At 41.2% G+C, this 57,671-nt stretch carries 54 protein-coding genes (2 of these 54 only partly in view); 51 read left to right on the top strand and 3 right to left on the bottom strand.

Features of this window, described 5'->3' with window-relative positions:
- The 36 genes from flhF to ABG082_RS08155 form a co-directional block, all read left to right on the top strand.
- Positions 1-696, top strand: the 3' portion of a protein-coding gene (flhF, locus tag ABG082_RS07980) for a flagellar biosynthesis protein FlhF (RefSeq protein WP_348936737.1). The gene continues 423 nt to the left of window position 1, outside the view; the window shows 696 of its 1,119 coding nt (coding positions 424-1,119); the start codon falls outside the window, past its left edge; it ends in the stop codon at positions 694-696.
- Complete coding sequence (locus ABG082_RS07985) at positions 693-1,598, top strand: MinD/ParA family protein (protein WP_019744163.1); 906 nt, start codon at positions 693-695, stop codon at positions 1,596-1,598. Before flhF ends, ABG082_RS07985 begins: the two co-directional genes overlap by 4 nt.
- Positions 1,595-2,677, top strand: coding sequence for a chemotaxis response regulator protein-glutamate methylesterase (locus ABG082_RS07990; protein ID WP_008344775.1), 1,083 nt, complete (start codon positions 1,595-1,597; stop codon positions 2,675-2,677). The genes ABG082_RS07985 and ABG082_RS07990 overlap by 4 nt, the downstream gene beginning before the upstream one ends.
- Positions 2,678-2,682: 5 nt before the next feature.
- The gene (locus ABG082_RS07995; RefSeq protein ID WP_017359080.1) at positions 2,683-4,710 is read left to right on the top strand and encodes a chemotaxis protein CheA; all 2,028 of its coding nucleotides are present in this window, start codon (positions 2,683-2,685) and stop codon (positions 4,708-4,710) included.
- A gap of 24 nt (positions 4,711-4,734) precedes the next feature.
- Complete coding sequence (locus ABG082_RS08000; RefSeq protein WP_008344771.1) at positions 4,735-5,196, top strand: chemotaxis protein CheW; 462 nt, start codon at positions 4,735-4,737, stop codon at positions 5,194-5,196.
- A 12-nt stretch (positions 5,197-5,208) separates the two neighbouring features.
- On the top strand, positions 5,209-5,835 hold the full coding sequence (locus tag ABG082_RS08005) for a chemotaxis protein CheC (RefSeq protein WP_017367253.1): 627 nt from the start codon (positions 5,209-5,211) through the stop codon (positions 5,833-5,835).
- A complete protein-coding gene (locus ABG082_RS08010) occupies positions 5,835-6,335 on the top strand; it encodes a chemotaxis protein CheD (protein WP_007499566.1) in 501 nt (166 codons plus the stop codon). Before ABG082_RS08005 ends, ABG082_RS08010 begins: the two co-directional genes overlap by 1 nt.
- Positions 6,336-6,359: 24 nt before the next feature.
- Positions 6,360-7,127 carry a FliA/WhiG family RNA polymerase sigma factor gene (locus ABG082_RS08015; RefSeq protein ID WP_007499565.1) on the top strand — a complete coding sequence of 256 codons (768 nt, stop codon included), beginning with the start codon at positions 6,360-6,362 and terminating at the stop codon, positions 7,125-7,127.
- Between the two features lie 21 nt (positions 7,128-7,148).
- On the top strand, positions 7,149-7,688 hold the full coding sequence (locus ABG082_RS08020) for a hypothetical protein (RefSeq protein ID WP_017367254.1): 540 nt from the start codon (positions 7,149-7,151) through the stop codon (positions 7,686-7,688).
- A 155-nt stretch (positions 7,689-7,843) separates the two neighbouring features.
- A complete protein-coding gene (gene rpsB, locus ABG082_RS08025) occupies positions 7,844-8,578 on the top strand; it encodes a 30S ribosomal protein S2 (RefSeq protein ID WP_007499561.1) in 735 nt (244 codons plus the stop codon).
- Positions 8,579-8,669: 91 nt separating this feature from the next.
- On the top strand, positions 8,670-9,551 hold the full coding sequence (tsf, locus tag ABG082_RS08030; RefSeq protein ID WP_007499558.1) for a translation elongation factor Ts: 882 nt from the start codon (positions 8,670-8,672) through the stop codon (positions 9,549-9,551).
- Positions 9,552-9,685: 134 nt separating this feature from the next.
- Positions 9,686-10,408, top strand: a complete 723-nt coding sequence (pyrH, locus tag ABG082_RS08035) for a UMP kinase (protein WP_008344767.1) — start codon at positions 9,686-9,688, stop codon at positions 10,406-10,408.
- A gap of 1 nt (position 10,409) precedes the next feature.
- Positions 10,410-10,967, top strand: coding sequence for a ribosome recycling factor (gene frr, locus ABG082_RS08040; protein WP_008344764.1), 558 nt, complete (start codon positions 10,410-10,412; stop codon positions 10,965-10,967).
- Between the two features lie 129 nt (positions 10,968-11,096).
- The gene (locus ABG082_RS08045) at positions 11,097-11,879 is read left to right on the top strand and encodes an isoprenyl transferase (RefSeq protein WP_007499552.1); all 783 of its coding nucleotides are present in this window, start codon (positions 11,097-11,099) and stop codon (positions 11,877-11,879) included.
- Between the two features lie 12 nt (positions 11,880-11,891).
- A complete protein-coding gene (locus ABG082_RS08050; protein ID WP_007499550.1) occupies positions 11,892-12,686 on the top strand; it encodes a phosphatidate cytidylyltransferase in 795 nt (264 codons plus the stop codon).
- A gap of 39 nt (positions 12,687-12,725) precedes the next feature.
- Entirely contained in the window at positions 12,726-13,877 is a 1,152-nt protein-coding gene (gene dxr / locus ABG082_RS08055; RefSeq protein WP_079919196.1) for a 1-deoxy-D-xylulose-5-phosphate reductoisomerase, read from the top strand.
- Between the two features lie 6 nt (positions 13,878-13,883).
- Complete coding sequence (gene rseP, locus ABG082_RS08060) at positions 13,884-15,149, top strand: RIP metalloprotease RseP (RefSeq protein ID WP_007499546.1); 1,266 nt, start codon at positions 13,884-13,886, stop codon at positions 15,147-15,149.
- An 80-nt stretch (positions 15,150-15,229) separates the two neighbouring features.
- On the top strand, positions 15,230-16,927 hold the full coding sequence (locus tag ABG082_RS08065; protein ID WP_057079555.1) for a proline--tRNA ligase: 1,698 nt from the start codon (positions 15,230-15,232) through the stop codon (positions 16,925-16,927).
- Positions 16,928-17,062: 135 nt separating this feature from the next.
- Positions 17,063-21,316, top strand: coding sequence for a PolC-type DNA polymerase III (locus ABG082_RS08070; RefSeq protein WP_231131729.1), 4,254 nt, complete (start codon positions 17,063-17,065; stop codon positions 21,314-21,316).
- A 420-nt stretch (positions 21,317-21,736) separates the two neighbouring features.
- A complete protein-coding gene (locus tag ABG082_RS08075) occupies positions 21,737-23,587 on the top strand; it encodes a glycoside hydrolase family 9 protein (RefSeq protein WP_272511499.1) in 1,851 nt (616 codons plus the stop codon).
- Positions 23,588-23,604: 17 nt separating this feature from the next.
- Entirely contained in the window at positions 23,605-25,713 is a 2,109-nt protein-coding gene (locus tag ABG082_RS08080; RefSeq protein WP_057079553.1) for a glycoside hydrolase family 48 protein, read from the top strand.
- A gap of 79 nt (positions 25,714-25,792) precedes the next feature.
- Complete coding sequence (locus ABG082_RS08085; RefSeq protein ID WP_076821707.1) at positions 25,793-27,019, top strand: endo-1,4-beta-xylanase; 1,227 nt, start codon at positions 25,793-25,795, stop codon at positions 27,017-27,019.
- Positions 27,020-27,039: 20 nt separating this feature from the next.
- Positions 27,040-28,170: a cellulase family glycosylhydrolase gene (locus tag ABG082_RS08090; RefSeq protein WP_272511502.1), complete on the top strand. Its 1,131-nt coding sequence runs from the start codon at positions 27,040-27,042 to the stop codon at positions 28,168-28,170.
- A 241-nt stretch (positions 28,171-28,411) separates the two neighbouring features.
- Positions 28,412-28,885, top strand: coding sequence for a ribosome maturation factor RimP (gene rimP, locus ABG082_RS08095; RefSeq protein ID WP_008344744.1), 474 nt, complete (start codon positions 28,412-28,414; stop codon positions 28,883-28,885).
- Between the two features lie 32 nt (positions 28,886-28,917).
- Positions 28,918-30,033: a transcription termination factor NusA gene (gene nusA / locus ABG082_RS08100; protein ID WP_003211013.1), complete on the top strand. Its 1,116-nt coding sequence runs from the start codon at positions 28,918-28,920 to the stop codon at positions 30,031-30,033.
- Positions 30,034-30,048: 15 nt separating this feature from the next.
- Entirely contained in the window at positions 30,049-30,333 is a 285-nt protein-coding gene (locus ABG082_RS08105; protein WP_008344742.1) for a YlxR family protein, read from the top strand.
- Complete coding sequence (locus ABG082_RS08110; RefSeq protein ID WP_007499528.1) at positions 30,326-30,628, top strand: YlxQ family RNA-binding protein; 303 nt, start codon at positions 30,326-30,328, stop codon at positions 30,626-30,628. Before ABG082_RS08105 ends, ABG082_RS08110 begins: the two co-directional genes overlap by 8 nt.
- A 19-nt stretch (positions 30,629-30,647) precedes the next feature.
- Positions 30,648-32,768, top strand: coding sequence for a translation initiation factor IF-2 (gene infB, locus ABG082_RS08115; RefSeq protein ID WP_007499526.1), 2,121 nt, complete (start codon positions 30,648-30,650; stop codon positions 32,766-32,768).
- Entirely contained in the window at positions 32,765-33,043 is a 279-nt protein-coding gene (locus ABG082_RS08120) for a DUF503 domain-containing protein (RefSeq protein WP_017359071.1), read from the top strand. The genes infB and ABG082_RS08120 overlap by 4 nt, the downstream gene beginning before the upstream one ends.
- Before the next feature lie 17 nt (positions 33,044-33,060).
- Positions 33,061-33,411 carry a 30S ribosome-binding factor RbfA gene (rbfA, locus tag ABG082_RS08125; protein ID WP_007499525.1) on the top strand — a complete coding sequence of 117 codons (351 nt, stop codon included), beginning with the start codon at positions 33,061-33,063 and terminating at the stop codon, positions 33,409-33,411.
- A 68-nt stretch (positions 33,412-33,479) separates the two neighbouring features.
- Positions 33,480-34,409 (top strand): tRNA pseudouridine(55) synthase TruB, encoded by a 930-nt coding sequence (gene truB, locus ABG082_RS08130; RefSeq protein ID WP_282833616.1) that lies wholly within the window; start codon positions 33,480-33,482, stop codon positions 34,407-34,409.
- A gap of 18 nt (positions 34,410-34,427) precedes the next feature.
- Positions 34,428-35,378 carry a bifunctional riboflavin kinase/FAD synthetase gene (ribF, locus tag ABG082_RS08135; protein WP_048001557.1) on the top strand — a complete coding sequence of 317 codons (951 nt, stop codon included), beginning with the start codon at positions 34,428-34,430 and terminating at the stop codon, positions 35,376-35,378.
- Positions 35,379-35,533: 155 nt separating this feature from the next.
- Positions 35,534-35,803 (top strand): 30S ribosomal protein S15, encoded by a 270-nt coding sequence (gene rpsO, locus ABG082_RS08140; protein ID WP_008354438.1) that lies wholly within the window; start codon positions 35,534-35,536, stop codon positions 35,801-35,803.
- A 183-nt stretch (positions 35,804-35,986) separates the two neighbouring features.
- Positions 35,987-38,104, top strand: coding sequence for a polyribonucleotide nucleotidyltransferase (gene pnp / locus ABG082_RS08145; protein WP_348936738.1), 2,118 nt, complete (start codon positions 35,987-35,989; stop codon positions 38,102-38,104).
- Between the two features lie 134 nt (positions 38,105-38,238).
- Positions 38,239-39,183, top strand: coding sequence for a polysaccharide deacetylase family protein (locus tag ABG082_RS08150; protein WP_231131730.1), 945 nt, complete (start codon positions 38,239-38,241; stop codon positions 39,181-39,183).
- A 33-nt stretch (positions 39,184-39,216) separates the two neighbouring features.
- Positions 39,217-40,449, top strand: coding sequence for a pitrilysin family protein (locus tag ABG082_RS08155; RefSeq protein ID WP_041090488.1), 1,233 nt, complete (start codon positions 39,217-39,219; stop codon positions 40,447-40,449).
- A gap of 51 nt (positions 40,450-40,500) precedes the next feature.
- On the opposite strand, the gene ABG082_RS08160 is transcribed toward ABG082_RS08155, so the two are convergent.
- Positions 40,501-40,764, bottom strand: a complete 264-nt coding sequence (locus tag ABG082_RS08160) for an acyl carrier protein (RefSeq protein ID WP_052463354.1) — start codon at positions 40,762-40,764, stop codon at positions 40,501-40,503.
- A 170-nt stretch (positions 40,765-40,934) separates the two neighbouring features.
- On the opposite strand from ABG082_RS08160, the gene ABG082_RS08165 reads away from it, so the two are divergent.
- The 3 genes from ABG082_RS08165 (at position 40,935) to ABG082_RS08175 (ending at position 45,510) form a co-directional block, all read left to right on the top strand.
- On the top strand, positions 40,935-41,855 hold the full coding sequence (locus ABG082_RS08165) for an aminoglycoside phosphotransferase family protein (RefSeq protein WP_348936739.1): 921 nt from the start codon (positions 40,935-40,937) through the stop codon (positions 41,853-41,855).
- Between the two features lie 173 nt (positions 41,856-42,028).
- Positions 42,029-43,798, top strand: coding sequence for an ABC transporter ATP-binding protein (locus ABG082_RS08170; protein WP_348936740.1), 1,770 nt, complete (start codon positions 42,029-42,031; stop codon positions 43,796-43,798).
- Entirely contained in the window at positions 43,795-45,510 is a 1,716-nt protein-coding gene (locus ABG082_RS08175; protein ID WP_348936741.1) for an ABC transporter ATP-binding protein, read from the top strand. Before ABG082_RS08170 ends, ABG082_RS08175 begins: the two co-directional genes overlap by 4 nt.
- On the opposite strand, the gene ABG082_RS08180 is transcribed toward ABG082_RS08175, so the two are convergent.
- Positions 45,497-45,757, bottom strand: a complete 261-nt coding sequence (locus tag ABG082_RS08180; RefSeq protein ID WP_041507289.1) for a phosphopantetheine-binding protein — start codon at positions 45,755-45,757, stop codon at positions 45,497-45,499. The genes ABG082_RS08175 and ABG082_RS08180 overlap by 14 nt on opposite strands.
- A gap of 101 nt (positions 45,758-45,858) precedes the next feature.
- Between ABG082_RS08180 and ABG082_RS08185 the strand changes: the two genes are divergently transcribed.
- From ABG082_RS08185 to ABG082_RS08200, 4 genes are read left to right on the top strand one after another with little or no spacing between them, the layout of a single operon-like run.
- Positions 45,859-46,872, top strand: a complete 1,014-nt coding sequence (locus tag ABG082_RS08185) for a hypothetical protein (RefSeq protein ID WP_348936742.1) — start codon at positions 45,859-45,861, stop codon at positions 46,870-46,872.
- A gap of 19 nt (positions 46,873-46,891) precedes the next feature.
- Entirely contained in the window at positions 46,892-47,470 is a 579-nt protein-coding gene (locus tag ABG082_RS08190; RefSeq protein ID WP_057079546.1) for a CYTH domain-containing protein, read from the top strand.
- 5 nt (positions 47,471-47,475) lie between these two features.
- Entirely contained in the window at positions 47,476-48,621 is a 1,146-nt protein-coding gene (locus ABG082_RS08195; RefSeq protein WP_057079545.1) for a nucleotidyltransferase family protein, read from the top strand.
- 23 nt (positions 48,622-48,644) lie between these two features.
- Positions 48,645-49,811 (top strand): hypothetical protein, encoded by a 1,167-nt coding sequence (locus ABG082_RS08200; RefSeq protein WP_254001240.1) that lies wholly within the window; start codon positions 48,645-48,647, stop codon positions 49,809-49,811.
- On the opposite strand, the gene ABG082_RS08205 is transcribed toward ABG082_RS08200, so the two are convergent.
- Complete coding sequence (locus tag ABG082_RS08205; RefSeq protein ID WP_272511506.1) at positions 49,808-50,890, bottom strand: serine hydrolase domain-containing protein; 1,083 nt, start codon at positions 50,888-50,890, stop codon at positions 49,808-49,810. The genes ABG082_RS08200 and ABG082_RS08205 overlap by 4 nt on opposite strands.
- Positions 50,891-50,999: 109 nt before the next feature.
- On the opposite strand from ABG082_RS08205, the gene ABG082_RS08210 reads away from it, so the two are divergent.
- The 8 genes in view from ABG082_RS08210 to ABG082_RS08245 are tightly spaced (at most 24 nt apart) and all read left to right on the top strand, a layout consistent with a single transcriptional unit that may run on beyond the window.
- Positions 51,000-52,229, top strand: a complete 1,230-nt coding sequence (locus ABG082_RS08210; RefSeq protein WP_282833623.1) for a methionine adenosyltransferase — start codon at positions 51,000-51,002, stop codon at positions 52,227-52,229.
- Positions 52,230-52,234: 5 nt separating this feature from the next.
- Complete coding sequence (locus ABG082_RS08215) at positions 52,235-53,269, top strand: hypothetical protein (protein WP_348936743.1); 1,035 nt, start codon at positions 52,235-52,237, stop codon at positions 53,267-53,269.
- A gap of 14 nt (positions 53,270-53,283) precedes the next feature.
- Positions 53,284-53,835: an AAA family ATPase gene (locus tag ABG082_RS08220; RefSeq protein WP_282833625.1), complete on the top strand. Its 552-nt coding sequence runs from the start codon at positions 53,284-53,286 to the stop codon at positions 53,833-53,835.
- 4 nt (positions 53,836-53,839) lie between these two features.
- Complete coding sequence (locus ABG082_RS08225) at positions 53,840-54,829, top strand: phosphotransferase (RefSeq protein ID WP_348936744.1); 990 nt, start codon at positions 53,840-53,842, stop codon at positions 54,827-54,829.
- Positions 54,826-55,554 (top strand): SDR family NAD(P)-dependent oxidoreductase, encoded by a 729-nt coding sequence (locus ABG082_RS08230; RefSeq protein WP_268439261.1) that lies wholly within the window; start codon positions 54,826-54,828, stop codon positions 55,552-55,554. The genes ABG082_RS08225 and ABG082_RS08230 overlap by 4 nt, the downstream gene beginning before the upstream one ends.
- Positions 55,555-55,568: 14 nt before the next feature.
- Positions 55,569-56,342, top strand: coding sequence for an SDR family oxidoreductase (locus ABG082_RS08235; protein ID WP_048001546.1), 774 nt, complete (start codon positions 55,569-55,571; stop codon positions 56,340-56,342).
- Between the two features lie 16 nt (positions 56,343-56,358).
- Entirely contained in the window at positions 56,359-57,165 is an 807-nt protein-coding gene (locus ABG082_RS08240; protein WP_348936745.1) for a histidinol-phosphatase, read from the top strand.
- A gap of 24 nt (positions 57,166-57,189) precedes the next feature.
- On the top strand, positions 57,190-57,671 hold the 5' portion of the coding sequence (locus ABG082_RS08245; RefSeq protein ID WP_057079536.1) for a myo-inositol-1-phosphate synthase. 601 nt of this gene lie beyond the right edge of the window; the window shows 482 of its 1,083 coding nt (coding positions 1-482); it begins with the start codon at positions 57,190-57,192; the stop codon falls past the right edge of the window.

Raw genomic sequence — 57,671 nt, forward strand, 5'->3', positions numbered from 1 at the left:
TGCTTAAAGGGTCTTTTAACAAAAGGTGCTGTGAAAGAAGAGCAGATTGAAAAAGAACTTGAAAAACTACTCACAGGGATGCTGCCGGCTCACACTTCTGATGAGCCGATGATTCGTTCGAAATACATTGTGTTGTTTGGTTCAACTGGTGCTGGTAAAACGACAACGATTGCAAAGCTGGCTGCGAAAACAGCCATTCAGCAGCAAAAGAAAATTGCTTTTATCACAACAGATACGTACCGGATTGCAGCGATTGAACAACTAAAAACATATGCTGAACTGCTGAATGCACCTCTTGAAGTTTGTTATTCAAGAGAGGACTTTGTGAAAGCACAGCAGACCTTTAAAGACTATGATCATATTTTCATCGATACAGCAGGCCGTAACTTTAAAGAAGAGGCGTACATCAAAGAGCTGACGGATATCATTCCATTTGATGAAAGCATTCAAAGCTTTCTTGTCATGAGTGCGACATCGAAATATCAAGATATGAAAGCCATGGTCAATCGATTTGAACCTGTTCCAATCGATCAATTTATTTTCACAAAAGTTGATGAAACAGACACGGTGGGAACGATCTTTCAAATCATTGCAGAATCTCAAATCGGGCTAGGGTTTTTAACAAATGGCCAAAATGTGCCTGAGGATATTCTTGAGAGTTCCCCCCTTGATTTGACAAGGATGGTCTTACAATGATGAAGCCTGACCAAGCCGAAGGTTTAAGAAAGCTTGTTCAGCAGAACCAAATGATTGTACCGAACTCTCTTCATGCGAATGGACAGGCGAAAACCATTGCTGTCATGAGCGGTAAAGGCGGGGTAGGTAAATCGAATTTGACGCTGAATATGGCACTGTCTATCGCAAAAACAGGCAAGCAAGTGCTCATTATTGATCTCGACTTTGGCATGGGGAATATTGATATTTTACTAGGGAAAACATCGACCAGCTCTATATTAGACGTGCTTGTTAGAAAAAAATCCTTCCAAGCGGCTATGACAAAAGGAACGGACAATCTGTATTACATTTCTGGCGGAAGCGGGCTTGAACAGCTGTTTTCTTTAGACAAAGATCAATGGTCGTTCTTTTTAGAAGAGATGGAGAAAATATTGAATGACTTTGATTGTATATTCTTTGATATGGGTGCAGGCTTGTCAAAAGATCAACTCCCTTTTGTCTTATCGGCAGGTGAGGTGGTCGTTGTGACAACGCCAGAACCAACATCCATCATGGATGCCTACAGCGCAATTAAGCACTTAGCCATTCATCAGTTTGAACAGTCTGTTCAAATCATTGTCAACCGGTGTAAAACCCCTTCGGAAGGATCTGAAACGTACCGGAAATTAGCGGGAGTGGTGACGTCATTTCTACACCGAAAGCTTGTGTTTGCTGGTGCGGTACCTGATGATCCTGCTGTTCCTAAAGCAGTCACTGAACAAATACCATTTTATATGAAGCAGCCTCATTCAAGGCTAAGTAAAACCATTAAAATGTTGGCTGAAACACTTTATCATCAGCAGATAAGAGAGGCACAGAGAGAGCAGCATACGTTTATAGATAAGTTGTCCTCTTTTTTTAAAAGGAGGAAAGTGGACTCATGATTAGAGTGCTTGTAGTAGATGACTCGGCTTTTATGAGAAAACTCATCAGTGATTTCCTAAGTGCCGAGCAAGAAATTGAAGTCGTCGGAACGGCGAGAAATGGAGAAGATGCCTTAAAACGGATTAAGGAATTGAATCCAGATGTTGTCACACTTGATGTGGAAATGCCTGTTCTAAATGGAACAGAAGCATTAAAACAAATTCTGGCTGAACACGACCTTGCTGTGATTATGGTGTCAAGCCAGACGAAGCAAGGGAAGGAATTAACCATCCATTGCTTAGAACTCGGTGCTTTTGACTTTGTGACAAAGCCTTCAGGAAGTATTTCGCTCGATTTACACAAAGTAAGAGGTCAAATTGTAGAGCGGGTACTTGCGGCAGGCCTGTCTAGAAAACGTACTGAGAAACAAGTTTCTCCTAAGCCGTTCATGAAGCCGCCAAGTCCAATTCCAGCGGCCGCTCCCCGCCTGCAAGAAGTAAGAAGCGGCTCATCACTCCGAAAGATTATTTCAATCGGAACTTCTACGGGAGGGCCTAGGGCGCTTCAACGAGTCGTCACGAAGCTGCCAAAAGACATAGAGGCGCCGATTTTGATTGTGCAGCATATGCCGGCAGGATTTACGGCATCGCTGGCTACTAGATTAGATCATTTATCACAAATTACAATCAAAGAAGCTCAAGATGGAGACATCGCTAAAAATGGAGTGGCTTACATAGCTCCTGGTGGATTGAATATGTCACTTCATGAACAAGGGGCAGCTTTAGTGATCAGGCTGTCCCCAGAAGACACTGACAGCCGTCACAAACCTTCTGTTAACTATTTATTTGAATCCATCAGCAACATAAAAGGTTACGAGAAAATCGCTGTCATTATGACAGGAATGGGTAGTGACGGCACAGAAGGTGTCAAAAAAATGGTCGCAAGCGGTCATACAAAAGTCATTGCAGAAAAAGAAGAATCATGTGTTGTTTTCGGAATGCCTAAATCAGTCATTAAAGCAGGCCTTGCACATGAAACAAGGCATGTGGATGACATCGCACATGCAATTATAAGCTCCATGAAAAAAGAGAGGGCGTGAACACGTTGGATGTAAACCAATACTTAGATATCTTTTTAGATGAAAGCAGAGAACACTTACAAACTTGTAATGAAAAACTTCTTGAATTAGAAAAGAACCCAACAGACTTGCAGCTAGTGAATGATATATTCAGAGCCGCTCATACACTGAAAGGCATGAGTGCAACGATGGGCTATGATGATATGGCTCAATTAACACATCATTTAGAAAACATGTTTGATGCCATCAGAAACGAACAAATGATTGTCACTCCTGAATCAATGGATACGATGTTTGAAGCACTCGATCACCTTGAAGCAATGGTTCAATCGATTGCAGAGGGCGGGGATGGAAAACGTGATGTCACGGAGATTAGTAAAAAACTAGATGTGACAGGAAGCCATGCAGAAACAGCATCTGCCGTTGAGACAGCTGAAGCATCATCAGCTGCAAGCGACCTAAATTATAACGAATTTGAGCGTACAGTTCTTGATGAAGCAAGAGAACAAGGCTTTAAATGTTATGAGCTGACCGTGACATTAAGCGACGCATGCTTATTAAAAGCCGTTCGTGTCTATATGATTTTTGAAAGACTGAACGAAGCAGGAGAAGTTGTCAAAACGGTTCCGAATGCAGAACTTTTAGAATCAGAAGATTTTGAATCTGAATTCAGCATTTCTTACTTATCGAAACAGCCGATGGAAGAAGTGAAAAAAATCGTGACAGCGATCTCAGAGGTTGAACAAGTGGAGATTTCTGAAGTCTCTGCCTTTGAAGAAGCGGCTCCGGCTGAAACAAAAGCAGCGAAACCTGAGCAGAAAAATGAAGAAGCCACAGTTCCTGCCACTAAAGCGCCAGCAAACGATGCGCCAAAAGCAAATGGCAATAACGGTGCAGCTGCCGGCGGAACGAAAACGATCCGTGTCAACATCGATCGTCTAGATTCACTTATGAACCTGTTTGAAGAGCTTGTCATAGATAGAGGACGTTTAGAACAGATTGCCAAAGAACTTGAAAACAACGAACTCACGGATACAGTGGAAAGAATGTCCCGTATTTCTGGCGACCTGCAATCGATCATCTTGAACATGAGAATGGTGCCTGTAGAAACGGTGTTTAACAGATTCCCTCGTATGATTCGTCAATTGACGAAAGAGCTCAATAAGAAAATTGAACTGATCATTGAAGGTGCTGAGACAGAGCTTGATCGAACAGTGATCGATGAAATTGGCGATCCGCTCTTACACTTACTTAGAAACAGTCTCGATCACGGGATTGAATCACCAGAAGAACGTGTGAAAAAAGGCAAACCAGAAAAAGGAACCGTTCTATTAAAAGCGTATCATAGCGGAAACCATGTCTTCATTGAAGTAGAAGATGATGGCGGCGGGATTAACCGTAAAAAGGTCCTTGAAAAAGCATTAGAGCGCGGGGTTATTACAGAAAGAGAAGCGGAAACGCTTGAAGATCATCAAATTGATTCATTGATCTTTGCAGCAGGGTTCTCTACAGCGGATACGATTTCTGATATCTCGGGCCGGGGTGTAGGTCTTGACGTTGTGAAAAACAAGCTGGAATCATTAGGTGGTTCTGTGAGTATTAACTCAACAGAAGGTCAAGGCTCACTGTTCTCAATTCAGCTTCCACTCACATTATCGATCATTTCCGTACTTCTTGTGAAACTAGAGGAAGAAACATTTGCTATTCCGATTTCTTCTATTATAGAAACGGCTGTCATTAAGAAGAGTGACATCCTTCAAACGCATGATCGTGAAGTCATTGATTTCCGCGGATTTATCGTACCGGTTGTGTACTTGAAGAAACAGTTCAACGTACCAAATGCGAATGATTTAGAAGAAGAACTGCACATTATTGTTGTCCGTAAAGGAGACAAGCTAACAGCATTTGTGGTCGATTCGTTTATCGGTCAGCAAGAGGTCGTATTAAAATCACTTGGAGATTACCTACCAAACGTATTTGCGATATCAGGCGCAACAATCTTAGGTGACGGTCAGGTTGCACTCATCGTTGACTGTAATGCACTGATCAAGTAAAAAACAATAGAGGAGCGGTCTGAAATGAGTACAGATATCAAAACTGGCGAAAAGATGATTGTGTTTATCGTAAACAAAAAAGAATACGCCATTTCAGTATCAGAAGTAAAGTCCATTGAAAAATGGCAGCAGCCGACAAGAGTTCCTGGCGTTGCCCCTTATATATGCGGTGTCATTAATCTACGCGGTGTCGTGACACCTGTCATTGACCTTAGAGTGAGACTTGGATCAACTGACAACGAGATTACAGACGAAACAAGAATGATTATTGTACAAGTTGGTGACATTGAAGTCGGCTGGATTGTTGATGAAGCAAATGATGTCATTACTGTCCATCAGGAAGAGGTAGAATCTTCTACTGATTCAGCTGAAAAAGAAGGACTGTCATGGGTGACAGGAATTATTAAGCATGATCAGCGTCTATTCAATATCATTCATGCTGGTGCGGTCCTCGACAAGAGCGTGCAAGATGCACCTGTTCATTAAGGGGGATGTGAAATGAGCATTTTCAATGAAATTAAAGATGAACAGCTAGATATATTAAGTGAGGTTGGGAATATCGGAGCAGGCCATGCAGCGTCTGCTCTTGCCAGCCTATTGAATCGCAAAATTGATATGGCTGTTCCTTTTGTCAAAGTTCTCTCGTTTGAAGATTTAATGGATTTCTTTGGTGGAGCAGACCTTCCAGTTGCCAGTATCTTTTTGCGAATGGAGGGTGATCTTACCGGTTCAATCTTTTTCATTATGCCGTTTGAACAAGCTGAACAATTTGTAAGGGAGCTTGTTCAGGACCCAGCATTTGATATTGATACGATTCATGAACACATGCTAGGAACATCAGCGCTTCATGAGCTAGGAAATATTTTAGCAGGTTCTTATTTATCAGCACTTGCCGATTTAACAAAACTGCAGCTTCACCCAAGTGTTCCAGATGTCACGCTCGATATGTTCGGGGCTGTCATTAGTGAAGGGTTAATGCAGTTTAGTCCTCTCGGCGATCAGGCAATTGTGATTGATACATCGATTTTTGATGATCAAAATAAGCAAGAGCTGAAAGGAAATATGTTTCTATTACCAGACTTTGAATCGTTTGAAAAACTGTTCAAAGCATTAGGTAACCTATAATGAACGTGCAGATTCCGGCAGTTGTAAAGGTTGGTATAGCGGATGTTCAGCTTGTGAAAACACCGGACCGTATTCGGACATCCGGTCTTGGTTCTTGCGTAGGACTTGTCCTTTTTGACCAAGAAAAAAAACTGGCAGGACTTGTCCATGTCATGCTTCCAGACTCCTCTCTTTCAAAAGGAGCGGTAGAGAACTTGGCTAAGTATGCAGATACAGGTGTCAAGCATACAATTGATCTGCTCTTAAAAGAAGGAGCACGCAAACATGCGCTAAAAGCGAAGCTTGCTGGCGGCGCAGAAATGTTTAAATTTAAGTCAACCAATGATCTGATGAGAATTGGACCTAGAAATGTATCAGCTGTGAAAGAACATCTGTCTCTTCATCATATCCCGATCATTAGTGAGGACACGGGCGGAAACAATGGACGCACGATTGAATTCGATCCGCTTACAACAGAACTTGAGATCCGCACTGTGAAACAAGGCATTATGAAGATATAACTAAGGAAGTATAGGGGGAGAAAGATGCAATCCTTAAATTACGAAGATCAGGCGCTATGGGCTAGATGGAAAGAGTGGAAGGACCCAGCTGCTGGAGATGATCTTATGCGCCGCTATATGCCGCTCGTCACATATCATGTTGGAAGAATTTCCATCGGTCTCCCGAAGTCAGTGCACAAAGAAGACTTGATCAGTCTAGGGATGCTCGGTTTATATGATGCCCTTGAAAAATTTGACCCCGGAAGAGATCTGAAGTTTGATACATATGCATCCTTCAGAATTCGTGGGGCCATCATCGACGGTCTTCGTAAAGAGGACTGGCTGCCTCGTACATCAAGAGAAAAAACAAAAAAAGTAGAAGCGGCAATTGAAAAGCTTGAACAGCGATATTTGCGAAATGTGACACCAACAGAGGTTGCTGAAGAACTCGGCATGAGTGAACAAGATGTGGTCACAACGATGAATGAAGGGTTCTTTGCGAATTTGCTCTCGATTGATGAGAAGCTACATGATCAAGAAGACGGAGAAAACGTTCAAGTCATGATTCGCGACGAAAAGACTGTGACACCTGAAGAGAAAATGTTGAAAGATGAATTAATTGAGCAGCTTGCCGAAAAAATGACAGAGCTTTCCGAAAAAGAAAAGCTTGTGATTAGTCTTTTCTATAAAGAGGAATTGACGTTAACGGAAATCGGTCAAGTGCTTAACTTATCGACCTCCCGCATTTCGCAAATTCATTCAAAGGCATTGTTCAAGCTTAAGCATCTGCTTGATAAAGCCATTCAATCTTAAAGAGTTAGTGAGTGAAAAAATATGCTATGGCTGATTAGCTTTATGCTTCATGCTGCACTTATTTATTTTGTGATCATTTTATACACGAGAATGAATTCGCTGAAGGCAACAGAACAAAAGCAGCGAGAGCTTTTAGAAGAAACGGAAAATACCCTGGCTGCATTTTTGATGGAAGTCAAAGAAGAGAATGAAAAACTATCAAAAGCTGCAGCCACTTCCCCTGATTTTTCTGCTGAAGAGCTGAAATCGGATCTTCAGACACCAAAGCAGCCACAACCACCAATTGAATCCCAGCAATCGGTAGAAAGTGAAGATCCAGTTCCAGAGCACCTGTCGGCTCTCCTTAGCGAAGTTGAGGTGCAGGAAGAGAAGGTAAACGAACCCGTTTCAAGTCTTGAAACAGAAGCTTCTGTGCCTTCTGAAAGTGAAATAGAAGAAACATTTGAGGATCAAGTAAAGGCCTTATATGATCAAGGGCTATCATTAGAAGAAATAGCGAAAGAATTAAAAACGGGCAAGACAGAAATCGAGCTTTTATTAAAATTTAGCGGAAAGCTGTAAAGGATTCTTGATTGTCAGTCCATCATGTGTTATATTATTTCTTGGTGTTAAATACACACGCTTAATGATTCGTATGAAGGTGCTGCCGTGGCGCAGTTTTATGTGAACATGACTTAAGCGGAGGAAAAAAAACCATTATATTAGGAGGCAACAACATGTCAGTTATTTCTATGAAACAATTGCTAGAAGCTGGTGTTCACTTCGGTCACCAAACACGCCGTTGGAACCCAAAAATGAAGCGTTACATCTTTACAGAGCGTAACGGTATCTACATCATCGATCTTCAAAAAACGGTGAAAAAAGTAGAGGAAGCTTACAACTTCACGAAAAACCTTGCTGCTGATGGAGGAAAAATCCTTTTCGTTGGTACGAAAAAGCAAGCACAAGATTCAGTGAAAGAAGAAGCAATCCGTTCTGGTATGTTCTATGTAAACCAACGCTGGCTTGGTGGAACGTTAACAAACTTTGAAACAATCCAAAAACGTATCAAACGTTTAAAAGATATTGAAAAAATGCAAGAAAACGGTACGTTCGAAGTTCTTCCTAAGAAAGAAGTCGTTCAACTGAAAAAAGAATTAGAACGTCTTGAAAAATTCCTAGGCGGAATCAAAGACATGAAGGGTCTTCCAGATGCACTTTTCATTATCGACCCTCGTAAAGAGCGTATTGCAGTTGCAGAAGCTCGTAAATTGAATATCCCAATTATCGGTATCGTTGACACAAACTGTGATCCAGACGAAATTGATGTTGTGATCCCTGCAAACGATGATGCAATCCGTGCTGTAAAACTTCTAACTGCTAAAATGGCAGATGCGATTCTTGAGTCTAAACAAGGCGAAGAAGAAGCTGTTGTAGAAGAAACGACAGAAACTGAAACAACAACTGCGTAACCTATTCAAAAGGTGATAAGAGGGAACTGCCTTTTATCACCTTTTTTTCACCTAGTAATCCGTGTTTTAACATAGAAGGAGGAAATGTAAAATGGCAATTACTGCTCAATTAGTAAAAGAACTGCGTCAAAAAACTGGTGCAGGTATGATGGACTGTAAAAAAGCGTTAACAGAAACTGATGGTGACATCGATAAAGCAATCGATCTTCTAAGAGAAAAAGGGATCGCAAAAGCTGCGAAAAAAGCAGACCGTATTGCGGCAGAAGGATTAACTCTTATTAAAACTGACGGCAACACTGGCGTTATCCTAGAAGTGAACTCTGAGACTGATTTCGTTGCGAAAAACGAAGGATTCCAAAATCTTCTTAACGAACTTGCTGATCATTTACTTGCTGCGAAACCTGCAACAATTGAAGAAGCACATGCTTCTAAAATGGAAAATGGTTCAACAGTTGAAGAACATATTACTTCTGCAATTGCGAAAATCGGAGAAAAAATTACGCTGCGCCGTTTCTCAGTCATCACAAAAGAAGATAACGCTGCATTCGGTTCTTACTTACACATGGGCGGACGCATCGGTGTATTAGCGGTTCTTAACGGAACAACTGATGAAGAGCTTGCGAGAGACATCGCAATGCACGTTGCTGCTGTAAACCCTAAATACATTTCTCGTGACCAAGTGTCTGAAGAAGAAGCAAACCGTGAGCGTGAAGTATTAACACAACAAGCGCTTCAAGAAGGAAAGCCTGAAAATATCGTTGCTAAAATGGTAGAAGGCCGTCTAAACAAATTCTTCGAAGAAATTTGCTTACTTGACCAAGCATTCGTTAAAAACCCAGATGAAAAAGTGAAACAAGTTGTAGGTGCGAAAAACGCAACTGTTCAAACTTATGTTCGCTATGAAGTGGGCGAAGGTATCGAAAAGCGTCAAGACAACTTTGCTGAAGAAGTCATGAGCCAAGTGAAAAAATAATGTTTGAAAAGCTCTCTGGGGCTTTTTTAGGGAGCACAAGCACTGTGTTCCCTATTTTTTAGAGGATATTGATTTACAAAAGGCGGTTTCTTACGCATAATAAGAGACGGTATAGTTTACACTTGGAGGTTATCATGAGCAAACCGAAATATAATCGCATTGTACTGAAGCTAAGTGGAGAAGCACTAGCTGGTGATGCTGGAAATGGAATTAACCCAACTGTCATTCAATCAATTGCAAAGCAAGTAAAAGAAATTGCAGAACTTGATGTTGAAGTTGCAGTCGTTGTAGGTGGAGGAAACCTTTGGCGTGGTAAGACAGGCAGTGACTTAGGAATGGACCGGGCAACAGCAGACTATATGGGGATGCTTGCAACAGTGATGAATTCATTGGCATTACAAGACAGCCTAGAAACGCTTGGCATTCAGTCTAGAGTACAAACCTCTATCGAAATGAGACAGGTTGCAGAGCCATACATAAGAAGAAAAGCGATCCGTCACCTTGAGAAGAAACGTGTCGTGATTTTTGCTGCAGGTACTGGTAACCCTTATTTCTCTACTGATACAACAGCAGCACTTCGTGCAGCTGAAATTGAAGCAGATGTCATTTTAATGGCGAAAAACAATGTAGACGGTGTCTACAGTGCTGATCCTCGTACAGATGCGGATGCAGTAAAATATGATAAGCTTTCATATCTTGATGTACTAAAAGAAGGGCTTGCTGTAATGGATTCTACTGCGTCCTCATTATGTATGGACAATGACATTCCATTAATCGTCTTCTCTATTATGGAAGAAGGAAATATTAAACGTGCCGTCAATGGCGAATCAATCGGAACGATCGTGAGGGGGAAATAACGTGTCAAAAGAAGTGTTGAACCAAACAAAAGAAAAAATGGAAAAAGCCGTTCAAGCATACGGACGTGAACTAGCAACTGTCCGTGCGGGCAGAGCTAATGCCTCCCTTTTAGACAAAGTAACAGTGGATTACTATGGTGCGCAAACACCACTAAACCAAATTGCGTCAATTACAGTGCCAGAAGCACGTATGCTGATTATCACACCTTACGATAAAACAGCGATCGGTGATATCGAAAAGGCGATCCAAAAGTCTGATCTTGGTATCACACCAACAAGTGACGGAAACGTGATCCGTATTGCGATCCCAGCACTAACAGAAGAAAGACGTAAAGAACTTGTAAAAGTTGTGAGAAAATACTCAGAAGAAGCAAAAGTAGCTGTTCGTAACGTTCGTCGTGATGCAAACGATGAATTGAAAAAGCTAGAGAAAAATGGGGAGATCACTGAAGATGAATTAAGATCATCTACAGAGGATGTTCAAAAATTGACAGATGAATATGTCGCTAAAATTGATGAAGTGACAAAAGATAAAGAAAAAGAAATCATGGAAGTTTAAGAAAAAACTATGTACAATAGATAATAGTGAAAAGACCCTCTTCATGTTTACAGGGGGTTTTTTTGTTAATACTGTTGAGGACTATATTATTAGCGGGAACGCAACCTTTTTGGGTGATGGAGGAATCTCATGCTCAATATACTCAAAAATTGGAAGAATCAGCAAACAGCAGCTTCCAACTTAGAAAGCCTGACAAAAGAAGACATATTAAATGGAGAAATTCCTGAACATATCGCCATTATCATGGATGGGAATGGAAGATGGGCGAAGAAACGTGCGCTTCCACGGGTAGCAGGACATCATGAAGGAATGAAAGTTGTCAAGCGCATGACAAAGCTTGCAAATGAGCTGAATGTCAAAGTGCTGACTTTGTATGCTTTCTCTACAGAAAATTGGAAACGTCCAAAACTAGAAGTAGACTTTTTAATGAAGCTTCCTGAAGAGTTTCTAAACATCTATCTGCCTGAACTCATCGAGGAAAATGTCCGTGTACGTTTAACAGGTGATCCAGACGGCCTCCCGCAGCATACGAAAAAAGCGGTAGAGAACGCAGTGAAGAGTACGGCGAATAATGACGGACTCATTTTAAATTTTGCGCTCAATTATGGAGGACGGACAGAAATTATTTCTGCATGCAGACAAATTTCTGAAAAAGTCAAAGAAGGCAAGCTTCGAGCAGAAGACATCACAGAAGAGATGTTTTCAGCTTATTTAATGACAGAATCTCTTCAAGATCCGGATTTGCTTATTCGCACGAGTGGAGAAATTAGATTAAGCAACTTTATGCTTTGGCAAATTGCATACAGCGAGTTTGTCTTTACGGATGTGCTTTGGCCTGACTTTTCTGATGAGCATCTCATAGGCGCTATCGGAGAGTACCAGCGCCGCGGCCGGAGGTTCGGTGGAATTTAGAGGGTGGTGCAGATGAAACAAAGAATTTTGACGGGTGTTCTGGCAGCTGCAGTGTTTTTACTTGCAGTGATTTATGGACAAATGCCATTTACCCTGCTGATTTATTTAATGGGAAGTGTCGCTCTCTTTGAGCTTCTTAGAATGAAAAAGATTTCGATTTTCAGCTTTCCTGGCATTGTCAGCTTAATATTGCTTTGGCTTTTAATGGGCGGAGAAAATAGCTTCTTCCCGAACGTAGACGCATCAAAAATGCAGATTGCTTTATTTGCAGTCTTAATCCTTTTAACTTATACAGTTCTGAGCAAAAACTCTTTCACATTCGATGAGGTTGCTTTTGTTATATTAGCCACATTATATATTGGCGTTAGTTTCTATTATTTTATTCAAATTAGAGGCTTGTATGGCATGAGTGCGATCTTCTTCGCAGCGGTGATTATTTGGTCCACTGACTCAGGTGCCTATTTTATTGGGAAATCTATGGGGAAACGAAAGCTTTGGCCAGAGATCAGCCCAAACAAAACAGTAGAAGGATTTATCGGCGGAATCGTCACAGCGGTCGTGCTGTCACTTGTGTTCCAGGCGGTTACAGGATTTTTGCCATCATATCTGCTTGTTATGTTTATTACTCTTTTGCTCAGTATTTTTGGACAGCTTGGCGACCTTGTGGAATCTGCTTTAAAGCGTCATTACCATGTGAAGGATTCAGGGACAATACTCCCAGGTCATGGCGGAATTTTGGACAGGTTTGACAGCTTTTTATTCGTTCTGCCGTTTTTATATCTATTGCTGGCCACGTTTGCTAGCTAACCTCATAGAAACTAATTGAACGAGAGAAGGAGTGGCAATTTGAAATATATTTCGCTATTAGGCGCAACAGGATCAATTGGAGAACAAACATTAGATGTGATCAGGCAGCATCCAGACAAATTCAAGTTGAAAGCGATGACGTTTGGCAGAAATATAGACAAGGCCATCCCTATCATTGAACAATTTCACCCTGAATTTGTTGGATGTGTAGACGAAGAGACCTATCGCACGTTAAAAGGTCATTCATTTCAATACGATGTCAAAATGGCTGCGGGTGATGAAGCGAACATCGAAGCAGCGACCTATGATGCAGTGGATGTTGTGGTCAATGCACTGGTAGGAAGTGTCGGACTTGTGCCAACATTAAAAGCCATTGAACAAAAAAAGACGATCGCACTTGCAAATAAGGAAACACTTGTGACAGCTGGTCATATAGTAAAAGAGTACGCCAAAAAGTATGACGTGCCTTTACTTCCTGTCGATAGTGAACACTCCGCTATTTTTCAATCCCTGCAAGGTGAACAAGCTAAAAACATTGAACGCTTAATCGTGACAGCTTCGGGCGGCAGTTTCCGAGATAAAAAACGCACGGAGCTTGAAGGTGTAACGGTTGAAGAAGCGCTGAATCATCCAAACTGGTCCATGGGCGCAAAAATCACGATTGATTCAGCGACCATGATGAATAAGGGGCTTGAGGTGATTGAGGCGCATTGGCTGTTTGATATCCCATACGATCAAATTGATGTGCTGTTACATAAAGAGAGCATCATCCATTCCATGGTGGAATTCCATGACAAAAGTGTCATGGCTCAGTTAGGTACACCTGACATGAGGGTTCCGATTCAATACGCGCTCACTTACCCTGATAGAGCGCCATTAAAAGAAGCGAAATCATTAAACCTTTGGGAGATTGGACAATTAAATTTCCAAAAAGCGGATTTTGACAGGTATCGCTGCTTACATTTTGCTTATGAATCAGGTAAAATAGGAGGGACAATGCCTACTGTGCTTAATGCAGCCAATGAAATAGCTGTTGATGCATTTCTAAAAGGCAAAGTAACGTTCCTGCAAATTGAAGAATTGATTGAAAAGGCACTGAACAGACATCATGTGATTTCAACGCCTAGTTTGCAAGATATCCATGAAGTGGACAAAGATACACGAGACTTTGTTCAATCAATCCTCGCATAAGGTGGTATGTTCGTGAATACAGTGATTGCGTTTATTATTATTTTTGGAACGCTCGTTTTTTTCCACGAGCTTGGCCATTTAATTATGGCGCAGCGCGCAGGCATTTTATGCCGCGAGTTCGCAATTGGTTTTGGACCGAAGATTTTCTCCTTTAAACGAAAAGAAACCGTCTATACCATCAGACTTCTGCCAATCGGCGGATTTGTTAAAATGGCTGGAGAAGATCCTGAAGTCATTGAAATTAAACCGGGTCATACAGTGGGGCTCTTATTCAATGAGCAAAATGAAGTAGAAAAAATCATTTTAAATGATAAAGAGAAATATCCTGATGCACTTGTCATTGAAGTTGAACAAATTGATTTAGATCATGCGATGAGAATTTCAGGATATGAGGCTGGAAATGAAGACATCCTTACTGGCTACAATGTAAGCCAAACAAGCTTCTATATTGCAGATGGTGAAGAAATTCAAATTGCGCCATACAACCGTCAGTTTGGTTCAAAAACAGTATGGCAGCGCATTAAAGCCATTGCAGCTGGACCGATTATGAACTTTATCTTGGCATATGTGATTCTAGTGGCTTTAGGATTTATTCAAGGTGTAACCGTGGATGATCCTGTACTTGGTAAGCTGACAAAAGACGGCCGGGCAGCGCAAGCTGGGCTTATGCAGGGAGATCATATCGTTTCAATTAACGGGGATAAAATGAATTCTTGGACAGACGTTGTTCAAACGGTTCAAAAAAACCCAGATAAAAAAATGAATGTCGTCATTGACCGAGATGGCAAAGAAAGCACCATTCAGGTTGTACCGGAAGCTGTGAAGGCAGAAGGAAAAACCATTGGCCGTTTTGGCTCTTATCCGCCAACGGAAAATGGCTTTCTCAAAGTCATTTCATCCTCAGGCACTACAGTGATATCTACAGCAGGTCTCATCTTAACGAACTTGCAAAAGATTGTCACAGGACAATTTTCGTTAGATATGCTTGCAGGTCCTGTTGGAATATATGACATGACAGGAGAAGTAGCGAAACAAGGTGTGTTAACATTAATGCAGTTTGCTGCGTTTCTTAGTATCAACTTAGGGATCGTGAATTTATTACCGATTCCTGCATTAGACGGAGGAAGATTACTTTTCCTATTCGTTGAAGCCATTCGCGGCAAACCAATTAATCGTGAGAAAGAGGCACTTGTTGTCTTCATTGGTGTTGCGTTCCTCATGCTATTAATGCTAGTAGTGACATGGAATGACATCCAGCGATTATTTTTATAAAAACCATTCTCTCTTGTTTCTCATTCTGGGAAACAAGAGTTTTTGTGAGAAGTCCTATTTCTTAAATGAGGTGTAACGACATGAGACAATCCCTGACTTTCATTCCAACTCTTCGAGAGGTGCCGGCAGATGCTGAGGCAAAAAGTCATCAGCTGTTAGTAAGAGCTGGATTTATTAGACAAAACACGAGCGGTATCTATCATTATCTGCCGCTAGCACATAAAGTGATTCAGCACATTCAATCCATTGTTCGCAAGGAAATGGAAAAGGCGGGAGCAGCTGAGCTGTTAATGCCAGTGCTGCAGCAAGCAGAAATGTGGCAAGAGTCAGGAAGATGGTATACATACGGTCCAGAACTCATGCGTATGAAAGATCGCCACGGCCGCGAGTTTGCACTTGGCCCAACACACGAAGAAGTGATCACATCACTCGTACGCAGTGAAGTGAAATCGTATAAAAAGCTTCCTTTGACACTATATCAAATCCAATCTAAATTCCGTGATGAACAAAGACCTCGCTTTGGGTTATTGCGCGGACGTGAATTTATTATGAAGGACGCTTATTCATTCCACTCTTCACCAGAGAGCCTTGATGACACATACAACAAAATGTTTACAGCTTACTCGAATGTCTTTTCAAAAGTAGGTCTTAACTTTAGACCCGTCATTGCCGATTCTGGGGCAATGGGAGGAAAAGATACACATGAGTTTATGGCACTGTCAGAAGTAGGAGAAGATACAATCGCATACTCTGACACATCTTCCTACGCTGCGAACATTGAAATGGCTGAGGCTGTGTATCACGGAGAAGAAGCAAACCCTGCGGACTTCAAAGAACTTGAAAAAGTACACACGCCGCAGGTAAAGACGATACAAGATGTTGCGGCATTCTTAGAAGTCGCTCCTTCTACATGTATCAAATCTGTCTTGTTTAAAGCGGACGATGCGTATGTACTTGTCCTGACAAGAGGCGATCATGAAGTAAATGATGTGAAAGTGAAAAACTTAGTTGGAGCACAGCTTGTTGAGCTTGCTTCACGTGAGGAAGTTCTAGACGTGATCGGAACAGAACCAGGATTTGTTGGACCAGTGAAGCTTGAAGCGGAAGTAACGATTTATGCAGACCACGCTGTAAAAGGAATGACAAACGCAGTTGCAGGTGCAAATGAATCGGATTATCACTATGTCAATGTTAATCCTGCTCGTGATCTGTCAGTGAAGGAATATACAGATCTTCGCTTGATTCAAGAAGGAGACGTTTCTCCAGATGGTGAAGGCACAATCCAGTTCGCAAAAGGAATTGAAGTAGGACAAGTCTTTAAGCTAGGCACGCGTTATTCAGAGGCAATGGATGCAACATACCTCGATGAAAATGGACGTGCGCAGCCAATGATCATGGGCTGCTATGGCATCGGAATTTCTAGAACTCTTTCTGCGATTGTTGAACAGCATCATGATGACAAGGGGATTATTTGGCCAGAAACAGTTGCGCCATATGATCTTCATCTACTTGCCTTAAATATGAAAAACGATGCACAAAAGGAACTGGCTGAAACGTTGTATGAGCGTTTACAGGAAGAGGGCTATGATGTCCTTTTCGATGACCGCCAAGAGCGTGCAGGCGTCAAATTTGCCGACAGTGACTTAATTGGACTGCCAATTCGCATTAGCTGCGGGAAACGTTCAGAAGAAGGAATTGTCGAAGTGAAATTCAGAAAATCAGGTGAATCACACGAAGTATCTGTTGATGAACTGATTTCATTTATACGCCAAGCATAAAAAACGAACAAAAAAATGAAGGTACCTCCTGCAAAAAAGAGGTACCTTTCTGATTTACAAAAGGAGGGTCCTGTCTTGGATGAACAATTACCGATTACCCGGCGGCAATTTCATATATTACTCAATCAGATTCAAATGACAGATGATGACCTCAGTCGTTACTTTGAAGAAGGCGAGATCGTCAAATTGACGGTGCATAAGGCGGCAAAAACATGGCATTTCCATTTTAAATTTAAGGCGCTTTTGCCTTACCAAGTATATGCAATGTTTTTAAGCAGGCTGACAAATGCATTTTCTCATATCGCACAAGTCACTTGTACGATTGAAGTCAATGATCCGCACATATCTGAAGAGCTCGTTCAATCGTATTGGTCCCATTGTGTGGAAGAGCTTCAAGGAATTTCTCCCCCAATCATCAGCTTGCTTCAACAGCAAAAACCAGCGCTGTCTGGACATAAGATCATCATCAAAACAAAAAGCGAAACTGAGGCTCTGGCCATCAAGAAGAAATATAGCCCAATGCTTCAGGCTGCATTTAAACAAGTTGGTTTTCCAGAACTTCAATTTGATACAGAAATTTTTGTATCAGATCAAGAGATTCAGAAGTTCAGAGAACAAAAACTTGCTGAAGATCAAGAAAGAGCCATGCAAGCCCTTGTTGAGATGGAGAAGAAGGAAAGTGAGGATCAAGAGGAAGCTCCTTCTGGCCCTCTGATGATTGGCTATCAAATCAAAGACAATGAAGAAATACGTACGCTTGATAGTATTATGGACGAAGAAAGACGAATCACCGTCCAAGGGTACGTGTTTGATGCAGAAACGCGCGAACTAAAAAGCGGCAGAACCCTTTGTATCTTTAAAATTACCGATTATACGAATAGTATTTTGATCAAAATGTTTGCGAGAGAAAAAGAAGATGCTCAGCTCATGAAATCCTTGAAAAAAGGGATGTGGGTCAAAGCAAGAGGAAGCATTCAAAACGATACGTTTGTGAGAGATCTTGTCATGATCGCAAATGACGTCAATGAAATGAAACCTCAGCTGAAAGAAGATACTGCACCTGAGGGAGAAAAGCGTGTTGAGCTTCATTTGCATTCGCCAATGAGCCAGATGGATGCTGTCACTGGCATCGGTAAACTTGTTGAACAAGCAAAAAAATGGGGGCATGAGGCCATTGCCCTGACAGATCACGCCGTTGTACAATCCTTTCCAGATGCGTATGCAGCAAGTAAAAAGCATGGCATCAAAATGATGTACGGGGTGGAAATCAATTTAGTCGACGACGGGGTACCGATTGCGTATAATCCAGAGCACCGCTTGTTAGAAGATGCGACGTTTGTCGTATTTGATGTTGAGACAACAGGACTCTCTGCTGTGTATGATACGATCATTGAGCTTGCAGCCGTGAAAATCAAAGGCGGGGAAATCATTGACCGCTTTGAGGCATTTGCAAACCCTCATCATCCGTTATCAGCAACAACCATTGAACTAACCGGTATCACGGATGACATGGTGAGAGATGCACCAGATGTGGTCGATGTTGTTCGGGATTTCAAAGAGTGGATTGGACAAGATATCCTTGTTGCTCACAATGCAAGCTTTGATATGGGCTTTTTAAATGCAGCATATAAGCGACTGTTAAAAACCGATAAAGCATCAAACCCTGTCATTGATACACTAGAACTTGGCCGATTCCTTTATCCAGAATTTAAAAATCACCGGCTGAACACGCTGTGTAAAAAGTTCGATATTGAACTCACGCAGCATCACCGGGCGATTTATGATGCTGAAGCAACTGGGTACCTCATGCTGAAGATGCTAAAGGATGCGGCTGAAAAAGAGATTGCCTACCACGATCAATTGAATGAAAACATGGGGCAGTCCAATGCGTATCAGCGCTCACGTCCTTACCATGCAACCGTGATTGCACAAAATGAGACGGGTCTAAAGAATTTATTTAAGCTTGTTTCACTTTCTCATATTCATTATTTCTACCGCGTGCCGCGTATCCCTCGCTCACAGCTTGAGAAGTATCGAGAAGGTTTAATTGTTGGGTCTGCTTGTGATAAGGGTGAAGTGTTTGAAGGGATGATGCAGAAGTCACCTGATGAGGTAGAAGACATTGCCGCATTTTACGACTATTTAGAAGTTCATCCGCCAGAAGTGTATCAGCATTTACTCCAGCTGGAGCTTGTTCGGGATGAACGTGCATTAAAAGAGATCATCACAAACATTGTAAAACTTGGTGAAAAACTGAATAAACCAGTCGTGGCGACTGGAAATGTGCACTACCTGCATCCAGAAGACAAAATTTATCGCAAAATCTTAATTTCATCACAAGGCGGGGCGAATCCGCTTAATCGTCATGAACTGCCAAAAGTTCATTTTAGAACAACTGATGAAATGCTAGAAGCCTTCTCTTTCCTAGGGGACGAAAAGGCGAAAGAGATTGTCGTGACGAATACGCAAAAAGTATCTGAGATGGTCGAAAGTATTAAACCAATCAAAGACGATCTTTATACACCAAAAATCGAAGGTGCAGATGAAGAAATTCGGGAAATGAGCTATAACATGGCTCGCAGCATCTACGGTGACGATTTACCGAAAATTGTAGAAGACCGGATTGAGAAAGAATTAAAGAGTATTATTGGTCATGGTTTCGCTGTTATTTATTTAATTTCTCATAAGCTTGTTAAGAAATCACTTGATGATGGATATCTAGTTGGTTCAAGGGGGTCAGTTGGTTCATCCCTCGTTGCGACATTAACAGAGATTACAGAAGTGAACCCGCTTGCGCCGCACTATGTATGTCCAAGTTGCAAGCACTCTGAGTTCTTTAATGACGGATCGGTTGGCTCAGGATTTGACCTTCCTGATAAAGACTGCCCTGAATGCGGGACGCCGTATAAAAAAGACGGACACGATATTCCGTTTGAAACGTTCTTAGGTTTTAAAGGAGATAAAGTGCCTGATATCGACTTGAACTTCTCAGGAGAATATCAGCCGATTGCCCATAACTATACGAAAGAGCTGTTTGGTGAAGAGTATGTATACCGCGCAGGTACAATCGGTACCGTTGCAGAAAAAACGGCATATGGTTATGTGAAAGGCTACGCAGGAGATCATAACCTTCATATGAGAGGTGCTGAAATTGACCGGCTTGTACAGGGCTGTACGGGGGTCAAACGGACAACGGGCCAACATCCAGGCGGTATTATCGTAGTGCCGGATTATATGGACATTTACGATTTCTCACCAATTCAATATCCAGCAGATGCGACAGGTTCTGATTGGAAAACGACACATTTTGATTTCCATTCAATCCATGATAACTTGCTGAAACTAGATATTCTTGGACACGATGATCCAACGGTCATTCGGATGCTTCAGGACTTGAGCGGAATTGATCCAAAAACGATTCCGACAGATGATCCTGAGGTCATGAAAATCTTCCAAGGAACGGAACCTCTCGGTGTCACAGAAGAACAAATTGGATGTAAAACGGGAACACTTGGGATCCCAGAGTTTGGCACAAGGTTTGTTCGTCAGATGCTTGAGGATACAAAACCGACCACCTTCTCGGAGCTTGTTCAGATCTCTGGTCTATCTCACGGTACAGATGTATGGCTCGGCAACGCTCAAGAGCTGATTCATAATAAAACGTGTGAACTAAGTGAAGTGATTGGCTGTCGTGATGATATTATGGTATATCTGATTTATCAAGGTTTAGAGCCGTCACTTGCCTTTAAAATTATGGAATCTGTTCGTAAAGGGAAGGGACTTCCTCCTGAATGGGAAGAAGAAATGAAGAATAATAACGTACCGAACTGGTACATTGATTCTTGTAAAAAGATTAAATACATGTTCCCTAAAGCCCACGCGGCTGCTTATGTATTAATGGCCGTTCGGATTGCTTATTTCAAAGTGCACCATGCACTTCTGTACTATGCGGCTTATTTTACCGTTCGTGCTGATGATTTTGATATCGAAACGATGACAAAAGGATCGAATGCGATTCGAGCGGTCATGGACGATATTAACTCAAAAGGTCTTGATGCATCACCGAAAGAGAAGAACCTATTAACTGTACTAGAGCTTGCACTTGAAATGTGTGAAAGAGGCTATCACTTTAAAAAAGTAGACCTATACCGATCAAGTGCCACTGAGTTTATCATTGATGGAGACGGGCTAATCCCGCCATTCAACTCCATCCCTGGACTCGGAACAAACGTTGCGTTAAATATTGTACGCGCACGCCAAGATGGTGAATTCCTTTCAAAAGAAGATTTACAAAAACGAGGAAAAGTGTCTAAGACCATCCTTGAGTATTTGGATCGTCAAGGCTGCTTAGAAGCACTTCCTGATCAAAACCAGCTTTCTTTGTTCTAATGTGAAAAAAGAAGAGCGTCCTTAAAGGGCGTTCTTTTTTGTATATACAATAATATTATTATGTTAACTAAATATTTTAACTGGAATTATTTTCTTGTTGGTTCATATATCTTGATTTAACGTCGTGTTTTGAGAGAAGAGATTGTATGTCATTCTTTCTACCCAAATAGAGCAAAAAAGAGAATTTAGCCGTCTGAAATGTTCTCATACGACATATGATCATTTTGGGTACAGTCACATGAAGAATCAGGAGAAAACCCTCGGTGAGCGTCCAGCTGATGGCTGTTTACTATGCACATTTTTGAAACACGCTTGATTCTTTTCAACACTGTACAAAACACGAACAGAATGACAAGGAGGTGGTCATTTCTTGTTCAATGTTTCACGTTTAAGAAAACAGAAGGGGTGAGAAGTAGGTACATGTCAGATTACAACTATGTAGAGGTGCTTCAAAAATCAATTTTGTTTTACGAAGCCCAGCGTTCCGGAAAGCTTCCTGAAAGCAATCGTCTTAACTGGCGAGGGGATTCTGGACTAGAGGATGGGAAAGATGTTGGTCATGATTTAACAGGCGGCTGGTACGATGCTGGTGATCATGTGAAGTTCGGGCTTCCGATGGCTTACTCTGCAGCCGTGCTTGCATGGACAGTCTATGAGTACCGAGAAGCTTACGAAGAGGCAGAACTGCTTGATGATATGTTAGATCAAATCAAGTGGGCAACCGATTATTTTTTGAAAGCCCATACAGGTCCAAATGAATTTTGGGCACAAGTAGGCGATGGGAACGCAGATCATGGCTGGTGGGGTCCAGCAGAAGTGATGCCGATGAACCGGCCAGCATTTAAAATTGATGAACATTGTCCAGGAACAGAAGTAGCCGCCCAAACCGCAGCCGCTTTAGCAGCAGGTTCAATTATTTTTAAAGAAACAGACGCGCCATATGCAGCAAAACTTCTCACCCATGCAAAGCAGCTTTATGCATTTGCTGACCAATATCGCGGTGAGTATACAGATTGTGTCACCAATGCTCAGCCATTTTATAACTCCTGGAGCGGCTATATTGATGAGCTCATTTGGGGTGGAATATGGCTGTACTTGGCGACAAATGACCAGACCTATTTAAACAAAGCACTAAAAGCAGTAGAAGAATGGCCGAAGGATTGGGATTATACGTTTACGATGTCGTGGGACAATACCTTTTTTGCTTCGCAAATTTTACTTGCGAGAATCACAAAGGAGAAAAGGTTTATCGAATCGACAGAGCGTAATCTCGATTACTGGTCCACGGGTTTTGTTCAAAATGGAAAAGTAGAAAGAATCACTTATACGCCTGGCGGGTTGGCGTGGTTAGATCAATGGGGGTCACTTCGTTATACAGCAAATGCCGCATTTTTAGCGTTTGTATACGGAGATTGGGTCTCTGATCAAGAAAAAAAGAATCGATATCAAACGTTTGCGATCAGGCAAACACACTATATGTTAGGGGATAATCCGCAAAATAGAAGCTATGTCGTTGGGTTTGGCAAAAATCCGCCGATGCATCCACACCATCGAACTGCACATGGCTCATGGTCTAATCAGCTGACAACTCCTTCTTCTCATCGGCACACGCTTTATGGAGCGCTTGTTGGGGGGCCTAATGCACAGGATCAGTATACCGATGACATCTCTGACTATGTATCAAACGAGGTAGCAACAGACTATAATGCCGCCTTTACTGGAAATGTAGCCAAAATGGTGCAGCTGTTTGGTCAGGGGCAGTCAAAGCTGCCGAATTTTCCGCCTAAAGAAAAAGTGGAAGATGAGTTTTTTGTAGAGGCAGCTGTCATGAGTAACGATACAACATCTACTCAGATCAAAGCCATTCTATACAATCGATCAGGCTGGCCGGCAAGAAGTAGTCAATCACTTTCTTTTAGATATTATGTCAATCTGAGCGAGATATTTGCGAAGGGATTCACTGATAAAGATATTCAAGTGACAGCTGTCTACAATGAAGGCGCTTCCTTATCTCCGTTAACGGTGTATGACGCATCATCCCATATCTATTTTACAGAAATCGATTTTACTGGCGTAGCTATTTTTCCAGGAGGCGAATCGCTTCATAAGAAAGAAATACAGTTCCGGTTATCTGCGCCAAATGGTGCGAATATATGGGATGCCTCAAATGATTATTCCTTTCAAGGATTAACATCTAATATGCAGAAAACAGCGAGAATTCCTGTTTTTGAACAAGGTATTTTAGCATTTGGTACGCTTCCGAATAAATAAATATAAAGGGTGAGGACATGACAAATAAAGAACGGTTTTTAGCGCTTTATCATCAAATGAAAAACGATGCGAATGGATATTTTTCAAAAGAAGGCATTCCGTATCATTCCGTTGAGACACTCATTTGCGAGGCGCCTGATTACGGGCATATGACAACTTCAGAAGCTTACAGCTACTGGTTATGGCTTGAAGTATTGTATGGGCATTACACAGGCGATTGGAGCAAACTAGAAGCTGCTTGGGATAATATGGAGAAGTTTATTATTCCAGTAAACGAAGATGGACATGACGAACAGCCGCATATGAGCTCTTACAATCCATCTAGCCCAGCCACATACGCTTCAGAAAAACCATATCCAGATCAATATCCGAGCCAGTTGACGGGTGCTCGCCCTGCTGGTCAAGATCCAATTGATCATGAACTGAGGTCAACTTACGGAACGAATGAAACGTATTTAATGCACTGGCTTCTTGATGTAGACAACTGGTATGAATATGGGAATTTGCTCAACCCATCACATACAGCCGCATATGTAAACACATTCCAGCGGGGTCCGCAAGAATCCGTATGGGAGGCCATCCCTCATCCATCACAAGATGATAAAACGGCCGGAAAGCCCAATGAAGGTTTCATGAGCTTGTTCACAAAAGAAAATCAAGCGCCAGCCGCCCAGTGGCGCTACACAAATGCGACGGACGCTGATGCACGTGCGATACAGGCAATGTATTGGGCAAAGGAACTTGGCTATAACGGGTCAGCCTATCTTGATAAAGCGAAAAAGATGGGGGATTTCCTTCGTTACGGAATGTACGATAAATATTTTCAAACAATTGGAAGCGGCAAGCAAGGTAATCCGTATCCTGGAAATGGAAAAAGTGCATGTCATCACTTAATGGCATGGTATACCTCTTGGGGCGGGGGACTTGGAGAATATGCGAATTGGTCATGGCGTATCGGAGCGAGCCATTGTCATCAAGGGTATCAAAACCCAGTCGCTGCCTACGCTTTATCCTCAGATAAGGGAGGCTTAAAGCCATCGTCACCGACTGGTGCAAGTGATTGGGAAAAGACGTTAAAGAGACAGCTTGAATTTTACGTCTGGCTTCAATCAAAAGAGGGAGCGATTGCAGGAGGTGCTACCAACAGCTGGAATGGAGACTATAGCGCTTATCCAGCAGGAAGAAGCACATTTTATGATATGGCTTATGAAGATGCGCCTGTTTACCATGATCCTCCGTCCAATAACTGGTTTGGAATGCAAGCATGGCCGATTGAGCGTGTAGCAGAGCTTTATTATATCTTTGCAAAAGATGGCGACAAAACATCTGAAAATTTCCAAATGGCCAAATCTGTCATCACAAAATGGGTCAACTATTCACTAGATTATATTTTTATTGGCACTCGTCCTGTGTCGGATCAAGATGGATATTTTTTAGATGGTCAGGGTCAAAGAATTCTAGGGGGGACAAATGTTGCTGTTGCTACGACAAGTGCACCTGGAGAGTTTTGGATTCCTGGGAATATAGAATGGAGCGGCCAGCCTGACACTTGGAGCGGGTTCCAATCTGCAACAGGTAATCCAAATTTAACGGCAGTTACAAAAGATCCTACTCAAGATACTGGTGTACTGGGCAGTCTAATCAAAGCACTCACATTCTTTGCTGCTGCAACACAGAAAGAGACAGGAAACTACACAGCACTTGGCATAAGAGCAAAAGAGACAGCGGCACAGCTCCTTGAGGTTGCTTGGAATTACAATGATGGTGTAGGGATTGTGACAGAGGAAGACAGAGAAGACTACCACCGTTTCTTTAAAAAAGAAGTGTACTTCCCTAATGGCTGGAACGGAACATTTGGTCAAGGAAATCAGATCCCTGGTTCCAGCACCACTCCTTCTGACCCGCAGCGAGGAGGTAACGGAGTGTATACGAGCTTTGCAGATCTTCGTCCGAAAATCAAGCAAGACCCAGCTTGGTCAGCACTGGAGAGTAAATATCAAGCATCTTTTAATGAAGCAACAGGCAAATGGGAAAACGGAGCGCCAAGTTTCACCTATCACCGTTTCTGGTCGCAAGTTGATATGGCTACGGCTTATGCAGAATACCATCGTCTCATAAACGAATAGAACTTAGTGCAGCTGCCGGCTTCTTTAGTCGGCGGTCTCCTCATAAGATAAATGAAGTGAAAGCAAAGGTGATGTCAATATGGTTAAAAAGAAAGAATTTATGAATCATTCATCGAATGGCGGATCACAGGAACAAGAAAATCAAAGCTGGAGAAAAGAAGCAAATGATCGAATCTTACAACATAGACAAAGAGAGCTTGTCATAAACGTCATCGATAAAGAAAAAAAACCCTTAGCCGGAATAGAGGTTGAAATAAAACAAATCAGACATGAATTTGCATTTGGTTCAGCAATGAATGACCAAGTACTATTCAATCAAACGTATGCTGATTTTTTTGTTCAACATTTTAATTGGGCTGTGTTTGAAAATGAGGCAAAATGGTATGCAAATGAGCCTGAACGAGGGAAAATAACCTACGAAAAAGCAGATGCCATGCTGAATTTTGCCAATAGACACCAAATTCCAGTGAGGGGGCACGCCTTATTTTGGGAGGTAGAGGATGCCAATCCAAACTGGCTGAAATCATTACCGAATCATGAAGTATATGAAGCCATGAAAAGGCGGCTTGAGCATGCAGGCAATCATTTCAAAGGGAAATTCCGTCATTGGGATGTAAACAACGAAATGATGCATGGTTCATTTTTTAAAGACCGGTTTGGGAAACAGATTTGGAAATGGATGTATGAAGAAACGAAAAAAATTGACCCTCAAGCCTTGCTGTTTGTCAATGATTATAATGTAATCTCATACGGCGAACATCACGCATATAAAGCACATATCAATGAACTTCGTCAGTTGGGGGCACCAGTTGAGGCCATTGGAGTTCAAGGTCACTTTGAAGATCGAGTGGATCCAGTCGTTGTAAAAGAAAGACTAGATGTGCTTGCTGAGCTTGGTCTACCGATATGGGTGACAGAGTATGACTCTGTTCATCCGGATGCCAATAGACGAGCGGATAACTTAGAAGCTTTATATCGGGTTGCCTTTAGTCATCCAGCCGTAAAAGGTGTGCTGATGTGGGGATTTTGGGCAGGTGCTCATTGGAGAGGTGAGCACGCAGCCATCGTGAATCATGATTGGTCGTTAAATGAAGCAGGCAGGCGTTATGAAAAGTTACTGCAGGAATGGACGACACAAAGAGTGGAAAAAACAGATGCGAATGGCCAAGTGACATGTCCAGCGTTTCACGGGACGTATGAGGTTCGAATTGGTGAAGAAAGTAAAATGTTGCAGCAGCAGACGATTGAACTTGACTCAACCAAACATACACCTCTTCAACTAGATATCATCGTACCAGTAGAATAAGAGATTGTGAGGAGAATGGAATGAAAAAATGGGTTCAACGGGTGGCTTGTTTTATGATGCTGATCACTTTATGGGCGGGTTGGTTCACTCTGACCGTAAAGGCCTCCTCCTATGTGCAAACATCTGGTACACATTTTGTATTGAACAACCACCCATTTTACTTTGCTGGCACAAATAATTATTATTTCCATTACAAATCAAAAAAGATGGTAGATGCTGTTTTTGACGATATGAAGGCAATGGATTTAAAGGTTATTCGTATTTGGGGATTTCACGATGGTACCCCTCAAGAAAACTCAGTCTTACAATCTCGTCCAGGTGTTTATGAAGAATCCGGTTTTCAAAAACTAGACTATGCGATTCATAAAGCAGGGCAGGAAGGAATCAAGCTGGTCATCCCGCTCGTGAACAATTGGGATGATTTTGGCGGGATGAATCAATATGTGAAGTGGTTTCAGGCAGGATCACATGATCACTTTTATACAGATCCTCGGATTAAAACAGCTTACAAAAACTATGTGCGCTATGTATTAGAGAGAACCAATACGTACTCAGGTGTTCAATATAAAGATGATCCTGCTATTATGACATGGGAGCTCGCCAATGAGCCGCGCGCTCAGTCAGACCCTTCGGGAGATATACTAGTAAACTGGGCAGATGAAATGAGTGCATGGATCAAATCAATTGACTCGAATCATCTTGTTGCTGTAGGAGACGAAGGGTTCTTTCGCATGACAGGTCATGATGATTGGTTTTACAGTGGAGGAGAAGGTGTTGATTGGGATCGTTTGACTGCTCTCCCTCATATTGATTATGGAACCTATCATTTATACCCGGATCACTGGAATAAGTCTGCTGCATGGGGAGTGAAATGGATCAAAGATCATATCACCCGAGGAAACGCAATCGGAAAACCTGTTGTATTAGAAGAGTTTGGCTATCAAAATCAAACAGCCCGTCCTGATGTATATGATAGCTGGCTGAAGACAATTGAACAGCTCGGAGGCGCAGGTAGCCAATTTTGGATTTTAACAAGCATTCAAGACGATGATTCCCTCTACCCGGATTATGATGGTTTTCGAGTTTTAAAGGAGAGCCGGGAGGCAGGAATCATTCGTGAACACGCCAAAAGAATGAATGAAAAGAACTGATGAAGAATGCCTGTTTATAAGGAACTTCATTTGCATAAAAAAATTGGATATGGTATAGTTTTTATGGAAATGCTAACGATTACCGAGACAAGAGTGGGGAAACCCGCTCTTTTGTATTGAACAGGCAATTTTTGTCTCGACATTATTCATCCGTTTTCTGCTCCCCCTGCTCACAATAAAGCAGGGTTTTTATGCAGAATGATTGATAAGAGCGTTTATCGAAAGCACAAGGAGGAAGAGAATGAGCAAAAAAGTAGTGGATATCGTAAGCGACATGGTGCAGCCAATTTTAGATGGCTTACAGCTTGAACTCGTTGATGTTGAATTTGTCAAAGAGGGTCAAAACTGGTTCCTTCGCGTATTTATTGACTCTGATAAAGGCGTCGATATCGAGGAGTGTGCCAAAGTGAGCGAAGCCTTGAGCGAAAAGCTTGATGAGGCAGATCCAATTAGCCAAAACTACTTTCTTGAAGTGTCCTCTCCTGGAGCGGAGCGCCCATTAAAGAAAAAAGCTGATTTTGAAAAAGCACTTGGAAAAAATGTTTTCATGAAAACATACGAACCAATTGATGGTGAAAAGGCATTTGAAGGTGAGCTTACAAGCTTTGATGGTGAGATTGCAACAGTGACAGTGAAGATCAAGACAAGAAAGAAAGAGATCAATATTCCATACGAAAAAATCGCTAACGCAAGATTAGCAGTTTCGTTCAATTAACCTTTTCATTGATATAAGGGGGAACCATAAAAATGAGTAGTGAGTTGTTAGATGCCCTGACTGTTCTTGAGAAAGAGAAGGGCATTAGTAAAGAAATTATTATTGAAGCGATAGAAGCTGCACTCATTTCTGCATACAAGCGTAATTTTAATCAAGCACAAAATGTGCGTGTTGATTTGAACCGTGAAACGGGAACGATTCGCGTATTCGCAAGAAAAGATGTTGTAGATGAAGTGTATGATTCTCGCCTTGAAATCTCTGTAGATGATGCAGCAAATATGAACCCGAATTACATGGTTGGTGACGTCGTTGAAATTGAAGTCACACCAAAAGATTTCGGACGCATTGCAGCTCAGACAGCGAAACAAGTCGTGACGCAGCGAGTGAGAGAAGCAGAGCGAGGTGTGATTTACACTGAGTTTATCGATCGTGAGGAAGACATCATGACGGGAATCGTTCAGCGAATTGACAGTAAATTCATTTACGTGTCACTTGGCAAAATCGAAGCCCTTCTTCCGGTAAACGAACAAATGCCAAATGAGGACTACAAACCACATGACCGTATTAAAGTGTTCATTACGAAAGTAGAAAAAACAACAAAAGGACCACAAATTTATGTATCAAGAACACACCCAGGTCTTTTAAAGCGTTTATTTGAAATCGAAGTGCCAGAAATTTATGATGGTACTGTAGAGCTTAAATCTGTCGCTAGAGAAGCAGGGGACCGTTCTAAAATATCTGTTCGTACAGATGATCCTGATGTTGATCCAGTTGGTTCTTGTGTTGGACCTAAAGGTCAGCGTGTACAAGCAATTGTCAATGAGCTGAAAGGCGAAAAAATTGACATTGTTCATTGGTCTAATGACCCGGTTGAATTTGTTGCCAATGCGTTAAGTCCTTCAAAAGTTCTTGATGTCATTGTAAATGAAGAAGATAAGGCGACAACTGTCATTGTCCCTGATTATCAGCTGTCATTAGCCATTGGTAAAAGAGGTCAAAATGCGCGTCTTGCAGCGAAATTAACGAGCTGGAAGATTGACATTAAAAGCGAAACAGATGCAAGAGAACTCGGTATTTTCCCAAGAACTGAAGACTCTGAATCTCTTTTCTTAGAGGCTGAACCAGTAGCTGAGGAATCTGACGAATAAGAGGTGATATAAAAGGTGAAAAGCCGAAAAAAAATCCCGCTTAGAAAATGCGTCGTGACGGGAGAAATGAAACCAAAGAAAGAACTGATTCGCGTTGTTCGTTCAAAAGAAGGTGAAGTGTCTGTTGACGCAACCGGAAAAATGAACGGGCGCGGCGCTTACCTATCTCTCGATAAAGAAACCATTCTTGCGGCGAAGAACAAACGTAGTTTACAGCAGCAATTTCAGACACAGATTGACGAACACATTTTTGAAGAATTACTAGAACTAGCTGAAAAGGTGAAAAAACCTAATGACTGAATCTGAATGGTATCCTTTGCTTGGTCTAGCAAATCGAGCTCGTAAAGTCGTGTCAGGAGAAGATCTGGTGATCAAAGAAATTAGACATGCGCGTGCTAAGCTGGTTCTTCTTGCAGCAGATGCCTCATCCAACACAGAGAAAAAGGTATCTGACAAATGCAAATTTTACAATGTTCCGGTTAGAAAAGTTGAAGACCGTTCCGTTCTCGGACGTTCTATAGGGAAGGAAGCTCGCGTAGTTGTCGCTGTCACTGACCAAGGCTTCGCTAAGAAGCTCATAAGCTTGCTCGATTAATTTATTTGGGGGTGAACGAATGGCTAAAGTGAGAGTATATGAATACGCAAAAGCCATAGATGTTTCAAGTAAAGATATTATAGCAGCGCTTAAGGATATGAACGTGGAAGTGAACAACCACATGGCGACGCTTGAAGACGACACTGTGAAAAAGCTAGACGCTATCTATAAAAAAGCCAAAGCAAAAGAGACAGCTAACGAGAAACCCGCAGAACAAAAAAAACAATCATCTAACAAAAACAATGATAGAAAGAAGAATGACGTGCAGAATAATCAATTTAATAAAAACAAAAAAAACAACAACCAAAACAAAAACAAAAATAAACGCGGCGGCAACAACAAGGCGCAGCATCAGCAAGCAAGACCTGTGAAGCCGAAAAAAGAGCTTCCTGAAAAAATTGAATTTACAAATTCAATGACAGTCGGCCAGCTTGCTGACGAGCTTGGCAAAGAAACTGCTGAAATCATCAAAAAACTGATGATGCTTGGTGTCATGGCTACGATCAACCAAGAGCTCGACAAAGATACAGTCGAATTAATTGCTTCTGAATATGGTGTTCCAGTAGAAGAAGTGATCATTTTAGAAGAAACTGAACTTGAAAAGTATGAAGTTGAAGATAAAGAAGAAGATATGCAAGTACGCCCTCCAGTAGTAACGATCATGGGACACGTTGACCACGGGAAAACAACGCTTCTTGACAGCATTCGTAAAACGAAAGTTGTTGAAGGCGAAGCGGGTGGAATTACGCAGCATATTGGTGCATACCAAATTGAAGAAAACGGTAAGAAAATCACGTTCCTTGATACACCAGGACACGCAGCTTTCACTACGATGCGAGCACGCGGTGCTGAAGTAACAGATACGACGATCTTGGTCGTTGCAGCAGATGACGGTGTCATGCCGCAAACGATTGAAGCGATCAACCACGCAAAAGCGGCAGAGGTGCCAATCATTGTGGCTGTCAATAAAATTGACAAACCAACAGCGAACCCTGACCGCGTGATGCAGGAATTAACTGAGCATGGTCTTGTACCTGAGGCTTGGGGCGGCGAAACCATTTTCGTTCCTTTATCTGCAAAAACAGGTGAAGGCATTGACGAATTGATCGAAATGATCCTTCTTGTCAGCGAAGTAGCAGAACTAAAAGCCAACCCAAATCGTGCGGCAAAAGGAACTGTGATCGAGGCTGAGCTTGATAAAGGAAGAGGTTCTGTTGCAACCCTTCTCGTTCAAACTGGTACACTTCAAGTAGGTGACCCAATCGTTGTCGGAAATACATTTGGCCGTGTACGTGCAATGGTCAATGACATCGGACGCCGCGTGAAAACAGCAGGACCATCTACACCTGTTGAAATCACTGGTTTAAATGATGTACCGCATGCAGGGGATCAGTTCCTCGTATTCAAAGATGAAAAAACAGCTCGTCAAGTCGGTGAGGCGCGTGCGTCTAAACAACTTGATGAACAGCGTTCAGACAAAGCGAAATTATCTCTCGATGACCTATTTGAGCAAATCAAACAAGGTGATGTGAAAGATATCAACTTAATCGTAAAAGCAGACGTACAAGGTTCTGCTGAAGCACTGACGGCAGCTCTTCAAAAAATTGAAGTAGAAGGCGTAAAAGTGAAAATTATCCATACGGGTGTTGGAGCGATTACAGAATCTGATATCATTTTAGCAAGTGCTTCTAATGCGATTGTGATCGGATTTAACGTACGTCCTGATGGCAATGCGAAGAGCACAGCTGAAACAGAAAACGTAGATATCCGCTTACACCGCATCATCTACAAAGTCATCGATGAAATTGAAGCTGCGATGAAAGGGATGCTTGACCCTGAATATGAAGAAAAAGTCATCGGTCAAGTTGAAGTTCGTCAAACGTTCAAAGTATCAAAAATCGGTACAATTGCTGGTGGCTATGTCACTGAAGGTACCATTACTAGAGACAGTGGTATCCGCTTAATTCGTGATGGCGTCGTCATCTTTGAAGGTGAAGTCGACGTATTAAAACGATTCAAAGACGATGTGAAAGAAGTTTCACAAGGTTATGAATGTGGTATTACCATTAAGAAATACAATGATATCCGTGAAGGTGATGTCATGGAATCATTCGTTATGCAAGAAATCGAAAGAAAATGATCGGTTATACCGAGTGTGAGTGTATGATCTATGATGCATCCTCACTGAAGGAAAAACGTGCGGTTCTGCAGCGTATCATGACAAGAACGCGCCATAAATTCAATGTGACCATTGCTGAAATGGACTATCAGGATACATGGCAGCGTACTTCGATCGGAATCGCCGTCATTTCCTCCTCCCGGGTTCAAGTGGAAAAGGAACTTCAGCGTGTGTTAAGCTTTATTGATTCTTTTCCGGAAATTGAACGAACGATCACGAAAACTGAGTGGTTTTAATTAGAGGTGATAAGATCATGAGTATGAGAGCAACCCGTGTGGGTGAGCAAATGAAAAAAGAATTAGGCGACATCCTTGGCAGAAAGCTAAAAGATCCAAGAATCGGCTTTTTGACTGTAACGGATGTTGAAGTATCCGGTGATTTGCAAATTGCCAAAGTCTACATTTCTGTTCTTGGCGACGAGAAGAAAAGAGAGGAAACCTTAAAAGGTCTTGCAAAAGCGAAAGGGTATATCCGCTCTGAAATTGGCAATCGAATTAGACTTCGCAAAACACCAGAGCTTCACTTTGAATTCGACGAATCTGTAGATTACGGTAACCGAATTGAAAGCCTGATTGCTGAACTAAACACAAAAGATCACGAATAAGACGTTGGAATAAGGATAGGCGATGATCGTCTGTCCTTTTTCATCGTTTATGAAAGGAGAGAACGCAGGTGCAAAACGGTGTTCTTTTATTACATAAAGAAAGAGGCATGACCTCTCACGACTGTGTGTTTAAAGTGAGAAAGATTTTACACACAAAAAAAGTGGGACATACAGGGACACTCGATCCAGAGGTTTCAGGTGTTCTGCCTATTTGTATTGGACGAGCGACAAAAATTGTGGAGTACTTAACAGATAAATCGAAAACGTATGATGCGGAAATCACCATTGGATTTTCTACAACGACAGAAGACCAAACAGGTGAAGTAGTAGAAGAAAAAAAAGTGTCAGAACCGATATCAGAAGATGACATTGATGCTGCGCTGAAACAATTTGAAGGAACCATTGAACAGATACCCCCCATGTTTTCTGCTGTAAAAATTGGCGGAAAAAAGCTCTATGAATATGCAAGGCAAGGCATTGAAATTGAACGTCCAAGCCGTGAAATTACAATTCATCGCATCGAGCGGACAACACCTGTCACATTTGAAAATGGAAAGGTATCCTTTAGATTCACCGTACTGTGTTCAAAAGGCACATATGTGAGAACGTTAGCCGTCGATATCGGAAAAAAACTTGGGTTCCCAGCCCACATGTCTCACCTCATTCGCATTGGATCTGGTGACTTTACGTTAGATGAATGTATCACTCTTGATGAGCTGCAGGAGATCAACGAGGAAGGAACGGTTGAGGAACATCTTGTGCCGATCGAGCGTGCGCTCAATCATTTGCCGAAATGGGAGATAAATGATACATTAGCAAGTAAAGTGGAAAACGGTGCAGTCCTACCTATGCCTGATGAATTTGCTCATTTTGCAGAGGAAGATCGTGTCGCTGTCTTTGCTCCTTCAGGCCGTTGTATGGCGATTTATATGAAGCACCCGACCAAACAGAACCTGATGAAGCCGGCGAAGATTTTATCACAGGACAAGCAATCTTAAAGAAAAGGTGACCATCTCGTGAAGACTATACATATTTCACACCCACATACATTGAATCAAAAGGATCAAGTCCCGTCTGTGATGGCTTTAGGGTATTTTGACGGTGTTCACCTCGGACACCAAAAAGTGATTGATGCAGCGAAAAACATTGCGGAAAAAGAGGGTTTAGCTCTAGCTGTCATGACTTTTCATCCGCATCCATCACATGTTCTGCAAAAAGCACGTGAACCAAAAGACTTAATCACACCGCTTGAGGATAAGATTGATTTTATCGAACAATTAGGTGCTGACTACTTATACATTGTGCAATTCAGCGAAAGCTTTGCAGCGCTGTCTCCTCAAGAGTTTGTCGATCAATATTTGGACGAACTGAATGTGAAGCATGCAGTCGCTGGTTTCGATTTTACATTCGGCCGGTTTGGCGCAGGCACAATGGAAACGTTTGACGAATACGGGAAAGGGCGGATTTCTGCGACCATTGTACCTAAGCTTTCCAACCAAGACCGGAAAGTCAGCTCGACCCTTATACGTTCCGCATTGAAAAATGGAGACGTTGAATATGTGAGTGAGCTTTTAGGGAAACCGTATCAGCTGCGCGGCATTGTGATTCATGGAGATAAACGAGGACGCACGATTGGCTTTCCAACCGCCAATGTTGGTTTGTCTGCTGAATACATCATCCCGCCAACAGGCGTATATGCAGTGAGAGCAGAAGTGAAAGGCAAGGTGTATGACGGTGTTTGTAACGTTGGCTACAAACCAACATTTTATGAAAAACGTCCTGATCAGCCTGCGATTGAAGTGAACCTTTTTGATTTTAATGAAGAAATTTATGGTGAACCGATTAAATTACAGTGGTACAAACGGATTCGCAGTGAACAAAAATTTAACGGTATCCAAGAATTAACGGCTCAAATTAGTCAAGATAAAGAAGAAGCGATTCAGTTTTTTCAAGATCATCTTCATTAAACAAAAAAATCGCAGAAAAACCGCTCTATCATTTGCAAAATCGGCATATTTTTAGTATGATAATTCCTGTAGCTTTAAAACCACTTACTTGGCAGGCCGACTTCACCGACGGTTGCGAGGTAGATGGGGCTAACATGATTTGGAGGTGAAACAGGATGGCTATTACTCAAGAGCGTAAAACTCAATTAATTAATGAGTTCAAAACACACGAATCTGATACTGGATCTCCAGAAGTTCAGATCGCTGTCCTAACAGAATCAATTAACAACTTGAACGAGCATTTACGTACTCATAAGAAAGATCACCACTCACGTCGCGGTCTTTTGAAAATGGTAGGTAGACGTCGTAATCTTCTTACGTATCTACGTAATAAAGACGTAACTCGTTACCGTGAGTTAATTAACAAACTAGGCTTACGTCGATAATCGTAAAAAGCGGGAGGATTCCCGCTTTTTTATCGTATAATCACTAATATTTTATGGTTAAAATGTTGAAAGAATGGCAAAAACCCTTCTACATACAGCTTTCACATTGATATGTGAAAATCATTTTGTTCATAATAAGAAATAACCTAAAAACTTTACGACAAGAGAGGAGTTTATCTCAGAATGGGACAAGAGAAACAAGTCTTCACCATAGACTGGGCTGGACGTCAACTGACAGTTGAAACTGGCCAGCTTGCAAAGCAAGCAAACGGAGCGGTTCTCGTACGCTACGGAGATACGGCTGTGCTTAGCTCAGCAACAGCTTCTAAAGAACCAAAACCACTTGATTTTTTCCCGCTCACTGTAAACTACGAAGAAAGATTATATGCAGTTGGTAAAATTCCTGGTGGTTTCATTAAAAGAGAAGGCCGCCCAAGTGAAAAAGCAATCCTTGCGAGCCGCTTAATTGACAGACCGATCCGTCCACTATTTGCAGACGGATTTAGAAATGAAGTACAAGTCATTAGTATTGTCATGAGTGTGGATCAAGATTGTTCATCTGAAATGGCTGCAATGTTTGGCTCATCTTTAGCTTTATGTGTGTCTGACATTCCATTTGAGGGACCAATCGCTGGCGTGACAGTAGGACGAGTAGATGGAAAGCTAATCATCAACCCAAACGTTGAGCAGCTTGAACAAAGCGATATCAACCTTGTTGTAGCTGGAACAAAAGATGCAATCAACATGGTAGAGGCTGGTGCTGATGAAGTACCAGAAGAAACGATGCTTGAAGCCATCATGTACGGCCATCAAGAGATCAAACGCTTAATCGAATTCCAAGAAGAAATTGTGAAAGCTGTCGGTAAAGAAAAAATCGATATTCCTTTATATGAAGTCGATCAAGCATTAGCAGAGGAAGTAAAACAACTTGCTGAAGCGGATCTACTGAAAGCGATTCAAGTACATGAGAAGCATGCTCGTGAAGATGCCATCAGTGCTGTGAAAAAAGCTGTCGTTCAAAAATTTGAAGAAGAAGAGCGTGACGAAGCAACGATTAAACAAGTGAAGGATGTCTTAAACAAGCTTGTGAAAAACGAAGTTCGCCGCCTTATTACTGAAGAGAAAGTACGTCCAGATGGACGCGGCGTTGATCAAATCCGTCCACTTTCTTCAGAAGTAGGACTTCTTCCAAGAACGCACGGTTCAGGATTGTTTACAAGAGGCCAAACACAGGCACTCAGTATTTGTACATTAGGTGCACTTGGTGATGTACAGATTCTTGATGGTCTTGGTGTTGAAGAGTCTAAGCGATTCATGCACCATTATAACTTCCCACAATTCAGTGTTGGTGAGACCGGCCCAATGCGTGGTCCAGGCCGTCGTGAGATTGGACATGGTGCGCTAGGTGAACGTGCATTAGAGCCAGTCATTCCATCTGAAAAAGATTTCCCTTATACAGTTCGCCTTGTGTCTGAGGTGTTAGAATCAAACGGTTCTACTTCACAAGCAAGTATTTGTGCGAGCACACTTGCGATGATGGATGCAGGTGTTCCAATTAAAGCACCAGTTGCAGGGATTGCAATGGGACTTGTTAAATCTGGTGAATACTACACAGTGCTGACAGACATTCAAGGAATGGAAGATGCACTTGGAGATATGGACTTTAAAGTAGCAGGTACATCTAAAGGTGTAACAGCGCTTCAAATGGACATTAAAATCGATGGTCTATCAAAAGACATTTTAGAAGAAGCACTTCAACAAGCGAAAAAAGGAAGAATGGAAATTTTAGATAGCATGCTGTCAACGATTCCAGCTTCTAGAGGAGAATTGTCACGTTATGCACCAAAAATCTTAACGATGACAATCAATCCAGATAAAATTCGCGATGTCATTGGACCAAGTGGTAAACAAATCAATAAAATCATTGAAGATACCGGTGTGAAAATTGATATTGAACAAGACGGTACAATCTTTATCTCTTCTACTGAAGAAGACATGAACCAAAAAGCGAAGAAAATCATAGAAGATCTTGTCAGAGAAGTTGAAGTTGGTCAACTTTACCTAGGTAAAGTAAAACGAATTGAAAAATTCGGTGCCTTCCTCGAAATCTTCAGCGGCAAAGATGGACTTGTTCATATTTCTGAGCTTGCACTTGAACGTGTTGGCAAAGTAGAAGATGTCGTGAAGATTGGTGACGAACTACTCGTCAAAGTCACTGAGATCGATAAACAAGGCCGTGTGAACCTTTCTCGTAAAGCTGTTTTACGTGAAGAAAAAGAAAAAGAAGAAAAGCAGTCTTAATGAGAACAAATAAAATGTGTTAGAAGCCAGGTATCCGTGCCAGGCTTCTTTCTTTTCTTGCGCGTAACAATAGTTCTAGCTTGTTTCTCCCCATCATAATTTGTGGTAAAGGGGAGGGACAACCATTGAAAAAAATGATACCATTCTTTGTGTTTGTATTTTTACTGCTCGTGTCATATCAAACGATGAAGCAGCCGGCTGCTGTTACATATATGAATTCAATGAAAGAGCACGCCGAGGTAGCATCTGTTTCAAAAGATATTCTGTATCAAGAGATCGAATCGAAGTCTTCTGACTATGAAGAGAAGCCGCAAAATGCTAAGATTGATAAAGTGTGGAAAAAGATGCCTGGTTTAAATGGACAGACAGTCGATATCGATGCTTCTTACGAAAAGATGAAAAAACAGGGCTCTTTCGATGAAAAGCTGCTTGTTTTTAAAGAAACAAAACCATCTGTCCATTTGCATGAACTTGGTGCTGAACCTATCTATAAGGGACATCCAGATAAAAAGATGAATGCATTCCTGATCAATGTAGCTTGGGGCGACGAGCATTTAACAAAGATGTTGAATACACTAGAAAAGCATCAAGTGAAGGCAACCTTTTTCTTAGAGGGCAAATGGGTGAAAAACAGTTCAGATCTTGCTAAAAAAATCGTGGCAGATGGTCATGAAATTGGAAATCATTCATACAATCACCCGGATATGCGCACACTGACAAGAGAACGAGCATTAGAGCAGATGATCAAAACAAATCGCCAAATTGAAGAATCCCTTGGGAAAAAACCGATATGGTTTGCGCCTCCAAGCGGCAGCTTTAAAGAAGAAACAGTAAAGCTTGCGAAACAAGAAGGAATGGAAACCATTATGTGGACAGTAGACACGATCGACTGGCAAAAACCATCACCAGCTGTATTACAAAAACGAGTGCTTGGGAAAATTCACAATGGGGCGATGATATTAATGCATCCAACAGACGCAACAGCGAGAAGTCTTGACGCACTTATCACTCAAATCAAAGAAAGAGGATATGAATTAGGAACGGTTTCTGACCTCCTAAGTGAAAAAAGACATCCGTGATGCGATCTGTTTGTTGAATAGGAGGAGCAAAACTTGGTCAAAACGTATACATGCCAAAACGGAGTAAGAATTGTACTTGAAAACAATCCCACTGTAAGGTCTGTCGCAATTGGCGTCTGGATTGGAACAGGTTCTAGACATGAGACACCAGAAGTAAATGGGATCTCACACTTTTTAGAGCATATGTTCTTTAAAGGAACAAAGACGAGATCTGCACGTGATATCGCAGAATCCTTTGACCGCATTGGTGGTCAAGTGAATGCCTTTACGTCAAAAGAATATACTTGCTATTATGCAAAGGTACTTGATTCACATGCTGGGTATGCCCTCGATGTATTGAGTGACATGTTTTTCAACTCTGCTTTTGACGAAGAAGAACTGAAGAAAGAAAAAAATGTTGTCTATGAAGAAATTAAAATGTATGAAGATACTCCTGATGACATCGTTCATGATTTGTTAAGCAAAGCCATTTACGGTGATCATTCATTAGGTTATCCGATTTTAGGGACAGAGGAAACACTCTCTACCTTTAACGGTGATTCCCTTAGAAAATATATGGATGAATTCTATACGCCGGATCGCGTCGTCATCTCTGTTGCAGGGAACGTCGATGACACCTTCATTCGTGAGGTCGAAACATTATTTGGCTCGTATGAAGGAAAGGGGAAAAAGCAGCCGGTCGAAGCCCCGCAATTCCACTATGACAAACTGACACGCAAAAAGGAAACAGAACAGGCGCACCTTTGCATGGGCTTTAACGGACTTCCTGCTGGAGATCAGGGCATCTATGACTTAATCGTCTTAAATAATGTTCTAGGCGGTAGCATGAGCAGCCGGTTGTTCCAAGACGTAAGAGAAGATAAAGGACTTGCGTATTCTGTATTCAGCTATCATAGTTCATTTGCAGATAACGGAATGCTGACGATCTATGGTGGAACTGGAGCGAAGCAGCTGAACCTGCTATCTGAAACCATCTTACAAACATTAGACGTCTTAAAACGTGAGGGAATTACGCAGAAAGAACTTGAAAACTCTAAGGAGCAAATGAAAGGCAACCTCATGCTCAGTCTTGAAAGCACAAACAGCAAGATGAGCCGAAATGGTAAAAATGAATTACTCCTTGGCAAACATCGTACGCTTGATGAAATTATTGATGAAATCAATCGCGTCTCATTAGACGGCGTGAATAATTTATCGAAAAGAATCTTTACAGAAGATTATGCTCTCTCGCTTATTAGTCCAACGGGTGATGTACCTTCTGCTTAAACAAAAAAGGCATGTCTTTTTAAAGAGATGCCTTTTTTTCATGCCTAAAGATTAATCAGCTAACTTGTTTTGCAGCTGATGAACAATTTTATTGATTGTCGAAAAGTGCTCTGTCAATAGTTCCTCATCTGCAAATTGAATATCAAAAACCTCTTCTAATTCCAAAATGAGTGAAACTGCTTTAATTGAATCGAGACCGTGATTTGTTAACTCTTCATCTGCACCAATAGAAATCTTGCTATCATCGTCCAAAGAACGCAGGACCAAATCTTTTACTTGACTTGATAGTGAAAGGGCATCCGTCGTTTCATTCATCTGCAACGCTCCTCTTTACAAATTTTCTATTCTTTACATAAATTAACTATATTAGAATGGAAAAACATTGTAAAGCAGTTTCGATATAAATAGGAATTGTTGATCATTCTCTTCAAATGAAAAATTTGGTAGAGTGAGAAGAAAAGAGAGTGGGAAGGATGGATCAATCCATGAATAAAACAGACCTTGTACAGCACATTCCCTTATTAAAAAAAGCGATCTCCATAGACCAAATTGATAAAGGCTATTCTCGAGATGAAAAATGGGTCGTGACGATGTCATCAGGTGAAAAGTATGTCCTTCGATTCACAGATCAAGACCAATATGACAAAACAAAGACGCAATTTGAGCTCCTTTCCCAATTAAGACGTCACGGTGTTCAGTGTGCTAATCCAGTGAAAATGGGTGTTCTAGACAAAACACAGCAAGTGTACTATATTTTATCGTTTGTAGAAGGTCAAGAAGCAAAAGAAATCATGAGTCAGTTAACAGAAGAACAGCAGTATGCGATCGGGGTAAGTGCAGGACAGGATTTACGAAACATGCATACATACCCAGCGCCATCTCACATCGAATCTTGGGAAGAGCGTGTTGTGAAAAAGCATCATCGATATTTAGCTGCTTATCGGGAAAGCGGTATCTCCATAGAAGGGGATGAAAAAGTTGCGCAGTTTATCTCACAGCACATAGATAAGGTGAAGGGAAGGCCTAACCAATTTCAGCACGATGACTTTCATTTAGGGAATATTATTATAAAGAATAATAACTATGCAGGCGTTATTGATTTTAATAATTTTGATTGGGGAGACCCCATTCATGATTTTTATAAAGTAGCTCTTTTCAGTAGAGAAACAAGTGAAGCATTTGCGGCTGGTCAAATAAATGGGTATTTTGATGGGGAAATACCAGCTGATTTTTGGCAGCTTTACTCTGTATATGTCGCAATGAGCATCTTTTCATCGATTATGTGGGTCATTAAATTTGATCCAGGTCAAATGGATGAGATGATCAAAAGACTAGAAAATGTATTAAAAGATCATGATTATTTTCGTCAAATAGAACCCCATTGGTATACGCGTATCACTAGATAACAGTGAAATATAGGACGATTAGGCGGTGATGGAAGTCACTGCCTTTTCTGTTATAATGATACAAATTACACATTGTCATGAGTAGAAACATTTTATATAATCCAAACAAGGATCGAAAAAGTTGTAAAAAAATTCCGTTTTTTGTTGAAAAAGAGCAAAAGGCTGGTGATGGATTGAAACAAATCGACAAAGATTCAAAGCAGTTATGGCGTGTATATTTATGGACACTTTCATTTTTAAAGCCTTATACAGGTAAAGTGATTCTAGTCATTATGAGTGGATTCGTTATTACCTTGAGCGAACTCATTATACCTAAATTTATTCAATATTTTATTGAAACGATTTTGCCAGCAAAAGACTTTTCTAAAATGAATGGATTATTGTTAGGACTGACTGGCTTGATAGTACTTGGTATTATACTGACAGCTGCACGAAATTTATGGCAAAGAAAATTAATCGAACAAGCCTCAAGAGATTCACAATTTGCTGCCTTCCAGCAAATCCGTCAACTCGGTTTCTCATACTACGAACAACATTCTGTTAGTGAAACACTCTCCTTTGTTAACACACAAACACGAGCTGTACAAGAAATTTACAGACGATACTTCCCACAATTTATCAATCAGACACTATTTATCGCCATCTCACTATACTTTATGATACAAATTTCTATCTTACTCACTCTCATCATTATTCCAAGTTTTATTCTCTACTATATCTTTGGCCCTTGGCTTGAAAAAAAGGCAACGATCTACGGAAGACAAAGTGCAGAAGGTTTTCGCACGTTGCAAACAAAATTATACGAAAGTCTTGCTTCAATGGAAGAGCTTAGAATTTTAGGTTATATGAATTGGGACATGGAGCGGATTCAAAAGCTGCATGAACAAGTCCGCCAAGATCATGAAAAAAATGTTTTTTTCGCTTACTTACGAGGAAGCAACCGCAGGCTCACTTATTATATTGGTGCTCTAGCTACATTTGCTCTCGGGATCTACCTTGTAAATACTGGTCAGCTGACGACAGGCGGTTTTGTGGCATATATACTATATTATTTTTCAGCAATGCACATGCTTACTTCTATTGTCACACTTCTAACAGAACAACGAATCTTAACCTTTCAAATTGAACCTTTATACCATTTTATGAAAAAAACACCCGATATTAGAGAGCCTCGTCAGCCTATGCTGCTTGATCAAGTCGAAGGCGATATCGTGTTTCATGACGTTGATTTTCATTATCCCAATCATCCTCCTTTATTAAAGGGGATGAATCTACATATTCGGCGTGGTGAAAAAGTGGCGCTTGTCGGTACGAGCGGTGGAGGGAAAACATCGCTTCTTAAATTAATTGGACGCTTTTATGATCCCTCATCTGGGATGATCACACTTGATGGAGTTGATTTGCGCTGTTTACCTACTAGTCAAATAAGAGGTGCGATGGGGTTTGTTTTTCAAGAAACGTTTTTATTTAATATGAGTGTAAAGGACAATATTCGTTTTGGAGATACAAGTCTTTCAGATCAACAGATCATTGAAGCCGCTAAAAAAGCTGATTGCGACTCATTTATAAGAGAACTAGAAAACGGATACGACACCATACTTGGTGAAAGAGGATTAAAACTTTCTGGTGGTCAAAAGCAAAAGATCGCGATTGCCCGGCTATTTGCTAAAAATCCAAGTGTTGTATTACTCGATGAAGCAACAGCATCTCTTGACAGTGTCAGCGAGCAAAAAGTCCAGCAGGCATTACATCAAACATTTAAGGAATCTACTGTCATTGCAGTCGCACATCGTTTATCTACTGTAAGACATTTTGACAGAATTATTTTGATAGAAGACGGTCGTATGTTAGAAACTGGACATTTTAATGAATTGATGAGAAAAAAGGGACATTTTTATCAATTGGCGTCTGACCGTTCAGAAAAGGAGGCAGGTGTAACATGAGGAAAAATTGGCTGTTTCTTTTGATCACAAAGCAAAAATGGATGCTCATCCTCGCTCTTTTACTCGTTTTGATTGAAGCAGCAGCTAATTTAGCCATGATCGGGCTGCAAAAGTGGCTCATTGACGATGTCCTTTTGAATAGCGGCAATCAACAATTTCCTTATATCTTGATGCTGTTTGCCATTATTTTTCTTGTCTATGTTGTCATGTTTGTCGCCAGTCCATATGTGATGCACAAAAACTATCTTACCATCCACCATTCATTACAGAAAAAGATGTTAGATCAGCTTCAGCAAGTATCGATGAGATCATATAAAATTCATCCAGTTAGTTATTATTTACACAAGCTTAACCAAGATGTAAAGACAGTCGCTGTCACAGCTGCTTTACATATACCGAAGATTGTACAAACCATTTTTATGGCCGTTGTTTTATCGATCATTTTACTATCTGTGAGTCCTGTATTATTTTTCTTGCTTCTTTTTGCAAGCACGTGTTATTTCATTGTCGGTAAAAAAATGGCGAAAACGGCAACAAACATCGCAAAAGAAGTGCAAGAGAGAAAGTCAGATCTATTCGTGCATGTCGAAGAAGGAATTTCTTCTACAAGAGAAGTTGTTGCATTTGATCGACGCAAATGGGAAATCGGTTTGTATAAAAAGCTATTTAACAAGATGATGGATCGTGTCATTAAAGAAGGTAAGTTTCAAAATAAGCTTCTATTTTTAACAGAGCCATTGAAATGGTTTGGAATACTATCTGTGCTTGTGTTTGGCACATATCAAGTAGCAGCAGGAAACATGTCAATCGGCTTATTTGTCGTCATTTACCAATATGCTTCTCAATTAATGAAAAGTTATCAGGAGTTATTCCAGTATGTATTTGAATTTTTCCACCAACGTGCATCTGTTCATCGAATTGCAGACGTACTGCAAATAGAAAACGAAGAAAAAGGAACGAAGCGAATACATTCTGTGGAAGATGTGGTGTTTGAAGATGTTTGTTTTTCTTATGAACAAACATCTAAAGGGGCTTTAAACGACTTGAATCTTCATATTCCAAAAGGAAAAAAAGTGGCCATTGTTGGAGCGAGCGGTAGCGGGAAATCGACTATCTCAAAGCTGGCACTTGGACTTTATCAACCGGATAGCGGAAACGTTTTAGTAAATGGCGTTGAACGATCAGAGATAGAGCCATCTCATTTCTTAAAACGAGTAGCCGTTGTCCCGCAAGAACCCTATTTCTTCCCAGACACCATACGTCTCAATCTCATCATGGGATTAACTGATATTACTGAAGAACAACTTGAACAGGTTTGTGAGATTGCACAAATTCTTCCCTTCATTAAAGGACTTGAAAAAGGATTTGATACAGTCATTGGAGAGAGGGGAATTTCCTTGTCAGGGGGACAACGACAGCGTTTAGCTATCGCTAGAGCGCTTTTAAAACAGGCTGATTTTCTGATATTAGATGAGGCGACATCGGCCCTTGACCGGCAGACAGAAAGGCAGGTTCAAAAAGGGATAGACGATGCAAAAGGAGGAAGCACTTTGCTTGTAATTGCACACAGATTATCGACCATACAAAATGCAGATGTGATCTATGTACTTGAAGACGGTGCTGTTCAAAGTTGCGGTACTCATGAGGAGCTGATGGAAGCCTCCTCGCATTACCGCTCTTTATTTATGGCGCAGGTCATCACAGCGTCTTAGTCAGTTTGGTTTTGACCAAAGTAAAGAGTCGATCTAAGGTGCGGAAGTGGTCAGGGTGTAATTCTTCGTCTTCAAACGCAATGTGAAAGGTGTCCTCTAATGAAATAACAAAAGAGACAATTTGGACAGAATTTAATCCTAAAGCTTTTAAACTATCATCAAGGCCTGGCTGCTCAGTGAGCGACAACTTATTCATCACAAGTTGGACAATTTTTTCTTCAACTTCTGTTCGTGTCAGTTCATTCATGTCGTGGCTCCTTTCTAAAAGATTATTATGTGTTATATTTTGGTGGATCAAGAAGAAAATTGCAATCGTTTTTATCAATCTATCATAAGGGGTGGCATTCATTGTCATATGTAAGCTATCAAAAAAATAATGTTCGTGTGGTATTAGGGGCAGATGAATCAGTTCAGAATTTAGTCATCAGTAAAGTACATCCCTATGTTGAGTGCAGCAAAATAACAGACAGACTTGAAGGAGACGTTTGGACGATTTTAACGAGCAAATATGCACAAGACATTCAAACAGAAGTGCCACTTGAAGAAGTCTTTTATCAAACCAAGATGGAACCTCGCTGCCGCTACCTGTATCACGGAGAGAAGAAAGTCGTTGTGATAGATGAACCAAAAGATGTCAGATGGACAGCCCAACACGCACTGCGTTTAATAAGAGTACTGCTTCGCCTTTTGTGTTATCAGGATGGACTTGTCTATTTGCATGGCGGCATGATGGAGATGAATCAAAAAGGGATTGCACTAGTAGGCGGATCAAGAGCGGGCAAAACATCCACCATTTTATCCTTGTTATCCTTAACCGATGCAACGTACATCACAAACGATGATATAGGGATTTCATATACGAACAACGAGTACAAAGGAGCTGGTTGGCCGAGATCTATGAGTATTCGGAAAGATTCTTTTGAAGCCATTGAAAAGCTTGGAACACCATATAGACTTCAAACATCGAGTCATCCATTTAATGAAGATGATAAGAACTATCATTTCGTCTATCCGGAGGAATTAGAAAAATGGTTTTCACGTGAAGTCAAAACAATGGGGAAAATCGATGTCATGGTGTTTCCTGAGTTTTTACCTCATGGGCAAACGGGCGCCACACTTTCGAAAATCAGTCCACATGAAGCAGGGGAACGTCTAAAGGAGCACGCAGTCATCAATCCTGGAAGACATAATGAATTCCTCTTACCATATTTCACATTACCGACACCCGAAGAGCTAGAACCATTTCTTAAACATCTAGCGGAAAAGATCCCTTGTTATTCATTAAAACAGGCATTTACTTCTTTAGAGAAAGGAACCTTTCTCATTCAAGAGCTTCTTGAACAATCCGATATGGTCGTGTAAGACGTTTTGGAGGTGAGTCATGGTTGAGCAGGAGTATAAATATTTGTTGTCACAAACAGATTTTCAACACATCTACAACATGTTAAGTCAACATCATAAACCTACTTATTTAATGAACTTCAATTACTATTACGACACCTCAGATTTTTTATTAAAACGATATGGCTATACCGTACGGATCCGTCAAACCAGCGGCAAACGAACACTTGAGATCAAATGTCCCAGTCAAACGTCTGGTTATAAAAGAGTAAGAGAAGAAAAGTCATTTCCTATTGAGGATCTACCGCAAAAACTAGATGTACAGAACATCGTAACGTCTTTACCTTTTACAATGACTGAACAGCCAGAGTTGTTAGGACTATTGGTTACTGAACGAACTACCTTTTATATCGAGACAGGCATCAAAGTGGATTTGGATCAAAGCAGCTATCTTGGCATCACAGATCATGAATTAGAAATTGAATATGACAGTGAAAAAGCATATGAGGCAGATCAATGGTTTCATAGACTAACGGATGATTTGGACATACCAGTCAATCGAAAAGGGAAACGCTCTCGATTTATCACTAGATTTAAATCACTATACGGGAAGGAGTAATCAACATGCGGGCTGTTTTGGATCAATCCACTCTCTCAAATGAAGAGAGGCTGCTATTACTTGGCTCACGTATTCAATTAAATGAAAAAGAAGAAGAGTTGATGAGAGATTTATTAAAAGACGGCATCGATGTACCTCAATTGATTGGACTTGCATCAAGACATAAGGTACTTCAACTGATGACGCCTCATTTGATTCGCCTTGATGATGAAAAAAAAATCACGACAACCTACAAATTTTTACTTCATTATCATTATATCGGGAATCGTCAAAAAAATATGGAGAGATTCAAGGAATTAAAGCGTCTTTTACAAACATTTCGAAAAGAAAATCTGAAAGCAGTCCCTCTTAAAGGAGCCATTTTAACGCCTCTTGTTTACAAAGATTATGGACTCCGAATGATGTCAGACATTGATTTCTTAATTCATCCAGATGATCGAAAAAGAGCTTCTTCATTGCTCAAGGAGGAAGGGTTTATCATCGGTAAATATGACTGGGCAACCGATCAAGAAATACCGATTTCCCGAGAAGAAGAAATGATGTGGAGAATGAATGCCGGGAATCTTTATTCACATATTAAACGAAGCGGAGAAGACTTTTTGAAGGTTCACCGTGTTGATTTCTCATACGATGTTGAGCTGAAAAAAAACTACGACGCTACAAATGCCTTGCTAGATGCTGCTATAGAAAAGTCATTTTTGCAAACGGATACTTATATGCTTGAACCTTTAGATTTTCTCATTCATCTTGCTTTCCATTTATACAAGGAAGCAACAAATGTACAGTATGTCTATTTACATGCAGATCTCAATTTGATTAAGTTCTGCGATGTAAGGGAGTACGTCAAGTTTGCTGAAGAGCAAAACCAACTTGATTGGCATGCTTTGCAAGCAAGAGCGAAGGAATTAGGGGCCGAGAAAGCACTTTTTTACACGTTTACGTTTGTAGATTTATTGTATCAAACGAACTATATCGATCAATTGCAGCAGTTAGATATGAGTGACCAATCGTTCTTAGAAGCCTATGGAGAAAATGATTTCGGTTCTTCGAAAATGTGGAAGAAATCTTTTGTTGAGCGTTTTTTCAGCTTGGATAATCGTGATGAGCTTGAAGAGGAGCCTGTCGTACAGCTGTTCCCTGAAAGGCAGTAGCAAAATGAAGAGGAGGATTCTATATGGAGATAAAAGCGCTTTTTGAAAAGCCAAAGAACGATTTTCCTTATGAAAAATCATTTGTGTTTGCAGGTATTCATTTTAACATTTTATCAACCGAATCGCTGGCAATTGAAGATATCGAACATTATATCCCGAAAGAACCAGACAGTGTGGGGGATATGCCTTCACAGATTGATATACGGTTTATCATTGATCCTGAGCTTGAACAGTCCGTTCGCAATGCGTGCTTTCAAAAGGGTGAAACGATTACAGCAAAAAGGAAGTTTACTTACAAACGATTGAAATTAGACGATCAAGTATTGTTTGCCTCGCATGAAGGTGACGAGCCGCACAGTGTGGCGGTGGATAAAGGGCGTTATGCTGTGATTGGAAAAAACAATAATGAATCTGCGATACGCTGTCCACTGCGAATCGTTCGAGAAATTGCCCTTAGAACATTAGAAAACCAAGGTGGATGCTTTACGCATGCAGCGGCTGTCTCTTTTGAAGATGGCCAAAAAGGAGCGTTAATTATTGGCGATAAAGGTGCCGGGAAGTCAACTACTATGTGGCAGTTTTTGCATCATGGGGGAGCAGATTTTATCACAAACGATCGTTCTATTTCAGTGCTTGAAGATCAGGAACTTACTGTGTATGGATGGCCGATGTGCTTGGCGCTTGGAGTAGGAACCGTCCAAGCCACAACAAATATACAGGAACTGAAAAACAAAAAATTCAGCCGGTCTCAAGATAAAAGAATATGGGATGAAACCATATCAACAGAGGAAGAGGCAAAAGAAAAATGGGCGAGCGGCTGTAAGTTTGAAATTACACCAAAAGAAGCTGCTGACATGACAGGAACAACGATTCGGAGCTCTACGAAAGTAAATATGGTGATTTTTCCTTCACTCAAAATAGGTTCAGGTGAGATCAGGCTTGTACCAGTAAAAAACGATGATCAGAGAGCAAAAGATATCATGGTCGCCAATATAAGAGAACCAGAAGATCCTGACTATTTAAAAGGCTGGCTCGGCCTTCGGCATGTGTCAGATACCTTTCTTGAACAAAAGGCATCTGAGCTGATCCATCATTTATTCAATATGCCATGTTTTTATTTAGAGGGTGATCCGCGGTATCTCCAGGACGCGATTCCAGATCTATTAAACAAAAAAGTGAGTTCCATTTAAAGAGACGATTGTCTAAACATTCGTTTGAGCCGGTCTTCACGCTTTTTTATCTGTTCGTGATCTGCTGGCAGCATGATTTGAAAGAGCATGTCGGCAATCGGCCGTGCGAGCCTTTCGTCAGAGTTTAAGAGAATGCAAACGCCTAATTTACGCTTTGGAATGAAGCCAATATAGGAGGTGAAGCCTTTAATTTCTCCGCTATGTTCAGCTAAGGTGAATCCGTTAAAAGGTCTCAAAAACCATGATAGACCAACACCTCTAGTGAAATCTTCTTCAACCATAACGGGGCTTTGCATTTCTTTTAGCGAATGCTGATGAAGCAGACGGTTTCCGTCGTATTGAGCTTGAATGAATCGAATCAAATCGTCTGCTGTAGAGAATAGTCCGCTTGAACCGTCCTCCCAAGATGGTGTTTCAGCACTTGGATAGGATATGCCGGAAAGACCAGAGGAAGAAAGGGTATACCCTTTGGCCGTGGATGCTGTTTCAATAAATCCAGTTTGCTGCAAATCGAGCGGTTCTAGTATGTGGGTATGCACTAATTCTCTAAATGGCTGTTGACTCACTTTTTCTAGTACTTTACTTAAAATTGAATAGCCAAGACTGGAATAATTGATGATAGACCAAGGCGGTGTAAAAATAGTCAGTATTTCCATGCACTGAGCTAATGTCATATCTCGCAGATGAGTTGCTTTATCGAGTGTTTTGGGCAGGCCTGAGATATGAGAGGCAATCATTCGGAAAGTGAGTGGAATTGGTTCAGACATGTGACTTTTTATGAAAGAAAGTAAAGGTTCGTAAGTATGAATAGGCTCATCGAGTTGAATCAATCCTTCCTCTCGTATTTTCATCATGACCATTGCAGTAAAAGGCTTAGTCACTGAACCAATTCGAAAGGTTGTGTCTTTTGTAACAGGGGTGCCGCTTTCAATATCAGCTAGGCCCTCATGCCACGACCAAACGTGCTTATCTTCATGAGAAATACAAATAGAGCAGCCAGGAATTTGATGTTGATTCAATAACTTCTTCATGTCAGTGGTTGTATCTTGCAAGCGTTGTAGGATCGATTCATTGATCAAAATAGACACCTCTTTCATACAGAATATATATATATTACCAAATGTTTCATGTTGTTTTAAGGTAAAGAATCAATATTTTTATATTTTAAAAGAGAGCGGGCGATTGATAATGAAAACAATTCAAAAAACCATTCTTGATATTTTAAAAGGCGATGGCCAGGATATTGAACAAATTCCATATGAGCTTGTAGAACGTAAAGGAGTAGGGCATCCAGATACGATGTGTGACGCCATCGCAGAAAGAGCTTCTCAATATTATTCTCAATATTGCATGGAACATTTCGGCAGAGTAGCACACCACTGGTTTGACAAAGTGATGCTTCTTGGTGGAGATGCTGATGTAACGTACGGAAAAGGAACAATGGTCAAACCTTATCAAGTTGTGTTTGCTGGAAAAGGGGCATACGCATACGGTGATGAGCCGATTCCTCTTAAAAAGATTCTTTTCGATGCAGCCAAAGATGTGTTATCAGAGGTGACGACCGGATTTGATGCTAACGAACATCTCGTCATTGACTGCCGGATTGTTGATCATCAAGGGGCTGGCCGTAAAAATTCAAGATATCGTCCGATGGTTGAAACAGACATGATCGAGATTGGTGATCCAAAGCTTGTTTCAAATGACTGTAATTTACTGCATGCTCATGCCCCGTTAAGCCGTCTTGAGAAGCTAGTTCTCTATACAGAGCGTTATGTGAATGGACCAGAATTTAAAAAGGTGAACCCAGATACCGGCTGGGATGTGAAAATATTTGGAAGCAGACGTCATGAAGATTTCAAACTCATAGTAAACATGCCTTTTCTAGCAAAAGATATTCATAGTCTTGAGGAATATTTTGCCCGTAAAAAAGAATGTCAGGATCAAATCGCACGCTATATTCATGAAACGTTAGGACTTACCCCTGATCTTATGCTGAACGCAACAGATCGCAATGGTCGCCCGTACTTAACAGCACTTGGTTCTGTAGCAGATACAGGCGATGTAGGTGTTGTCGGAAGAGGAAATCGATTAAATGGATTGATCACCCCAATGCGGTCTATGAGTATTGAAGCGCCGGCTGGTAAAAATCCGCTTGATCATACAGGGAAATTGTATGGAGTGCTCGCGCAACGATTGGCAGATCAAATTTTTGAGACCATTCAAAAGCCAACAGAAGTGCATATCTTTACTTCAAAAGAAGCACCGCTCCACAACCCTGATGAAATTGCCGTCCGTATTGAACAGTGGGATGGAAATGAAGTGGATAGAAAGAGAGTTGAAGACATTGTCATGAATGCGGTTCATTCGATGGGCGATGTGACAAAAGATTTAATTTTTAAAGGCGTGACAATGTGGTAATAAGGATGAAAGAAAAAGTCATTGATGCCGTTCATGCATGTATTCATACAAAAGAACCAATGGCAGTGACCATTCATCCATATGAAATTGAAAAACACCAACAATTGAATCAACATCATCTTCTATTGATGCTAAAGCCTGAATTAACCAGTATCCATAAAGGTGTACAGCTTGATCGAATACTAGATGAACTTCTCCTACGCTTAGATAATCATGATGTAGAAATAGGAGCCGTGCGCGTTGTATCATACTTATATTTGAAAGAAAAGAAAATAATAGAAAAACAATATGGGATGCTGAACAAAATCTCTAAAAACGGTCTGAGTGAATTGTCAGATACGGCAAAAAAGATGCTGTTCTTTAAATATCCAGAGTTTAAACAGAAGGAACATTTCATATATGGAGGCCATCAATTTTTACAAAAGTACGAAGAGCTTACGCCATATGGTTTAGAGCTTCTTACACGGAACTTGAAGGTGGACAAGCTAGGTGCGGGCACATACGCCATAAAGGCCGAGGTGGATGGAGAACAGATGCTTCTGCTCAATTCATTCCACCCTTGTCAAATTGAGTGGTTCACTGCACCTGCAAAGTCTATTATCGTCATGGAATGTTTTTCAAAGAAGCCTATGAGGATGTTAAGAGAAGACTTTATCGGTGCAACGGACCCTAAAGAGGCAAAAGCAGGTTCTTTTAAACACATGCTGCTCTCGGAGCAAAAACGGTTTGGTTTAACGAACGTGTGTACTCGATTTAATGGCATTCACCTTTCACCAGGACCTGTAGAAGCAATGGCGGGAATGATTCACTATTTTCGTACACCTGACACAAGGCTGACTCCCGCACATACACTTTTTGGCCAGTTGTTAAAGAAAAATGGCTTTTCGGAGGAATCACTAGATCTGTTATGTGAAGATGTGTCCATTCATTCAAGCGAAGTGCCAGTATTTGAATTAACTGAAAACCTCAATTGGGATGAATCATTAGATCTGTTAACAAAAGTGAGAAACGACATTCAAAAGCATGAACGTGTTCTGTAACAGGGGGGAACCACTTGAATAATGAAGGAGCTAGCCAGAGAATATGGATTGTTGGTCCACCTGGATCTGGAAAAACGACCCTTGCCCATCACTTGAAAAAGGAATTCATGTTACCTCACTATGAGCTTGATGCCCTATTTTGGCAAGCGAACTGGAAAAAAACAGATAGGAAGTTGTTTATCGATAACGTCCATGAAGTTGTTAAACAAAAGAAATGGGTGATTGATGGTCAATATTCATCTGTTCACCATATCTTGACTGAATATGCTGATACGATCATATGGCTTGATGTGAAGAGAAGGAAAACATTCCCCCGTCTCATGAAAAGGACGTTCAAGCGGCTCATGACAAGGGAGAAACTTTGGAATGGAAATAAGGAGCGAATAGGTAATGCGCTCCAATTTTTCTCATATGCCTTTCATGTGTATCCAGAGGTGCTCCATCAAAACGAGAAGCTTTTTCACAAATTAAAAAAAGAATCACGTGTGAAATGCCTGCGCATAGACAAGCAGGAAGCGGCAGATCTGGTACTTAGGAAAATCAAAAACCTTGAGAAAAAGGGGTGAGGACATGATGAAATCTGATGATGCTGATAATGTCCTGAAATATTGGTTTTCGGAACAGCCAATCCGCTTAACACCTTTAAACGGAAGAAGTCCTAATGAAGGCTGGCTTGTAGAGGATGCTAAAACCCGCTTTGTCTTAAAAAAATGTGCGAGAAATCATGATGCAAAGTGGCTTCAATATTTAGAAGATTTAACAGATGCTTTGCTTGATCATGGTTTCCCGATTCAACCAATGATAGAGGCAGAGAACGGTCGTAAAACCATATTATTCAAAGAACATTTTTGGCAGTTGCGGCCCTATTTTGAAGGAAGGCCATATGAAATGGGAAATCGTTCAGATGAACAAGAAGCCATTCGGGTATTAAGACAACTTCATTCATTAAAGAACTTACCGAAAGGGCCTGTGAACCCAAACTGTGAATTGAAAAACTGGATAACTTCACCGGACGAAACACTGGATCAAACGGCAAGTGTATTAAAGAAAGTCGTTTCTTCTAAAAAGGCTGCTTCTTTGCTCAAAGTGTATGAACAGGAGCTGATGAATGTACTCACGCTGATAAATCCTAGTCTGTATGAGGCATTACCACATGCTGTCACACATGGTGATTTTCATTCTGGCAACCTGCTCATCCGTCATAAGAAGCTCGCCATGGTTCTTGATTTCGATACAGCAGGTTATAGACCCCGAATCTATGATGCAGCCATATCTGCTTTTTTGTTAACGAGAATCAAGCGGGGAACATTTCAACTAGATATTGTGAAAACGATTCAATTTTTAAAGGCATATGCCAATGACTTATCTGAAAACGAGTGGCGTTCTATATCTGGTTTTATCAGACTTTTATATATTCCGACAGGGCGGTATTTAACCCTTCTGCATACTTACACACCTCACTTATTGAACTGGTATCTTGATTGGTCCTTGGAAGCGCTAGAATCTGCATCAAGCCAGCTGAAAGAAGAGTGGTATCTCCAAAAGGAGATGAGGATATGAAGGTTGCTGTTGTCACTGGTGGAAATAGAGGCATTGGAAAAGAAGTGTGCAGACAGCTTGCACAAGATGGCATGCTTGTCATTTTAACAGCACGGCAGATTGAAAAAGCCGAATTAGCTGCATCTGATATGAATGAGCAGGTTGTGCCATACCAGCTGGATGTGACAAGCGAAGAATCGGTTGAACGTCTGTCTGCATTTATGAAGGATTCGTACGGGAGAGTGGATGTGCTGATTAATAATGCGGGAGTCTTTCTTGACAACATAATGGATGACGCCTTTCCATCTTTTTTAGATCTTCCTGTATCGACACTTCAAGAAACGATGAATGTCAATGTGTATGGCGCAGCTAGAATGACCAAGGCGGTTTTCCCTTACATGAAAGAGGCTGGATATGGACGAATCGTCAATGTATCTAGCGGCATGGGAAGGCTCTCCGCCATCTCCGCTTCAAACGATGTTAGGCGTGACGGAAAAAGCGGTCCTTACTACAGGATGTCAAAAGCGGCTTTGCACGTTCTGACAAAAGTCACGGCTTTAGAGGGGGCGCCATTTTCTATTCTTGCGAATGCGGTGTGTCCTGGCTGGGTACAAACGGACATGGGGACATCAGAGGCTGTTAAAACTGTACAGGAAGGTGCATCAGGAATCGTATGGGCGGCACAGCTCCCCCGAGATGGACCAACAGGAGAGTTACTAAGAGACGGTAAAAGACTTCAGTGGTAAGAGGAGGCAGCTACATGCGAGGAATGAAAGAAAAGACAGTGATTGTGACAGGCGGGGCGCAGGGGATTGGATATGCGGTCGCAGAACGAGCAGCACAAGAAGGTGCGCAAGTCGTCATTGCTGATCACCATGTAGATTACGGACTAGCAGCAGAAAAACAGCTCAAAGAAAACGGATATGATGTGTTGTTTATAGAAGCTGATATTGCTGATGAGGCAGCCATTGTCTCAATGGTAGAAAGAACAGTCGATCATTTTGGGAAAATTGACATGCTTGTGAATTGTGCAGCCGTTTTTATCATGCGTGGCCTTGAAGCTACTGTTGAAGAATGGCGGCGCATCATGGACTTAAATATTATGGGGCAAGCCCTATGTGTCAAACACACGTCACCTTACATGGAGAAAATAGGAAAAGGATCCATTGTAAATATTGCCTCCATTTCAGGTCATATTGCCCAGCCGAAATATTTAACATACAACGCAACAAAAGCAGCCGTTGTGAATATGACGCGATGCATGGCAATGGATTTGGCGGATGCAGGTATTCGGGTGAATGCAGTGAATCCGGGTACGGTGTGGAACAAAAATAACGAACGATTTCACTTGGAAGAACTTGGGTTGACAAGAGATCAAGCAAATCAGCACCCTGATATTGGAGGGATGCACATGTTAAAACGAACAGCTGATCCAGAAGAGATCGCATCTGCTGTCATCTTTCTTCTCTCTGATGAAGCGAGTTTTATCACAGGAGAAAATTTAATGGTTGACGGCGGCTATACTGCCATGTAGAGGAGTAAACATTTTGATGAAATTTGATCTGCACACACATCATCAGCGCTGTGGTCATGCGGAGGGAAACATCAGAGAATATATCGATGAGGCTGTCAAATTAGGCCTAGAATGTATCGGAATATCGGATCACTCCCCGTTTTTTGGTGAAGAGGCTGATCATTTTAAACCATGGGTAGCGATGGCGAAGAGTGAATTTCAATCATATGTAGAGGAAGTCCTGCAATTGAAAAAGGAATATGAGGGGAAAATTCACGTGCTATTAGGTGTTGAATCTGATTATTTTCCAGAACACGAAGCCCTCTACCGAGACGTGTATCGACATTATCCATTTGATTATATCATTGGCTCGGTTCATGTCAGTAATGGATACGACCTATTTAATCGGAAACGCTGGGAACGAATCACAGAGAAACAAGCAATCATTGAAAAAGAGACGTATTACCAGTTGATTAAGATGTCTGCTGAGAGTCAAATGTTCGACGTTTTGGGTCATATTGACGCCTTAAAAGGTTTTTATCCAGAAATTGCTCATCTCAAAACAGAAGCTGTCGATGATGCGCTAAAAGTCATTGCGGAGAGTGGTTCTGTGATTGAAGTGAATACCTCTGGCAAAACAAAAGACTGCGGAGGCTGGTATCCATCAATGGATCTATTAGAGCGAGCCAAATTTTATGGTGTGGATGTCACGTTTGGCTCAGATGCTCATCAGCCCGACCGCGTGGCAGATGATTGGCTGAAAGTGAAACAAACGCTGAAGGAATTAGGTTACCAGGAATGGTGTATTTTTCAATCTCGTCAAAAGCGAAAATTGGCTCTATAAATTCATAAAAAAGGGGTTTTGAACATGACAAAAGTTCGTGTAGCAATTGCAGGAGTAGGATCATGTGCGTCAAGTATCGTTCAATTTGTTGAGTTGGCTAAGGAAAAAAAGGATACGCTCTCTGGTGTTATGCATGACGTCATTGGAGGCTATCAGTTATCTGATGTCGAATTTGTTGCCGCTTTTGAAGTAGATCAAAATAAAGTCGGAAAAGACTTATCAGAGGCCATTTTTACTAAACCAACGGCTGCAGTGAAACATATTGATGTTCCGTTTTTCCAAGTAACCGTCGAAGCAGGTCCTTTATGTGATGGACTTGAAGGAGATTTGTCCAATTGCATTCAACCACATGAACATTCACTGAATATGAAAACACATGATGTGACGCAAAGGTTAAAAGATGTTCAGGCAGATGTACTCGTCTGCTTCTTACCAACAGGTTCGTTTGAAGCAGTTCGTGTGTACGCAGAGGCCTGTGCACACGCTCAAACAGCCTTTATTAATGC

Origin of the sequence: Bacillus sp. BS1807G30, assembly GCF_040047675.1 — a bacterium.
Lineage (GTDB): Bacteria > Bacillota > Bacilli > Bacillales > Bacillaceae > Bacillus > Bacillus altitudinis.

Bases quoted from the DNA above. Each gene is read 5' to 3' on its own strand.
- nusA (WP_003211013.1), top strand. From the start codon at position 28,918: ATGAGTAGTGAGTTGTTAGATGCCCTGACTGTTCTTGAGAAAGAGAAG.
- ABG082_RS08195 (WP_057079545.1), top strand. From the start codon at position 47,476: ATGCGGGCTGTTTTGGATCAATCCACTCTCTCAAATGAAGAGAGGCTG.
- ABG082_RS08240 (WP_348936745.1), top strand. From the start codon at position 56,359: ATGAAATTTGATCTGCACACACATCATCAGCGCTGTGGTCATGCGGAG.
- ABG082_RS08015 (WP_007499565.1), top strand. From the start codon at position 6,360: ATGCAATCCTTAAATTACGAAGATCAGGCGCTATGGGCTAGATGGAAA.
- ABG082_RS08110 (WP_007499528.1), top strand. From the start codon at position 30,326: ATGACTGAATCTGAATGGTATCCTTTGCTTGGTCTAGCAAATCGAGCT.
- ABG082_RS08235 (WP_048001546.1), top strand. From the start codon at position 55,569: ATGCGAGGAATGAAAGAAAAGACAGTGATTGTGACAGGCGGGGCGCAG.
- ABG082_RS08160 (WP_052463354.1), bottom strand. From the start codon at position 40,764: ATGAATGAAACGACGGATGCCCTTTCACTATCAAGTCAAGTAAAAGAT.
- ABG082_RS08165 (WP_348936739.1), top strand. From the start codon at position 40,935: ATGAATAAAACAGACCTTGTACAGCACATTCCCTTATTAAAAAAAGCG.
- ABG082_RS08150 (WP_231131730.1), top strand. From the start codon at position 38,239: ATGATACCATTCTTTGTGTTTGTATTTTTACTGCTCGTGTCATATCAA.
- ABG082_RS08120 (WP_017359071.1), top strand. From the start codon at position 32,765: ATGATCGGTTATACCGAGTGTGAGTGTATGATCTATGATGCATCCTCA.
- ABG082_RS08085 (WP_076821707.1), top strand. From the start codon at position 25,793: ATGGTTAAAAAGAAAGAATTTATGAATCATTCATCGAATGGCGGATCA.
- rimP (WP_008344744.1), top strand. From the start codon at position 28,412: ATGAGCAAAAAAGTAGTGGATATCGTAAGCGACATGGTGCAGCCAATT.
- ABG082_RS08010 (WP_007499566.1), top strand. From the start codon at position 5,835: ATGAACGTGCAGATTCCGGCAGTTGTAAAGGTTGGTATAGCGGATGTT.
- ABG082_RS08190 (WP_057079546.1), top strand. From the start codon at position 46,892: ATGGTTGAGCAGGAGTATAAATATTTGTTGTCACAAACAGATTTTCAA.
- rpsB (WP_007499561.1), top strand. From the start codon at position 7,844: ATGTCAGTTATTTCTATGAAACAATTGCTAGAAGCTGGTGTTCACTTC.
- rbfA (WP_007499525.1), top strand. From the start codon at position 33,061: ATGAGTATGAGAGCAACCCGTGTGGGTGAGCAAATGAAAAAAGAATTA.
- ABG082_RS08070 (WP_231131729.1), top strand. From the start codon at position 17,063: ATGACAGATGATGACCTCAGTCGTTACTTTGAAGAAGGCGAGATCGTC.
- ABG082_RS08050 (WP_007499550.1), top strand. From the start codon at position 11,892: ATGAAACAAAGAATTTTGACGGGTGTTCTGGCAGCTGCAGTGTTTTTA.
- ABG082_RS08080 (WP_057079553.1), top strand. From the start codon at position 23,605: ATGACAAATAAAGAACGGTTTTTAGCGCTTTATCATCAAATGAAAAAC.
- pnp (WP_348936738.1), top strand. From the start codon at position 35,987: ATGGGACAAGAGAAACAAGTCTTCACCATAGACTGGGCTGGACGTCAA.
- ABG082_RS08230 (WP_268439261.1), top strand. From the start codon at position 54,826: ATGAAGGTTGCTGTTGTCACTGGTGGAAATAGAGGCATTGGAAAAGAA.
- ABG082_RS08000 (WP_008344771.1), top strand. From the start codon at position 4,735: ATGAGTACAGATATCAAAACTGGCGAAAAGATGATTGTGTTTATCGTA.
- ABG082_RS08180 (WP_041507289.1), bottom strand. From the start codon at position 45,757: ATGAATGAACTGACACGAACAGAAGTTGAAGAAAAAATTGTCCAACTT.
- ABG082_RS08020 (WP_017367254.1), top strand. From the start codon at position 7,149: ATGCTATGGCTGATTAGCTTTATGCTTCATGCTGCACTTATTTATTTT.
- ABG082_RS08065 (WP_057079555.1), top strand. From the start codon at position 15,230: ATGAGACAATCCCTGACTTTCATTCCAACTCTTCGAGAGGTGCCGGCA.
- ABG082_RS08210 (WP_282833623.1), top strand. From the start codon at position 51,000: ATGAAAACAATTCAAAAAACCATTCTTGATATTTTAAAAGGCGATGGC.
- ABG082_RS08215 (WP_348936743.1), top strand. From the start codon at position 52,235: ATGAAAGAAAAAGTCATTGATGCCGTTCATGCATGTATTCATACAAAA.
- ABG082_RS08225 (WP_348936744.1), top strand. From the start codon at position 53,840: ATGATGAAATCTGATGATGCTGATAATGTCCTGAAATATTGGTTTTCG.
- ABG082_RS08175 (WP_348936741.1), top strand. From the start codon at position 43,795: ATGAGGAAAAATTGGCTGTTTCTTTTGATCACAAAGCAAAAATGGATG.
- infB (WP_007499526.1), top strand. From the start codon at position 30,648: ATGGCTAAAGTGAGAGTATATGAATACGCAAAAGCCATAGATGTTTCA.
- ABG082_RS08090 (WP_272511502.1), top strand. From the start codon at position 27,040: ATGAAAAAATGGGTTCAACGGGTGGCTTGTTTTATGATGCTGATCACT.
- ABG082_RS07990 (WP_008344775.1), top strand. From the start codon at position 1,595: ATGATTAGAGTGCTTGTAGTAGATGACTCGGCTTTTATGAGAAAACTC.
- ABG082_RS08045 (WP_007499552.1), top strand. From the start codon at position 11,097: ATGCTCAATATACTCAAAAATTGGAAGAATCAGCAAACAGCAGCTTCC.
- tsf (WP_007499558.1), top strand. From the start codon at position 8,670: ATGGCAATTACTGCTCAATTAGTAAAAGAACTGCGTCAAAAAACTGGT.
- ABG082_RS07985 (WP_019744163.1), top strand. From the start codon at position 693: ATGATGAAGCCTGACCAAGCCGAAGGTTTAAGAAAGCTTGTTCAGCAG.
- ABG082_RS08005 (WP_017367253.1), top strand. From the start codon at position 5,209: ATGAGCATTTTCAATGAAATTAAAGATGAACAGCTAGATATATTAAGT.
- ABG082_RS08200 (WP_254001240.1), top strand. From the start codon at position 48,645: ATGGAGATAAAAGCGCTTTTTGAAAAGCCAAAGAACGATTTTCCTTAT.
- ABG082_RS08075 (WP_272511499.1), top strand. From the start codon at position 21,737: ATGTCAGATTACAACTATGTAGAGGTGCTTCAAAAATCAATTTTGTTT.
- rseP (WP_007499546.1), top strand. From the start codon at position 13,884: ATGTTCGTGAATACAGTGATTGCGTTTATTATTATTTTTGGAACGCTC.
- rpsO (WP_008354438.1), top strand. From the start codon at position 35,534: ATGGCTATTACTCAAGAGCGTAAAACTCAATTAATTAATGAGTTCAAA.
- pyrH (WP_008344767.1), top strand. From the start codon at position 9,686: ATGAGCAAACCGAAATATAATCGCATTGTACTGAAGCTAAGTGGAGAA.